This is a genomic window from Lentimicrobium sp. L6 (genome assembly GCF_013166655.1).
Classification (GTDB): domain Bacteria; phylum Bacteroidota; class Bacteroidia; order Bacteroidales; family UBA12170; genus UBA12170.
In genome coordinates this window covers 1-57,671 of sequence record NZ_JABKCA010000012.1, presented here as the reverse complement: position 1 = coordinate 57,671, position 57,671 = coordinate 1, and the positions used below count along the sequence as shown (strand labels likewise).

Here is a 57,671-nt window from a genome sequence, read left to right as displayed (position 1 = left end):
AAAACCTAAATCAATGGCTTTCCATAAGTTATATTCTCCGTATTTTATTATTCTTTCCTTGTCAGAAGCAGTTAAAGAACTTAACCCAATAGAATCATTATCATCAATATAATCTAGATAATTTATACCAATACCCGCATATGATTGCCCAAGCTCATATTGTGCCTTAATACATTTTCTAAGATAGTAACTTTGACTTGTATCAGCACCATTCCATCTCAAACAATTTAAAGCATAGAACCAATTTATTTCAGGGTTTGAAGGAAACTTTCCCAACAAACATTCTGTATATTTAAATAATGCATCACGATCAATATCAAGTTCATATATACTATCTAAAGATTGTAGAATATTCGAATTACTGCCAATCTTAAATGATACCCCATCATATTTGCAATCTGAATTATGTTCTTGGCCAAATAGACTTAAAACGAATAATATATTTAGAATTATAAAGTTGAATTTCTTCATCGAGTTTGGGATTTTGTCAGTTAATTATTTTACAATCAAGTATAATTAAATTACTCCAAAATCAACTCATCCACAAATAACCAACAATCATTGCCTGCATTAGGATGAGAGGAGGGTAATTTTTTATAATTCTCTATATGGACTTTCAAAGCCACTAATTGTATTCCTTCGAAATCAACTATCACATTCGAACTGTTATGGTCAGAAATGTTTAATAAATTCTTCAAATCGCCATCATAAAGGAGCTTATAGCTCTCCCCTTCTTGTCTACCATAAACTTGTACAGCCTTTGGAGGCATAATCCATGCTCTTTGGCTCTGGATATAGCCAAAGGAGAGTTTTTTCAAATCAGTCGGTGTCTTGAATTCCAATTCAGCCACTAAATCTTTGCCTTGAAATCCGCACCATTTTCCATCACCATGATTATCGCTCCCTAATATACCATCTACTAGGCTTGCATTGGTTTCTCCACCATATCGCCAATTGGGCTTTCTTAAAAGTTTAATATCACATCCTAAACCTAAATGTTTTGCATAATGAATTTCTGTAGTTGTTCTTACTAATTTACCATCCTCAAAAATTCCTGCTATAATCACTCCTGATCCTTTAGGAGAAAAGGCTTTCTTAAACACTTCTCCAGAATCTAGAATCATATTTACATCCTGTGTATATCTGATTTCGGGCTCGTATTGCTCTGAGATGAAGCTCAGCATATTCTCATTAGTAGATGTATCAAACTTTGTTTCTACTGAGATTTTATAAGAACCATTTGAGAAATTGTATCCAAGTTTGGTGAGCAGCTTCTTATGAGTTTGTAAGCGCTCCTTAAAATCGTCAAAGTCTTTATTTCTTTCTCTAGACCATAATGCTTCTGATAAAGCCAGCATTCTTGGCAATAACATATATTCCACATATTCTTCTGTTTCCATATACTCCGTCCAAACATTGCCTTGTCCACCTAAGATAAAAGCTTGCTGCTCCTCGTTTAATTCTTTTGGAAGTGGATTAAAGGCATATACTTTAGATAATGGAAGATAACCTCCAATAGCTTTGGGTTCAAAATCACGATCTGCCTGATAATAATCAAAATAGCAATAATCCGTTGGGGTCATGATTACATCGTGTTCTTGCTTAGCCGCATCTATTCCACCTTGCATTCCACGCCATGACATCACGGTGGCATCTGGTGCTAAACCACCTTCTAAAATCTCGTCCCAGCCAATTAACTTTTTGCCATTTTTATTCAGATATTTTTCCATTCGGCGGATGAAATAACTTTGCAACTCATGCTCATTATTTAAACCCTCCTCTTTTATTCTCTTTTGACATTTTGGACATTCCTCCCAACGTGTTTTCGGGCATTCGTCGGCTCCCACGTGAATATATTCGGCAGGAAATATTTCCATCACTTCATCCAATACTTTTTCATAGAAAACGAAAGTTTCTTCATTACCAGCACAGAAGACATCCTCAAAAACACCCCAAGTTATTGGCACTTCGAGTTTCTCACCAGTACAAGAAAGCTCTGGATACGCTGCTAAAGCAGCCCTACTGTGTCCTGGCATTTCTATTTCTGGAATCACTGTAATATTGAGGTTTTTAGCATATTCCACAATTTCTTTAGCTTGTTCTTGAGTATAAAACCCTCCATATCTTTCTCCATTGGCTTCGGTTCTCCAAGCTCCAATTTCTGTTAATGCTGGATAGGCTTTTATTTCTATTCTCCATCCTTGGTCTTCAGTTAAATGCCAATGGAAATAATTCATTTTATAAAGCGCCATCACATCTAAATACTTCTTAATAAAAGATACTGAGAAGTGATGACGCCCCACATCTAAATGCATTCCACGATATTCGAAACGAGGCTCATCCCATACTTGGATATTTGGCACCTCCACAAGCCCATCTTCTTCATTTATTTGATCCAATAAAATGATTTGAGAAAGTGTCATCACCCCATTAAAAACGCCATTAAAGTCTTTGCCTTGAATAACAACTTTATCTTTATCCACTTCTAAATGATAGCCACTATTTCCAGTTCTAGTCATGTCATTTTTAAAAGAGAGGAGGATGACATTTCTCAGGCCTTCTGCTTCAGCAACATCTTGAACATTGATGTCAAATCCACAAGTAGAGTCTATTTGGCTTTTAAGTTTTTGGGCCAAACGAGTCATCTGAGCATCATTAGAGCCTAGTAAAATAATGGTTTTTTCGGTAATATTAAAGGAGGAAGGCATAGGATACATTCCATTAGCCCTAGGTATTACTGGACTTTCTAAATGACTATTATTCTCAAATTTACATGCAGAGAATAATAATGCTAGAATGATAAATAGACTCCAATTTTTCATAATGTTGATGTTTTATTATTTGTTGACTGATGCCGGATGACCGATGACCGATGACGGATGACGGATGACCTATGTCCAGTATTTATCCTTTGCATAATCAATTCTCCATTAAATAAGGGGCATCTAATAAATCTGTTTTCCCATTTGTTGTTAATGCATATTGATAACCAGGAAGGATTGAATATCCAGCATAATCACCATTAATTCCAATGACCACTAAACCAACTTGAAATTTCAATTCTGGGTTTGGATCCAAGAACTTCGTCTTGATTCTTTCCAAGGCTATTTTACAGGCTTGTTCTGCTGTTTTACCCTGTCGCATTAATTCTAAAACCAAAAAACTGGTTTGAGACTTCAATACATATTCACCTAATCCAGTTGCTGAGCAGGCGCCCACTTCTTCATCAGCAAATAATCCAGCTCCCAAAATAGGACTATCTCCCACTCTTCCTCGCATTTTAAAAGCCAATCCACTCGTTGTACAAGCTGCAGCGACTTCTCCTTTGTGCAAGCCCACGAGCCCAATGGTATCATGATTCTCCACATTCACCTCAGGACTATATTTCGCTTCTTTTCTCCATTCCTCCCAAGCTTTCTTAGTTTCGGGAGTCAATAATTCTATTTCTTTAAACCCCTGAGAACGGGCGAACTGTGCTGCACCTTCACCCGCAAGAAGCACATGAGGAGTCTCCTCCATCACTTTTCGTGCAATATTAATCGGATTTTCAAATCCTTCGAGGAAGCAGACACACCCAGCATTCCCTTTTCCATCCATCATAGCTGCATCCAAAGTTACATGACCATCTCTATCAGGCATTCCACCTAAACCAACTGAGGTATTCTTTGGATTTGATTCACTGATATTGGCCCCTTTTTCCAAAGCATCGATTAATGAACCTCCAGCCTCAATGACTTCCGTAGCCTTCTTATTGGCAGGAACACCATGATTCCAAGTACTCAAGAAAATAGTCTCTTTGCTTTTTGAAGGTAAATTAGGGATTATCATTTCCGATTTTACTAATGGACTGATTAATAAACCTCCTCCAAAAAGAGCTGATTTCTTCAGAAAATTTCTTCTATTACTCATGGCTATTGATTATAGGTTTGGTTTGTCATTCTTTGATATTCGTTGGACGAGATTTCGTCGCCATGATTACAGATGGGACATAAATAGTAGTATTTTGTTTTCACCGGAAAGAGGGGCAGAAAAAACAAAGAGAAAGAAGTTTGATGTTTGGCATAATGCCATTTAGTAGTATTATTACAATGATGGCAATGATTGGTAAAAGTACTCACCGTAATTTCTGGCTTGGCATCATCTAGACCGAATATAACGAACATTTATTTTTTTGCTGCTAAGCTATAAAAAAATGAAGCTAATCTGAAGTTTCGATTGTAGTTTTTACGATGATGGCTTATTCCTCTTTTATTTCTTGACAATAGCCTTTCAGCCATTCTGAACAATCTTCTATAGTGTCAAAAAGGTATTTCTCAGGAAGTATATTGGGAATCAATCTGTTTTTCTTCAACAAATAAAGAGGCTGAGCTTGTATCATGGTCAAAACCACTACAATACCCATCTTCTGCATCTCCTTAATCACCTCCTCCAAAGCATATAAACCTGACTGATCGATAAAAGGTACTTTCTTCATCCTGAATATCACCACTTTGGCATTAGTGGGAATTTTATTGATGCGTTCCATCATTTTTGCTGCCACACCAAAAAACATAGGCCCATCAAAGCGCTTGATATAAACAGTATCTCGACTTAATGAGAGATTTACTTCATCGCTCCAAGCCATTTCTCTATCATACTGGTCCACTTGAGTTAAAGAAGTATTATCTTCCACCATTTCGCTGGCTTTTCGCATAAATATAATGGATGAAATCACCATTCCGATTCCTACAGCTTGCAATAAATCCACAAAAACAGTCAAAATTAAAACTACGATCAACACAAAAGCATCGGCTTTTGGGATATTCAATAAATTCTTTAATCCTCTAATATCGATAATGCTAATTCCCACAGTGATTAACACCCCAGCCAAAGATGCTAGTGGAATAAAGGCCACATACTTACCTAATCCTAATATGATAAATAACAATAATAAAGCATGAACCACACCCGAAATACGGCTATGGCCTCCCGATTTGATATTCACAACAGTTCGCATGGTCGCACCTGCTCCTGGGATTCCTCCAATTAGTGAAGCAGCCATATTACCAATTCCTTGTCCGATAAGCTCTTTATTGCTATTATGTTTGGTTCGAGTTACATTATCCGCAACCACGGAAGTTAATAAGGAATCTATAGTGCCCAATCCCGCCAATGTAATAGCAGGTATTAAAGCCATATTAATGTCACTAATGTGTATATCAAGTAAAGATGAAATCTGTAGCTCTGGCAACCCCTGAGGCATTTCACCTATTAATGGCAAGTCGAGCTTGAAAAAATAGGCCGCAAACGAACTGGCTAATAGAGCTACCAATGTGCTAGGAATAGCTTTGGTTACTTTAGGAAATAAATAAATAATTAAAATTGTTGAAATAGCTATTGATACAGAGATGAAATTGCTTAGGGGAATGGCACTAGGAATTTGCAATATTACTTGTATCATTTTATTGGGAGAATTTAAACCCAGAACTGGAAAAAATTGATAAAAAATAATGATAACACCAATTCCACTCATAAAACCTGATAAAACAGGATAAGGAATAAACTTCACATATTTACCTATTTTTAAAAGCCCAAAAACAATTTGAAACAAGCCCGCCATTAAAAAAGTAAGGATAATGACTCCTAAAGCATTATCTAAATTTCCATAGGATGCTATTCCCATGGCTATAATGGTTGCAGAAACAACAGTCATAGGACCAGTTGGGCCAGAAATCTGAGTGGGAGTTCCGCCAAATATAGCGGCTAAAAAACCTAAAACCATGGCCCCATATAATCCAGCACTAGCTCCCATTCCCGATTGTACTCCAAACGCCAAAGCTAAAGGAAGTGCAACAATTCCAGCAGTTAATCCTCCGAAAATATCTCCTTTTAAATTTTTCACTTTCATACTATCGGTGTTTTTTCAATGCCCTAAATCGTGTTTCCGCGAAATTAGAAATTGTAAATGGATATACTTCAGGATATTCATAATTTATAGCCTGTAAAAATAACCCCATTTATAATCTGGGCTTAGATAAACATCACTATACAAACTACGTATAACACTGATTAATAAGCCATTTCAATTAAACAACCTCATTAGTATTATTAATGGAGAGTGAAGCCACAAATTAGAACTGTTATAAATTTCACAATAGCTTATTTTTCGGGAAGGAATCAGCGCTTTTTCTCCATAATAAATAATACTTTTGCAGCCATTTTTAATACAAAAACCATTTAATATGTTGAAGAATATCAATATTGTTTCTGCCGAAGAAGCAGTGAAAGTAATTAAGTCAAACGACAGAATCCATATGCACAGTGTTTCTTGTGCTCCTCAAAAGCTCATTCAAGCCATGTGCGAAAGAGGAAGAAGAAAAGAGTTTTATAATGTCAGAATTCAGCATCTTCACATTGAAGGTCCTGCTCCCTATTCAAATCCAGAATTTGAAGGTATTTTTCAATTGGAATCATTTTTTGTAGGACATAATGTTCGTAAGGATACACAAGCTGGTTATGCCGATTATATTCCTGTTTTCTTACAAGAAACTCAGCGTTTAATTCGTGAAGGATACACACCTGTTGACGTGGTTATGATTCAAGTTTCTCCTATCGACAAGCATGGATATGTATCATTAGGAACTTCTGTGGATGCTACTCTTGCAGCTGTTCAGACTGCAAAAACCGTAATTGCTGTTATCAATAAGAATATGCCTAGAGCCTTTGGCGATGCCATGATAAGTGCCAATATGATTGATATCTTCTGCGAAGATGATACTCCGCTTATCGAAGCTGCTTTTGGTGCTCCAAATGATGTAGAAATTGCTATTGGTAAAAATGTAGCTGAATTAATTGAGGATGGTGCAACATTACAAATGGGTATTGGGGCCATTCCTAATGCGGTTTTAGCTCAATTGGGAAATCACAAAAACTTAGGGGTTCATACTGAAATGTTTGCCGATGGTATTCTTCCTTTGGTAGAAAGCGGAGTAGTAAATGGTGCTAAAAAAGGAATTGATGTTGGGAAAATGGTTTCTACTTTCCTAATGGGTAGTAAAACACTATACGATTTCGTAGATGATAACCCAGGTGTAGTCATGAAAGATGTAAGCTATACTAATGATATCAACATGATTTGCCGTAACCCTAAAGTTACTGCCATCAATTCTGCTATTCAGGTTGACATTACTGGTCAGGTTTGTTCTGATAGTATTGGAACTAAATTCTACTCTGGTGTAGGTGGACAAATAGACTTTATTCGTGGAGCTAGTATGAGCCCAGGTGGAAAGCCAATCATCGCTATGCCGTCAGTAACTGGAAGAGGGGTGAGTAAAATTGCTCCCGTTTTAAATCTTGGTGCTGGCGTAGTAACAACACGTTCGAATATGCATTGGATGGTGACTGAATATGGTGCTGTTAATCTTTATGGTAGAACTTTACAAGATAGAGCAAAACTATTGATTAGTATTGCACACCCAGAGCATAGAGAAGAACTAGACAGAGCTGCTTTTGAACGCTTTGGTCCTCACTTCCATTTTGTTCCTGATTCACAAAAATAGGATACAAGCATTTTATATATTGAAGCCCCTTTCCTTTTTGGATTGGGGTTTTGTTTTTTTTTAGTCATATTCTAAAATGTTATCATTTTATTAATTAGCACTTTCACTTCCAATTAATTAAGTAATTTCTTTAGCTTTACCTTTCAAAATCATCGGATCACATCTTATGATTTGAAATTAACAATTAAAAGCTAATGAAAAGAAAAACATTATTCCTATTATTACTGCTAATAGCTTTTAATATAAAAGGCCAACATCATTTAGATTCATTATGGGCGGTTTGGAAAAACCCAAGTATTGAAGATACAATGCGAGCCCTGGCTTTAATGGATTATATATGGAAAGGACCTTTAAATAATCAACCTGACTCTGCAATTCTCTTAAACCAGGAATTATATGAATTTAGTCATCAAATTGGCTTTCTAAGAGGCAAAGTAGATGCTATGGAACAAAATGGCTATATGTATTTCAGATTGGGGAAATATCCTCAAGCCTTAGAATCTTATAATCATGCATTAAGGCTATCAGATAGCATCGATTACCAACTCAGATCTGCTGATATCCTATTAAAAACAGGTTATCTTTATCATGAAAATGAAGACATTATTAAAGCATTATACTTTTATGAAAAGTGCTTAAAGATTTACCAAGAACTAGATGACAACTTCGGAATCAGTGCTGTTTATAATGAATACGGAAGTATTTATAAAGCTAAAGGTGAATATCAAAAGTCTTTGGAATACTATTTTAAAAGCATTGCTGTCAATAATGAATACAATGACGAATCAGGTAATGCCTCCATGTATAATAATATTGGCGACCTTTATTTCATTCAGGAAAAACATACCCAATCCATAACCTACTTTCAAAAGGCACTGGCTTTATCCGAGCAAGCAAATGATTTAATGGGGGTTTCTGCTGCACTAACTGGCATTGCTAATGTTTATGCACAGAGAGGTGAATATGATTATGCTTTAGAACAATTGAAGAAATGTCAATTGATTAATGAGCAAATAGGATATACTCTTGGCATCTCAAATATCCTTATCGATATGGGAGATATTTATATGGAACAAAAAAGATTTACGAAAGCAATTTCCAGTTATGAAGAAGGATTTAGATTGGCAAAAGATTTGGGTGATATCGGCAATCAAGAATCCTCAAGTGATGGTTTATTTAAAGCTTACAGAGCCATTGGAAACCAGAAAGAAGCATTAAACTATTTAGAGAATAAAATATATTTTAATGACAGTCTAAAATCAGAAGAAACAGCCATTCGATTGCAACAACTAGAGTTTAAGCGACAAGTTCAGGCGGATAGTTTAATACAGATAGAAAAAGACCTAAAGGTAGAAATGTATCATCAAGCTGTGATGAGGACAAAAGACCGAAATAGGAATTTGGCTATAGGCTTTGGTATCTTCTTTTTGTTTGTTTCTGGGGGACTTTATAGCCGATGGTCTTATATTAAAAAGTCAAAAGCCATTTTACAAAAAGAAAAAGACCGATCGGAAAACTTATTATTGAATATCCTACCCGAAGAAATTGCAGAAGAACTTAAAGAAAAAGGAGAAGCAGAAGCTCGAGATTTTGAGTTGGTTTCTATTCTCTTTACCGATTTTAAAGGATTTACCCAGAAATCGGAGCATTTAACGGCCAAAGAGCTGATAGAAGAAATAAACGAATGCTTTATAGCCTTTGACCATATCTGTGGAAAATATGGCATAGAAAAGATTAAAACCATAGGTGATGCCTATATGGCAGCCGGAGGAGTCCCCGTTTATTCAAAATCGTCTACTAAAAATACTATCCTCGCTGCAATTGAAATGCAGGATTTTGTAAGTGAGAGAATAAAAGTAAAACAAGCTCAAAATAAGTTGGCCTTCGAAATGCGTTTGGGAATCCATACCGGTCCAGTGGTAGCAGGAATTGTGGGAGTGAAAAAATTCCAATACGATATTTGGGGAGATACTGTAAACACAGCAGCCCGAATGGAAAGCAGCGGTGAAATTGGAATGGTAAACATCTCACAATATACCTATGAACTCATCAAAGATGAATCCCAATTCCAATTTACTTCACGAGGCAAAATACAAGCCAAAGGAAAAGGTGAAATGGAAATGTGGTTTGTGAAAAAAGCTTAAATCCTCATCATTTTAGTGTAAGATTTTCTGAAGCTTATCGACCAAAAGAGAAAACACCTTATGAAAACACAAAAAATAACTCAAATTACTCTGTTACTATTTTTACTCCTAGCCACTAATCCTATATTTTCTCAAGGTTGCTCGGATGCTGGAGTTTGCTCCGTAACTCAACAGTTTGACGCCCCAAGCTCTAAGAAATTAGCTCATCACTTTAGCTTAACCCCTTCAATAGGCCTAGGTGATCAACAATCTTGGATATTGGGTTCTGTAATAAGCTATCAAATTCAAAACCAAAAAGGTTGGTCTTTTGGACTTGCGCTTCCCTACTCCACTACTTTTGGTAATATTGCAACCACTTCTGGAATTGGGGATATTATATTAAGCTTAAATGCGCCCTTATTTAAGAATGCAGATCATCAAGTTTCTTGGCTTATAGCAGGTAAAATTGCCACAGGGGATGCCAATAAATTAGACCAAGGCATGGCTTTACCCATGATTTACCAACAAAGCTCCGGAACCAATGACCTTATTACTTCGCTACAATGGAATTTTAAAACTTGGCTTTTTGCAGCAGGTTATCAACATGCTTTTAACACAACCGAGAATACCTTTTTATCCAGTGACTTCCTTTTAGATAGTGATGCAGCCAAATATCATTCTTCAGCCTATTTAAAAAGAGGCGATGACGTGATGGTTCGATTTGAAAAAAGATTTCAGGGGAAGAAAAAGTCAAGCTTTAAAGCTGGAGTATTACCTATTTTCAGAATTCAAGCAGATGAAATTAAAGTAAATGACGAATACCAGGAAATAGCCAATAGCACTGGACTTACTTTGAATCTCTATACCGCATGGCGATATCAGTTTTCGGAGCAGTTCTATACTGAATTACAACTAGCTGCACCTCCAATCACAAGAGAAGTACGTGCAGATGGAACTACTCGATCTTTTTTGCTTAATCTTCGTATGGCCTTTAGTTTGTAATATTGATGGTTGTTGGTTGATTTAGCAGTAGCACAGTTCTCCCGAGCTGCAAGTTTTGGATAAATGTGTTTTTCTTGGGATGTACAATCTAGTCATACTGTATTCTTGATAGTTTATGGAGCGATTAACAATATTGCTCAAATTGTTCAGCTAAACTGAAACATCGTAAAATGTATTTACTTCAACACTTTTTCAAAAAAGTATTACAAAAACCTCCGCTATATATCAAAGTCTACTCCACAAATGCCTTTCCGGAAAAACAATAAACTCCTCCTTTTAGTGACATCCTAGGGATTGTCACTAACGAGCGTCAAACAGTATTGTTTTTTATTCCTTCAAGCCATTTGCTCCGTTTAACGACTTTGATATAAGGCGGCTTAGACATTCCTGCGGAAGTCTTTATAAACTTTGCATAGCATCAGGTGTGCTTGTATGAGTTTGGTTATTATCTGATACACAAATTATTATATATACTATTTATCTTATTTCGGAGACAGCGGGAAGGCCTCTCCCAAACAGAAAGCGGCTTTAGAGGTGAATTTCAGAATATTAGATTTAACAGCAAAGGGCTTTAGCTTTTAAATAATGACATAATAAAAGCAAGGAATAAAAAACAAGGCTTTTAAACCTGGTAAACATCCGTAATTCATAGGTTATTATTTTCTACTTTGCTAGTTAAATCAATAATCTGGAAGAGGAGGGCTGGCTATTGTTTGGGATGGCTTTTTGCTTACTTTTTTCCACAAAAAAGTATAAAGACATATTAAATAGTGTCTTTCAAAACATCATGATACTTACTGCACAAACAGTCTGAACGGTGATAATTATTGATGAATGTAAAATCAATTCACCAAGAATTCAGAATAGAACCTATTTTTGCTTTACCCCCCCAGAAATAAAACTTGCCCCCAAGTTTTTTTCATTCCATTGAATTTTCAACCACTGCTAAAGAGAATCATCTCACTCCTATAAACAAAAAAACCACAAATACACTGAATGCATTTGTGGTTTCAAATATGGTTTAGAAGATTATTTACACATTAAATCTAATATTAATAATATCACCATCCTCTACTATATAATTCTTTCCTTCAATGAGAAGTTTTCCTTTATCACGGCATGCTGCTTCAGAACCCAATTCAGCGAAATCTTCATAGTGCATCACTTCAGCGCGGATAAAACCACGTTCTAAATCACTATGAATAACACCTGCTGCTTGCGGTGCTTTAGTACCTTTTCTGATGGTCCAAGCATGAATTTCTTTAGGTCCGGCAGTAAAGAAAGATTGAAGGTTTAATAAATGATAGGCTCCCCTTACAAATTTACCAACTCCAGGCTCAGTTAAACCAGCATCACTTAAAAATTCTTTTTGATCTTCTTCGTCTAACTCCGCAATCTCTGCTTCTAAGGATCCCGCGATAATCAAAACCTCACCATCATTACCAACTGCTTCTTTTACACTATTTACATAGTCATTACCATCAACAGCGGAAGCATCATCCACATTACAAACATAAAGAGTAGGCTTGTCGGTCAATAGATACATATCTAAGATAAAATCTTTATGATCTTGTTCATTAACATCAAAATCTCTCACATTACCAAAATCCTCTAAAAAGGCTTTGAGGTTGGTCAAAATTTCAACTCCGCGTTTGGCGACCTTGTCACCTACTTTTACCAATTTACCTAAACGCTCTATTTTACGCTCCACTAAATCTAAATCGCGAACTTGAAGCTCAAAATCCACAATTTCTTTATCTCGAACAGGGTCTATTCCACCTTCAATATGAGGAAGGTTTTCATCGTCGAAACATCTTAAAACGTGAATCAAAGCATTGGTTTGCTGAATATCGGCAAGAAATTTATTACCAACACCTTCCCCTTCGCTAGAACCTTTTGTTAAACCAGGAATATCAACCAACTCCACAGTAGCAGGAATAATTTTGCCAGAGTTCATAATATCATAAAGAACCTTTAAACGAGGGTCTATCACGTTTACCATTCCAATATTTGACTTATTTGTGGAGAAAGCAAAATTGCTAGTCTCCGCTTTTGTATTCGATACACAATTAAAAATAGTTGTCTTACCAATGTTTGACAAACCAATAATACCGCATTTTAATGCCATAATGCTATTTCTTTGAATTTTCTAAAATGATTCTTTATTAAACTTTTCTGGATGAGCGGCAGAAACCTCAAGGTATACTTGCCTGATGGTTTCAAAATCTGCTTTTTCATCTCCTGTTAAATGAATGGTAGTCTTGGTTCCTAGGGTTTTCTTTTCATAATCGATAAAACCTAAGACAACAGGAACCTGAGCATCTTTAGCGATAAAGTAAAATCCTCGCATCCACTTTCGTACTCTCTTACGTGTTCCTTCGGGCGTAATGGTCAATAAAAACTCATCACGTTTGTGAAACTCATCCACCATCATCTTTACTAAACCCACTCTACGTCCAGCTTTCACCGGAATAGCTCCTAAGGATTTCAACCATATTCCTAAAGGAAAAAAGAAGAACTTTTCGTTTATTATAAACTTCACCGACTTGCTGATAGTATTATAATAAAGTCTTCCTAAAACAAAATCCCAGCCACTGGTATGAGGAGCTGCAATAATCACAAACTTTTTACCTTCAGGGAAATCGCCTTCGACTTTCCAGCCAAAAAGTTTTAATGCTGCTTTACTTAGAAATCTTACCATTTTCATTTATTAACGGGCGCAAAGATAATTGAATTGATTGATTTATTTAAAATATTGAGAATAGATTTATTAGCTATAAATAAATGAAGGAAAAAGGAGTTTCATTTGAGGCTATTCATGGGGAATTAAATGCATCTCCCAGCTTTAAAGCACTTAAACCTAATCAAAGCGAATAGACTTAGCAGGCTCAATTCGGGAAGTGACCATTGCAGGGAGCACCATAAAAAGCAGAACCAATAGCAAAGTAGCTGCATTGAGGATAAGGATAGACAGCCCATCGATATTAATAGGAACAACAGACATATAATAGGTTTCTGCATCGAGTTTTACTAAACCATAAGTCTTTTGTAGCCAGCCTAAGCCAATTCCGAATAGATTACCAAAGAATAAGCCTATGATGATGATATAGGCTGCTTGACTTAGAAACACCCGCCTAATTAAAGAATTACGTGCTCCCATGGATTTTAATACACCTATCATTTGAGTTCGTTCTAAAATCAGGACCAATAGCGTAGAGATCATACTCACCGTGGCCACTAATATGATTAATACCAAAATCACAATCACATTAATATCTTGTAGTTCCAGCCAATCGAAAATTTGAGGATATCTATTTTTTACATTTTCTGTGGTTAAATCGTAGGGGATTTCTTCATATACCTGTTCCTCCACTTTTTGTAGTTCATCAAAATTATCCACATATAGCTCTATCCCACTTACCATATCATCGCCCCAATTATTAAGCTTCTGAAGGTGTCGAATATCCGCCAGCACAAATCGCTCATCAAACTCTTCCACTCCGGTATGATAAATCCCAATCACATCTAATCTTCTTCCTCTAAGTTGTCCGGTCTCATTATTTACAAAATAGACGCGGAGTTTATCATGAAGTTGAATATTTAGCAGTTGGGATAATTTTTGGGAAATCAGTATCTCATTCGTTTTCTGTTCACCGAAAAAATCAGGTACTTTTCCTAGGGTGAGATTATTGGAGAAGAATGTGGTATCAAAATCATTACCCACCCCTTTGACCATAATCCCTTGCATTTCCGCATCGGTACGAATAATAGCAGCTTTAGAAATAAATACTTGAGCATGCTTAACACCTTCTATATTTTCTAGATTGGAAAAATTGAGGCTGTCAATATCTAAAGGAGGAAGTTCTAAAGAATTATTAGAATTATATTTTACAATATGAATATGACCGGTGAAACCACTGAGCTTTTCGCCTATTTCCTTTTTAAATCCTGTTAACACCATTAAAGAAATCAACATGACCGACAAGCCTAAAACCAAGCTAATGATAGAAATCAATATGATAGGCCCAGAAAAACTTCCTTTAGCAGGTTTAATGACTCTTGCTGCTAAAAAAAATTCTAATATTTTCGGATTTTTCCAGATTTGCATACTTCTTGTTGAGGTTTCTAATGATAAAATGGACTCTTAATGAAAGATTCCTATTTTTGTGTAAAAATAGAAAAAACAAGTTGTGAAAAATCATATCGTCATAATCATTTTTATTGCCCTCTTCCAAACGGCTTGTGGGCAGGTCCTACCTGGAGCTTATCAAACTCAAGAATATCTAAGTCTTTTAGATGGAAAAAGAGCAGGCATAGTGGCTAATCCGAGTAGTCTCATTAACAATACACACCTGGTTGACAGTCTTTTAAAACACAACATTAATATCAGAAAAGTATTCGCCCCGGAACATGGTTTTAGAGGAAAAGCAGAAGCTGGTGCCCATGTAAAAGATGGAAAGGATCCCTTAACCGGTCTCTCAGTTTTGAGCCTATATGGAAAGAACAAGAAACCGAATAGCCAGCAATTGGCTGGTATCGACATCATGATATTTGATTTACAAGGCGTGGGCGCTCGATTTTATACCTATATTTCTACCTTAAAATATATGATGGAAGCCTGTGCAGAGAATGATATTCCGCTCATTGTACTCGACCGACCCAATCCCAACTCCCATTATGTGGATGGGCCTATTATGGAAAAAGAGAATGAGAGCTTTGTGGGTTTAATGCCGATTCCTATAGTTTACGGTATGACCGATGGAGAATTGGCTCTCATGATTAATGGTGAAAATTGGAATAGCAAAAAATGCGACTTGACCATTATTGAATTAAAAAACTATGATCACCAAAAAAGCTATAATCTTCAAGTGAAGCCCTCCCCTAATCTTCCTAATTTTGCTTCTATTTATTTGTATCCTTCGCTTTGCTTATTCGAAGGAACAAAGATGAGCATCGGTCGTGGAACTGATTTTCCTTTTCAAGTCATTGGCTTTCCTGATTATCCTGAGAAAAGTTTTCAATTCACCCCCAAAAGCATAGCCGGCGTCAGCGCAAATCCAAAGTTTAAAGATCAAGTTTGCTATGGTTTAGATTTAAGAAAGCTCTATCCCAATATTGAAGAAAAACCCAATCAATTGAATTTAAAATGGTTGATTGATTTCTACAACAGCTATACCGATAAAGATGCGTTTTTCATCCCATTCTTTGAAAAACTATCCGGGACATCAAAACTACGCCAACAAATAATAGCAGGCGAATCGGAGGAGTCTATTAGAGAGAGCTGGCAAGCAGATTTGGATGAATTCAAATTAAAACGGGAGAATTATTTGTTGTATTAGTGAAAGAGAAACTGAGTTAGCCATATAAAAAAACAAACTCTATTTTTTTGGTTCAGGTTGCTCTTCCTTAATTTCCTAAACTCTTGTTGAAAACAGAAAAATTGGACAACGCGTTTTTCTGGGTTTATTCGATCCTTCAGTTAGACCATGTGTGGAAGCCCATATCTTAAGCCTAGCCATACCTTTGTCACGCTTTAAAAAGATGTATTACAGCTTTGAAAAATCATGTTTGATGGACTCTCATGCCTGGAAAAAAGTAAGAGAAAGAATTATTGAAAACCAAGCCCCCTGTTAATCAATCTATCGCCAATAGCGTTCTAAGAATTATTAAAGCTCCCTCACTACACATAGGGATGACCAGTATTCTGGAAACAGAACAGGAATTTAGGATTTTGATTGCTCAAGTATTTCTTCAAAAACAATACCTCCTTTATACATGGCTTTGAGGACAGGATGAATTTCAAACCCTAGTTCAGTCAAACTATATTCTACCTTAGGAGGAACTTCGGGGAAAACCGTTCTTGTAATCAATCCATCCTCCTCTAATTCTTTTAGCTGCTTTGTCAGCATTCTTTCACTAATATCGGTTAAAAGTTTTACCAATTCTCCATACCTTTTATTTCCTTGATAAAGGTGTAAAACAATAGTAGCTTTTCGCTTTCCCTTCACTACATTTATAAATGTATCAATCGGACAGTAACTTTTTTTCATTTTTTTATTTCCTAAAACTTTGAAAATGAACAATTCAGAAATAAATGTTCGTTAGCCTACCTTTTGTTTGTTATTGCTAAGTCACTTTTTCATCTAGATATTTGCTAAAATTACACAAAATAAATCGACTAAAGATGAATAATGACCCTATAAAATTTAAAGCCTTTCGAGTAGAAAGTGATGAAAATGGAATCTACAAAGGCTCCATAAAGGACACGCAATTTAGCCTTATTGAGAATAACGAAATTTTAGTTAGAGTTCATTATAGCTCTCTGAATTATAAAGATGCTTTGTCTGCATCTGGAAACAAAGGTGTGACCAAAAACTATCCTCACACTCCTGGGATTGATGCCGTTGGTATCATCGAAAAATCAGGCACTGATTCTTTTAAAATTGGAGACAAAGTGATAGTGACCAGTTATGATTTAGGTATGAATACCGATGGTGGATTTGCCGAATATATAAAAGTCCCTAGCGATTGGGCGATTAAACTGCCCGAAAACATGACCATGAAAGAAGCCATGATATATGGTACTGCAGGCTTAACTGCAGGAATGTCTGTTTTACGTCTAACGGAATTAACAAAACCAGAGGATGGAAATATTGTAGTCTCAGGTGCTACAGGAGGCGTTGGTGCTTTAAGTATCTCTATCTTAAGTAAACTAGGATATTCGGTAGTTGCTATTACAGGTAAGGAAGCAGAAAGAGATTACTTAATAAATCTAGGAGCAAAAGAAGTATTATTGCGCAGCGAAATTGAGAACTTCGATAAGAAACCACTATTAAAACCACTATTTGCTGGAGGAATCGATACTGTTGGTGGTGTAATCTTAGAAAATATCATTAAAGCCACCAAACCCATGGGAACCGTGACCTGTTGTGGTAATGTAGCTTCTCCAAAGCTTGATTTAACAGTATTTCCTTTTATCCTACGTGGCATTTCTCTAATCGGAATTGACTCTCAGAACTATCCTATGAAATATAGAACTAAAGTTTGGAAGCAATTAGCCCAGGCATGGAAACCAGCTCAAATAGCAGATACTTGTACGGAAATAACAATAGATGAAGTACAGGAAAAAATTAAATTAATGCTTCAAGGTAAATTAAAAGGCCGAACTATTATTAAAATGCTAGATTAAACTCGTATAATTCTGTTTCCATAAAACTTCCATTCTGGGTTTTTATTAGCAAATGTGTATGATGAGGGATATAAAGGATAAAACAAGCCATATTCCTTAGGTATTTTTCCCAATTAATTACAAAATCAAGAAGTCGATGGATAGTTTTTTTATCTTTGTTTCTTATTAAAAAGCAAATACTATGGCACGCACAGCAACCGATATTTTAAAAGAAGCTATCTTATTAGAAAGAAGAGGAAAAGCTTTTTACAGCAATGTAGCAGAGAAGTCTGATTCAGAGTCTGCAAAGAAGATTTTCCAGATGATGGCTGAAGAAGAAGACGAGCATATCAAGTTTTTATCTGAGCAATTTAAAAGTTACGAGAAAACGAAAGCATTTATTTCTGTTGAAGGTTTTGAAGAACCAGCTGAAGATGAAGTAGCTCTTAAGGTTTTAACAGACCAAATGAAAAAAGAAATCGACGCTGCAAGTTTTGAAGCTGCTGCTATTTCTGCTGCTATCGATTTTGAAGATCGTGCAGTGAAAATTTACTCAAGCAGAGCTGAAGAAGCAGTTGATGTTAATGAAAAAGCGCTTTATACGATGTTGGCAAAATGGGAAATGGGTCATCAAAAGATGCTTCATGAACTCAATGAAGAATTAAAAGCTGATGTTTGGAATGACAATAATTTCTGGCCTTTCTAAACCTGATGAAAAAATATTAGAAACCCTTTCTATATCCTATGGAAAGGGTTTTTCATTTTTATGGGATTAATTTCCACCAAAATTCTGTACCCAATAAACTCCATATTCAGAATCTTCATTTTCATAGAAACCTACTCCTAGCAAAGTCATATCCTTGTTTAAGATATTCTTTTTATGACCAGGGCTTTTCATCCATGCTTTTAAAACCTCCTCGGGAGTTAATTGTCCAGCAGATATATTCTCAGCCAAATAATTATAATTGGCAAAGGCTCCTATCCTTTCAAATATATCACAGGATTTCCTAAGCCTATTTTTCTCTCTATCATAAGAATCATGTTCAAAATAGTTTTCCATAGCCATATCTTTAGCATGATACCTTGCCGCAAGAGCTAATTTCTCGTCATACTTCACAGGACTCAAGCTTCTCTTCTTCCTTTCTTTATTAGTCAATCTGAGGACCTCTTTTTCAAATGAAGAGTTAACGCTTTCGATGCGCTCCTCTCCTGTTGGGCAGTTTTGTGAAAAAATGATGGATGAAGAAAATAGTATGGTGAGTATGATTTGAATGCTTTTCATTTTATTGCTTTCATATAAAACGAAAAAACACTCTGGATATTCTTTTTATGTTTTTTTTAACGAGCTTTCCACTAATTACAGTTGTAATAATAATTGACTAACGAAATTAGCTTTAAGAACATTTCACATTACAATAGTTAATGCCGATAGGAAATGATGCATTTTTATTGATTTAAGACCAAAGCCATTTTATCATCGGTATAAAACTCATCTATCAAATACTTAAAAAAACCAACCGCTGTCTTTTTGGCAGACAGAAATGTTTTTACCTGCCATTATTACCGTTCATATAGTTGCTTTTAGCTTGGCTCAATAATTGACTAGGGAATAAAAACAAATAATAACAAAATAGGAGGAAAAATGAACTTAGATCAATTCACCATAAAATCACAAGAAGCCATACAAAAAGCTCAGGAATTAGCTATTCAAAATAATAATACTCAAATCGAAAACAGTCATTTATTAAAAGGAATACTTGAAACCGAGGAGAACTTAATTCCTGTAGTACTGGAGAAATTAAACGTCAATAAAAACATACTATCTAGTGCCTTAGATGCTATCAATACCAGACTACCTAAAACCAATGGTGGACAAGTATATCTTTCACAAGCAGGTAGCAAAACCTTATTACAAGCACAAGAAATACTAAAAGAATTTGGAGATAGTTTTGTTTCTGTTGAACACCTTTTACTTAGTCTTATTCAGCAAAAAGATCAAACTGCTGATTTATTAAAGGATAGCGGCATTAAATTAAAAGAATTAAAGAAAACCATATTGGAATTAAGGAAAGGCAATAAGGTTGAGTCTTCTTCCCAAGAATCCAACTTCAATGCCTTAAATCGTTATGCCCTTCATTTAAACGCTTTGGCTGCCAAAGGGAAATTAGACCCCGTAATAGGTAGAAACGATGAAATTAGAAGAGTATTACAAATTTTAAGCAGAAGAACCAAGAACAATCCTATTCTTATTGGAGAGCCAGGTGTTGGTAAAACGGCTATTGCTGAAGGTATTGCACACAGGATTGTAGATGGAGACGTTCCCGAAAACCTAAAGAATAAACAAATTTTCAGCCTAGATATGGGCGCTTTGGTTGCTGGTGCAAAATACAAAGGAGAATTTGAGGAAAGATTAAAAAGCGTGGTTAAAGAAGTGGTGGAATCAGATGGAGATATCGTACTCTTTATTGATGAGATACATACCCTGGTTGGTGCTGGAAAAGGTGAAGGCGCTATGGATGCCGCCAATATTTTAAAACCAGCATTAGCCCGAGGCGATTTAAGAGCTGTTGGAGCCACCACATTAAGTGAGTATCAGAAATATTTTGAAAAGGACAAAGCCCTGGAAAGAAGGTTTCAAAAAGTAATGGTTCAAGAACCCAATACGGCTGATGCTATTTCCATTCTAAGAGGCTTAAAAGAAAAGTACGAAACCCATCACCATGTAAGGATACTCGATGACGCGATTGTTTCTGCTGTTGAGCTTTCTCAAAGATATATCTCTGACAGGTTCTTACCAGATAAAGCGATTGATTTAATTGATGAAGCAGCAGCAAAACTTCGATTAGAAATCAATTCTGTTCCGGAAGAACTGGAGCAGTTGGAAAGAAGAATCATGCAATTGGAGATTGAAAAAGTCGCCATTAAACGAGAGAAGAATAAATTCAAACTTCACGAGATAGATAGCGAAATGGCCGATTTAAATGAAAAAGCTACTGCATTAAGAGCCCGCTGGAAATCGGAAAAAGAAAAGGTGGAATCCATACAAAAAGAAAAGGCTCATATTGAAGATTTAAAGCAAGAAGCTTTGCAAGCGGAACGAGCTGGAAACTTTGGTATTGTCGCAGAAATTAGATATGGAAAAATGGAACAAGCCCAACAAGATTTGGAAAAATATCGCACAGCCTTAAAAGAAATGCAAAGCGACAATCCAATGATTAATGAAGAGGTTGGCCACGAAGAAATTGCAGATATCGTTTCTCGTTGGACAGGTATTCCAGTTTCAAAAATGCTTCAAAGCGAAAAAGCCAAGCTGCTTCATTTAGAAGAGGAATTGCATAAGAGAGTAGTTGGACAAGAAGAAGGAATTACTGCCGTAGCGGATGCTATTAGAAGAAGTAGAGCTGGGTTACAGGACGAGAAGCGACCCATAGGATCATTTATATTCCTAGGAACTACTGGAGTTGGGAAAACCGAATTAGCAAAAGCTTTAGCTGAGTTTCTCTTCGATGATGAAAACAATATGGTAAGAATAGATATGTCAGAATATCAGGAAAGACATGCCGTTTCAAGGCTTATTGGAGCGCCTCCTGGCTATGTAGGCTATGATGAAAGTGGTCAGTTAACAGAAGCTGTACGCCGCAAACCCTATTCGGTTGTCTTGTTAGACGAGATTGAAAAAGCACATCCCGATGTGTTCAATATCCTCCTCCAAGTTCTTGACGATGGAAGACTAACAGACAACAAAGGACGTGTGGTAGATTTTAAGAACACCATCATCATTATGACTTCCAATATGGGCTCCTCTATTATTCAGGATCAATTGACTGAACTAAATAGTGAAAACAGGGTTGAGAAATTGGAGCAAATCAGTAAAGAGGTCATGGTGGCATTAAAGAAAAGCATCAGACCCGAATTTCTAAATCGCATTGATGAAGTAGTAATGTTTACCCCTCTTCAAGAAAATGAGATATTAGATATCATTAGAATTCAATTTGAGGATTTAAAAAAGACCTTGAGCAAAAATCAAGTTCAACTAGAAATCACAGAGGATGCCATCAGCTATATTGGAAAGATGAGCTACGATCCACAATTTGGTGCCAGACCCATCAAAAGGTTTATGCAAAGAAACATTCTTAATGAATTGAGCAAGTTAATTCTTGCTGGTAATATTCAAAAAGAAATACCCATAAATATTGACTATGATGGTCATTTACTGCAATTTAAAAATGAATAATTATTGTTTTCAATGATTGACATTCATAAAAAAAACCAAACTTGATAAGTTTGGTTTTTTCTATAATTATATAAGTGCATCTTGCTGGGCTTTGCAAACCTAAAACTCCTTCTTAGCAATAACAACACCTTCCTCATCATACACCAACCAGACTCCTATTTTTTTTCCCTCCTCATATGAGCCTTTCATATAGAGTTTTCCACTGGGATGATAAACCCATGATTTTCCACTGCGTTTTCCTTTGCTGAAATAGCCTTTTGACCATATGGTTCCGTCTGGATACCAACTCAACCACTCTCCTTCTCTCAAACCATCCTCATAAACTCCTTCTAACAAAACGGAACCATCGTCATGATACTGAACCTCATGCAAAGCAATACTATCAGCACCTTTTACCAAATAGTCGAAAACTATTTTTGGGCTGCCATCCTCATGAATCTGTTCTACTACCTGAATCTCTTTGGTTTGACAGGATGACATCACCAATAATATCCCGAATAAATAAAAAATTTTTCTTATCATTACCTATCAAAACTTAAGCGTTTACCTTTAACTGTATCGTTAAAATCTCCTTCATTATAAACCAAATGTCCACTTACAAAGGTTTTGCATACTTGTGAATTAAATACCTGTCCTTCCATAGGACTCCAACCACATAAGTATAGGATATTGTCTTTATTGACTTCCCATTGTTTAACAGGATCTATAATGGCTAAATCTGCAAAGAATCCCTCACGTATAAACCCTCTTTTCTCTATCTGATAAAGCTTTGCAGGATGATGACACATTTTCTCAACCACTTGCTCTACACTAAGCTTTCCTTGTTGGGCCATTTCTAACATCGCTACCAAAGAATGTTGAACCATAGGTGCACCGGAAGGAGCTTTAAGATATGGATTATCTTTTTCAACCAACTGATGAGGTGCATGATCTGTAGCAATTACATCTATCTTTCCTTCTAATAAGGCTTTCAGCAAACCATCGGCATCTGCTCTATCTTTTACTGCAGGATTCCATTTGATGAGTGTTCCTTTTTCATCATAGTCTCTTCTATCGAACCATAAATGATGAACACAGACCTCGGCAGTAATCTTCTTTTCTTCTAGAGGAAGTTCATTAGTGAATAATTCAGTCTCTTTGGCGGTTGAAAGGTGAAGAACGTGTAAACGAGTCCCGTATTTCTTAGCCATTTCCACAGCATAAGAGCTCGATTTATAACAAGCCTCATGAGAACGGATATCAGGGTGGACATTTATTGGAATATCGTTACCATATTTCCCAATAGCCGCATTCTGATTGGCCTGAATTGTTGGCTCGTCCTCACAATGTACTGCTATCAACATGGGAGCTTCAGCAAAAAGCTTTTCTAAAGTCGCTTGATTGTCAACCAACATATTACCCGTACTTGCTCCTAAAAATATCTTAATTCCACAAACAGACTTTGGGTCTGTCTTTAAAACCTCCTCAGCATTATCATTACTCACACCCATATAAAAGGAATAGTTAGCCAAGGAACGTGTAGAGGCATACTGATACTTTTCTTCTAGTATTTCTTGAGTTAGCACATTTGGAATAGTATTGGGCATGTCCATAAATGAGGTTACTCCTCCGGATACCGCTGCTCTTGATTCAGAAATCATATTGGCTTTCTTGGTTAAACCAGGATCCCGAAAATGCACCTGATCATCAATCACCCCGGGAAGTATCCATTTTCCTGTTAAATCCATCACCTCACAATTTTCTGGAAGCTCAGGTTGCTCATCAGCATTATAAATTTTTGAAATATATTGATCCTGGATCAGGATATTTACATATTGCTTTTGGTTCTCATTAATCACCAAAGCATTCTTTAAGAAAAAATTGCTCATCATTCAGATTTTTAGACCCATTGCCTATTCGCCTGAATCAGACAAATTTTAGGCCCTCTTGGGTTTGATTTTTTTAAAGCGCAACTGCATCACACCAAATATAGCTTCTGTAAAGATACTCTTATTCATCTTTGATGTACCTAGAGTTCTATCAGTAAAAATAATAGGAACTTCTTTCACATCAAATCCCAGTTTTACAGAAGTAAATTTCATTTCAATCTGGAAAGCATAACCAGTAAACCTCACCTTATCCAAATCTATTGTTTCTAATACTTTTCTACTATAACAAACAAAGCCTGCAGTGGTATCTCTAATGCTCAAACCTGTTGCCAAACGCACATAGGCAGAGGCATAATAAGACATCAAAACTCTTCCCATAGGCCAATTAACCACATTTACTCCTGTGATATAACGGCTTCCAATGGACATATCTGCTTTGTCCACATGGCAAGCATGATACAATTTTAATAAGTCATCAGGATTATGACTAAAATCGGCATCCATTTCAAATATATATTCATAGGAGCGGTTTAATGCCCATTTAAATCCATGAATATAGGCGGTACCCAATCCTAATTTACCTTTTCTTTCCTCAATAAATAACTGACCTGGAAATTCTTTCATTAAGGATTTCACTATGGCTGCAGTTCCGTCGGGGGAATTGTCTTCAATAACCAAAACATGAAATGGCTTTGATAAACTAAATACATAACGAATAATATTCTCGATATTCTCTTTCTCGTTATATGTAGGTATGATCACTATACTATCTGACACTTGCTTTATTTTGTGGCGAAAATAATAATTATTTGAAGAGCATAAGAGTTAAATTCTATTAATTTGCCTTTGGATTGTTCTTTTCTCTGATTTTTAGCAAAATTAGCTTGAATATTAATTTATCTTAGGATATAGCAAACTGTTGTAAAATTGATTTGCCACTATTGACATTCCAAATCAGTTCTGCCCTGGCCCTAAAGGGAGCCTGATTTGAAAGATTCTGGTAACATTGAAAATTGAGCTTTTAAAACGTAAATACTATTATGAGAGGAAAGTTACGATTTTTGGCTCCCCTCAGGGTTTGGGGCAAACAAAAAATCGATTAATAACACTCAAAGCATTGCAAAACTGACAACCTACTGCCTGTTTTGAACGATTTGACAGCATTTCTACTGACAGACTGACAAAATACTTTAAATCGCTTTAGTATCACCAATTGGCATTATTTATGTATATTTGCATTCTAGAAATTAAACAATAAAAAATATAATAAAATGACGTTACCAACAAATTTAAAGCACGTAGCTACAGGTTCTGAATTAACAGAATTAATTAACCAAGAAGAAAATGTAATGGTATGCTGTGGCCGTATGGGTCCAATGTGTATTCCAGTATACGGATCAATGAAAACATTAGAAGAAAGTGGAGATTATGATCACGTTGCATTCCGCGATATGATGTTCGACAGCCCGGAAGCTGCAATCATTAGAAACCTTCCTGAGTGTAGGAACTTTATGGGATTACCATTTGTGGTTTATTATAAAGGTGGAAAAGTGGCTAAAGCAGTGAGTAGTATTCAGAGTATGGATATGATTAAGTCTGTGATTGATGTAGAATTCGCTAAATAGAGTTTGTTTATAAAGTGTTACTTTTATGTTTCGCTTTACTGATAGAATAAAGAAATTTTCATGTTCGAAGCCCTTTGGGTTATATCATAACCCTTGGGCTTCATTTTTAAGATTAAAGAAATGCAAACAGATTTTGATGCTATTATTTTAGGAGGAGGACCTGCAGGATTAACTGCAGGTATATATATGGCACGCTCCAAAGCCAAAGTATTGATTATTGATAGCAGTATTCCCGGTGGGCAAACCATTTTAACACATGAAATAGCCAACTATCCTGGAATTGAAAGTACAAGTGGATATATGTTAGCCAGTACCATGCAAATGCAAGCCGAAAAATTTGGCTGCACCATCAAAAGCAATATACAAGTTAATGAATTAGAGTTAGATACTAAAATTAAAAGCTTAAGCTTGAGCAGTGGAGAGAAGTTCACAGCAAAAGCTATTATTTTAGCTACCGGAGGCCGTTCCAGAATGATTGGCGCTAAAGGAGAAGATGTATATAAAGGTCGTGGAATCAGCTATTGTGCAACCTGCGATGGTGATTTCTTTCAAGACAAAAATATAATTGTTGTAGGAGGTGGAAACTCGGCTTTAGAAGAAGCAGTTTCACTAACCAAATATGCTTCTAAAGTAACTATCGTTCATATTCTAGATCAGTGGCAAGCCTTTGATTATGCGGTGAGTGAAATGGAAGCCAATGAGAAAATAGATTACATATTGAGTTCTAAAGTATTAGAATTCAAGGGAGAGGATGCCCTCCAAGAAGCCATTATCGAAAATGTAAAAGATGGCAGCACGCATACCAAAAAGATAGATGGGGCCTTTGTTTTTATTGGTTATGAAGCCAATACCGATTTTCTCCATAATGGTCCTGTAAAATTAAACGAGAGAAAAGAAATCTTAGTAAACGAGGACATGCAAACCAACCTAGAAGGCGTTTATGCCGCAGGCGATGCCTTACAAAAAAAATACCGTCAGGTAACCACAGCTGTTTCTGATGGAACCATTGCTGCCTTGGCTGCTCTTGAATACATTCATAAGAATTAAATACAAACAATATCTATTTACTGCAGAGGCCATTATGATTTTCATTTTGGCCTCTTTTGTTGTTAAGAGTTAAGGGTAGATATTATTTACACGTAAAAAACCATTCTTTCACACTAAATCACCCCTAAACCAATCATCTCTCAATTGTTAAAGAAACTTAATATTCATGGGCTTTTGCAATGCTTTTAAATAGTAAACGTTATGACATTACTGGTTTTCTAGCAGGTGAGTGAATTCACTCAAATAAAGGAAGGACAAATAAGCAATTTTAGAGTGTCAATCACATAGCGATTTTCACTATTTTTGCAGTTAATTTTGGATTTAAACAAATAAATTGAAATATAATATTAAGCAAATGAAAGAGGGTAAATCAATGACTAGAATCATCAGCTTTCCTCAAGTGATGATCATTCTATTGGCTTTATTTATTGCCATAGGAGGAACTTCTTGTAAAAGTAAGAAAAAGATAGCCGAAGAAAAAGCAGCCATAGAACTGGCCAACCAGATAGCGCAAGCCAAAGCAAGCTTAAAGGATCTATTGCGCGATGACAATCCTAAAACATGGCAAGAAAAGAAAAACGAGTTCGACCGAATAGTAGCCATGCAATTACGCGATCCTGAAGTTGAGGATTTAATCAATCAGGTGGAAGCTAAACTGGAGAAAGAACGCCAAGAAATGCTAAAACGCCAAGAGGAAGAAGCTCGTTTACGGGCCGAACAAGAAGCCAAAAATCAGAAGCAAGGTCAATTAGATAATATCAACTCCCATTTCTATGCCGTCGCTTCTGCACCATCAGTTAACGAAGCTAACTCTCGCATTGAAAGAGCTTTATCACTATATGCGTCAAAAGATGTACCAGTACTGATTATTTTAAGTGTTTATGGTGATAATCAAAAAGACTACGATAGACCAACTTATATTGAGAAATATTTGAATTATTTGAAAGATGTCAAAAAATATGACAAAGAAATTGACAATTTGAAATATGATGATATGGGAAAAATTATTGAAATTGAACTCATTAAAAAATAATTAGCAAGATGAAGCAAGTAACGAAAATATTTATCCTGGCTCTTCTCTTTTTAGGAACAGCGCAGGTATGGGCTCAAGATGAAATTTCTCCTGAAAGAAAAGAAGCCATCGATAGCCTAGCAATGGAAAAGGTAAAAGATTTAAGCAGGTATATCAGCATCATTGGAAGTAAAGAAACTAGCTTTTCTGAAGCCAATCGTGTGATTGACAGAACATTAGAACTTTTTGCACCAAATAGTCAAATTGGTGTTTCTTCGTTATATAGAAAAGACATTAAATACTACACTGTACGTAAATATTTAAATAGATTAATGGCCTTAAATTATGACCAAGTAACTATCAGTTGGTATAACATACAATACATTAGCGATTTAGAGCCTCAACCTGATGGCACTTATGTGGGAGTAATTACCATTTACCAAAGGTTTGAAGGTAAAAAAGGCGATGACCTAACTTATGTGGATACAACTAAGAAAGACATCACCGTTTATGTAAAACGTAAAGAAACTCAAATTGGTGGTAGAACTATCGGTTTCTGGGACGTTTTATTAGGCGACATTAGAGTTGCTGAGACTTCAAAATAGATTAAATTTGAGCAGTCGGTTCTTAGGATCAGGCTGCTCTTTTTTTATTAACTCCATTGCCATTGAAAAATCTTCAAATCATTTTATTAGCATTTATAATGCTTTGCCTGAGTTCTCCTATCAAGACTCAAGTCGTGGGCAAATTCATGAATGATGAATCGAAACTGTATGCTGAGACCAAACAGGTGAATCAGTTTTTTCGTCGTTTTAATAATGAAGAAGGCCCCGATGGTATCCGATATAGTGTGAGAAGTAAAGAATATCGTAATCCAGATACTCGTGACACTTATTTAAACATTTTATTCGATCTGGAAAACCCAAGTCTCGATGAGCAACTCAGAAAACAATTTATCTCTATTGTGAATAACGATAGTGCTCCTCAGTTTTTAGATTTCCATGCCGATGGTTGGTTTGCTGAAGTAAAAACAAAATTTCTTTATAGAGGAAAACCTAGTTATGTGACTTTTTATTTAGAACTAGAGCAAGAGAATTTGGGTTATAAATGGGTTTTAACTAATGTATTTTTTGAAGAATACGCACAAATTTTAGAAGAAGATGGTTTAAACCAAAATAAATTTCTTCACCCTATGAGTCATGAACTCGATTTCATGAACTTCATCAAAGTATTCGATGACAAGTCTTCTATTGAAGAATACACCAGCCATGGATTTTCTGCCGATTATCTTAGTGTATTTATCTATGAATTTAAACAAGGACTGTTCGAATATCAAACAGTCATGAACTTAAAATTTCATTTCTTCCAAATTCCAGGTTGGTATTTTGAACTGGAAAAATTCAATCGATCCGGTTATAATACAGGATGGTTAATTTCTCGGCTCACACCTATCACCGAAGATGAAAAAGCAGTACTCATGAAATACATTTACCATGATTAGAAAAATATACATACTGTTATTGAGCTTCCTTTTCATAAGCACTTTATCAGCCCAAAAATTAAATCCTGAGGAGGTTAAACAATTTAGTGAGGAGTGTAAAGATTTAGTAAACTATCTTCAATTTACGCTTAATGCAATTGGTGATAACGAGCTTAGCCCCAAAGAAAAAGACATTATCATCAGCGAATCTTTTGCCAAGCTTTTTAGAGATGGGAAAGTACAGATTGAAGATGATTTGGTTCCTGATAGAGAAGCTGTAACCAACAAAGAAGTACAAGCTTATTTAAAAGATGTAGATTTCTTTTTTGAGCAAGCCATCTTCTCCTATAAAGTACTTTCTGTAAATCTATTGCAAGATGAAAACGACAAAGCATATTTCAAGATACATGCACTTAGAACCATAAGCGGAACAAATTTAAATCATGATAGCATCTATAATGAACAAGCCCGATTTGTTGAAGTTGCTGTAAATCCAGATTTACGTGAACTTAAAATTGTGAGTATTTATACTACAAAAATTAATGAGCTAGAGGAAAATATTAAATGGTGGAACGACCTGCCTATTAGCTGGAAAGAAATATTAGGCAACCAACAAAAGTTTATTAAGGATATTGAGTTTTCAAGAGTTTTAAATATACAAAAAGATTTTGTAATTCTCGATCCTCCAAAAGATACCCTAACTTGGGACGAAATAGAACTTGAACCAAGTGATAGCTTAAGAATGGAGTTCCCCATGGCAACTATAGACACCTTCTATTTCGCCACAGATAGTGCAAAAGCCATCTACAAGAAAAGACTCTCCCATTCTTTAAACAAGATTTTAGCCATTAAAGAACTAGATGTTTCAGGCAGGTTAGACATCACTCATTTGGAGCCTGTGAGCAAACTATCAGACATCAGAAGTTTAAACATAAGTGGAACTCTGGTAAACGATCTCTACCCTATTCGTAATTTGATTGATTTGGAGGATTTAAATATTTCAAATACACAGGTAAATAACTTAGATGCTCTGGTTTATAGTATGGCTATTCACAATTTGAATATATCCAACACTAAAGTTTATTCATTGAAACCTCTGGTTAATTTAGGCAATGTGAATATCCTTGATATTTCCAGCACTGGAATTGATGATTTAGAGCCCATTAGTGAATATAGAAACCTTAAAGATTTGCAAATGGAAAAAACCATGGTAGGTGAATTAGACGCCATTTCCAAATTGAAATCCTTGATATATCTAAACATCGATAGCAGTCCTATTTCAAATTTATCTAGCCTTGAAGAATTACTAGAACTTCGTATTTTATCATGTAATAATACACTTATTCAAAGCATTGATCCTCTAAAGAATATGGATCAGCTTAATATTTTATATGTAGACAATACTGAAATTACAAGTATAAAAGCCCTTGATGGAAAAGAAAAGCTAACTAAGATATACTGTGACAATACATTGCTCGGTAAACAAAAAGCACTATTATTTATGAGTGAGAACCCTCAGGTTTTAGTGGTTTATGAAAGTAGAAAACTTCAAAAATGGTTTAAAAACTTGCCTGAATTTTGGGTAGAGATATTCGATTACTACGTAGATATAAATATTAAAAACCCAAGCAAAGAAGAACTTCATCAAGTTGCAGGAATTTTAGAAATAGATTTAAGTGGGCAAGAAAATGTGGTCTCTATTGAGCCTTTATCGCAAATTCAGAACTTAAAGAAACTAAACCTTTCTAAAACTTCAATAGAATCTCTAGAACCTTTATATGAACTTCGTGATTTGAATTGGTTAGACATCAGCTACAGTAAAGTAAACTCTTTAGCCCCTTTAGAAAACAACCATTCCTTGCAATATCTGAATATTTCGAATACCAAGATTACAAATATTGTAGCATTAAAGGAGACCAGTAGCTTGAATAAACTCTACATGAATAATACTCCCATTGCTAATATCAACCCTATTATGGGACTGTCTGGCTTAAGAGAACTGCAAGCGGATGAAACCAGTATCGCAAAGCCCGATTTTGAGAGCTTCATCACAAGTAATCCCCGTTGTTTATGTGTTTATCAAAGTAAAAACTTAAATAGCTGGTGGGATGGACTCTCCCCTATTTGGAAAGAGGTTTTTATGAAAACCCAAAAATGGGATAACACTCCAAATACTAAGGAATTACATCAATTGATTAAACAAACTGAGCTCAATATAGAAAATAATAGAAACATCACAAGTATAAAAGAATTGGAAAATTTCGTTTTCTTGAAAAACCTTAGAATTTCTGGAACTCAAGTGAGTGATGTAAATAGTTTATCCAAACTAAGTCGAATCCAAACCCTCGATTTATCCCAGACTCCTATTTTAAACTTAGATGTATTGGCCGAACTTCCACTTTTAGAATCTGTAAATATCTCAAATACACAAATTAACTACTTGGATTGGGTTGAACAACTGACCAAGCTGCAATTACTGGATATCAGCGGAACTCAAGTGAAGAGCTTGAAATCTTTAAGCACACTTTATATGCTCGAAACACTAATAGCCTATAATACTCGTATTGCTAATTTAAAGCCTTTAAGTGAGTTGGTGAGTCTTAGAAAACTGAAAATTTATAATACTAAAGTCTCCTCAAAAAAAGTAGACCAATTCAAATATGCCAACCCTTCTTGTGTAGTGGATTATTTTTAGTTTATTATTAAAAAATTCTATTTTACTGCCAGTTATACAACAGATCGTATTATTTCCTATTTTTGAATCATGAATGAAAAGATTAAAATAGAATTGTCCAATGAACAATTTACTGCCCTCACCCATTGTATGCTTTCCTACGAAGCCACCGAAGAAGAGGATTATGACAAAATCCTAATGGCTCGTTATATCCTCGGGAAAGTACTAAAGAAGATGATCAATCGCTATCAAGACCTGAAGAAGAAAAACAAGATGAGCCTTAATATTGCAGAAGCAGCAGCTTTTCGTACCCTGATGAGTAGCCAAATTGACCGTTGTGGCATTTATGAGCAGACTATTATTCGTGAGATATTGATGCAGATTGGTAGTAAGCTTTAAAGATTTATGAGTGGTAATTATGATTTATGAGTGGTAATTATGATTTATGAGTGGTAATTATGATTTATGAGTGGAGGATAGAAGAAGAAATATGATATCAAACTTTTAAAAATCTACAATATGAATGCATCAAATACAAGTAAACGAGAATTACTGGAGGATAGGTTAATTGATTTTGCAATTAGTACAAATGAAATAATTGAAAGTTTTCCTAATACCTATTTAGGTAAAAACATATCGAATCAAATATCACGCTCTAGCATATCACCAGCTCTAAATTATGGAGAAGCGCAGGCAGCCGAATCAACAAAGGACTTCATTCACAAAATGGGAATCTGCCTCAAAGAATTAAGAGAGACTTTTGCAGGATTGAAAATATTTGACCGCTCCCAAAAACTATCTAATGATAAAAACGAAATAAATAGGCTAAAAACAGAAGTAAACGAACTAATTTCTATTTTTGTAGCTAGTATCAAAACAGCAAAAAAACGGTTATAGCTTGGCTAAAATCATCATTCATAATTCTGAAATCTTTTAATTCATTAATCAGGTTTCATCATTCAAATATTTAATAAATGAAAGCATTTAAAGCATATGACATCCGCGGAGTATATAATTCCGACTTTAATAAAGAAGACGTTTATAAAGTGGGATTTTTCCTTCCACAATTATTAAATACCAAGAAAATATTAGTTGGACGAGATGCCCGAGTATCTTCTCCTGAAATATACGAATACTTGTGCAAAGGAATCAACGATGCAGGAGCCGATGTATGGGATGCAGGCCTCACAACTACTCCTATGATTTATTGGGGAAGTGGAAAGTTTGAGTTCGAAGCCTCCGTTATGATTACAGCCTCTCATAATCCAGCTCGTTATAATGGGCTTAAAATCTCTGGCAAACACGTAAAGCCTATTGGCTATGGTACAGGTCTTTCCGATTTAGAGAAAATGATGAATACATTAGAAGTCAATCCTATTGGTCCTGAAGGAATTATTAAAGCATTCGATTTTAAAGAGGAATACCTGAAGTTTCAACTCAGTTATTTAAAAGATATTTCGAATCTAAATATAGCATTAGATGTAAGCAATGGTATGGCAGGTATGTTTATCAAAGACATTCTCGGAAATCAACCTCATTATATCTTTGATGATATTGACTGCACCTTCCCCCACCACGAAGCCAATCCCCTAGAACCCGAAAATATAGTCGACCTTCAGAAATTGGTAAAAGAAACCAAAGCCGATGTTGGAGTTATTTTTGATGGTGATGCTGATAGAGTGATGTTTGTGGATGAAAATTCTAGATTCATCTCTCCCGATTTAATTATTGCACTTCTAGGACATCACTTTTTGGAGGATGCTAAACCTGGTACTCGCGTTTTACAAGATATTAGAACAAGTAAAGCAGTGGGTGAGTATTTGAGCCAGTATAAAGTGGAGATGCACATGTGGCGAGTTGGACGAGCTTTTGCGGCACTCAAACTGAAAGAAATTGATGGCTTATTCGGTGGTGAATTGGCTGGGCATTATTATTTCAAAGATTTCTATTATTCTGATTCTGGCCTTTTAGCTGCTATTCTAGTACTCAACATTGTATCGGAAATGAAGAAAAAAGGACTAAGCCTTTCTCAGCTTATCTCTAGAATTGAGACTTACCAAAACTCAGGTGAAATCAACTTCAAGATCGAAAGAAAAGCTGAAGCCATGGAAGCGGTTAAGAATTACTATTTTGAACAAGCAGAACCTGATGCTTTCTTCGATTTTGATGGATATAGATTAGAATATCCTGATTGGTGGCTCAATATCAGACCTTCGAATACGGAGCCTTACCTCAGGTTTTTAGCAGAAGCCAAAACCAAAGAACAACTAGATGAAGTAGTGAATAAATGTAAAGAAATCATTCAAAGCTTTGCTTAAAAACCTCCTTATATTATTATTTGCCTTTTCTATTTTGGGCGTTTCTTTTGGACAAGACCAACAAGATACTACTCAGATTAGAAAAGGTAGATTAATAGGTGTTAGTGCTTTGGCTGGGACTGCTTATATCGGAGGCATAACTGGGCTATATTATTTGTGGTATAAAGATTATGATCAATCTAAATTTCATCTCATCAACGATAATAAAGCTTGGCTTCAGGTAGATAAAGTAGGCCACAGCTTTTCTGCTTATCAAATGGGACGAGTAGCATTTACCGGTTTTCGTTGGGCTGGTCTAGACGAAAAGAAGTCCGTGTGGATTGGTGGAACCTATGGTTTTGTATTTCTGACCACTGTAGAAGTTTTTGATGGACTATCAACCAACTGGGGCTTTAGCTGGGGCGATGTAATAGCAAACGCCGCGGGAACTGGATTATTCATCGGACAGCAATTGGGTTGGAAAGAACAAAGAATTCAAGTCAAATTCTCCTACTCCCCCTCAAAATATGCTCAATACAACCCAGACTTATTGGGAAGTAAACACACTGAAAGATTTCTCAAAGATTATAATGCTCAGACTTATTGGTTATCCATAAATCCACAATCATTCTCCTCCTCCAGAAAAATCTTTCCAAAATGGTTAAATTTCGCAGTGGGATATGGCGCTAAAGGAATGACTGGGACCTATTATAATCCGGAGGAAATAGATGGAGAGACTATTCCTTGCTTTAATAGAACCCGACAGTTCTATCTCTCCTTAGACCTTGATTTAACCAAGATAAAAACACGTTCAGAGTTCTTAAGGTTGGTATTAGAAGTAGCCAATATGGTGAAAATTCCTTTTCCAACTTTGGAGTATAATTCTGAGGATGGTGTAGAGTTTCATGCTATTTATTTTTAGGTTTACTGATGTTTAAGCTCTTGAACTTTACGTATGTCGAGCTTAGGACAGGGCAAACGCGTACTTTTATTTTTCTAATTGTTTTTAACAAAGCTAACGCGGATTTGGTGTGATTTAAATACATTCCTTAATATTAATATTTTCGCACGGAAAACATTTCCGCGCTAGCATTATACCTATAGATTAAACTATTTTTTTCTAAATATAGCTTTTTAACAAAGTATGCGTTTGCCCTGGAGCTTAGGGAACTTCATTGCTTTTTGGGTGGTTTTTTTTAAAATTTAATGCGTTTTTATATCCTAACTGATGAAGTTTTTTTGAATCTTTTTGTAAGGATTAAAATAACTCGTCGACTATTAGTTCAAATAAATAACATGAACGCCCTTAAGGCACAAAAACAAAAATGATGAACAAAAGAAACATTGGAATCCTATCGATAGCTTTTATGCTTGTAGCAAGCGCTGCATTTATGTTGAATGGAACAGCAAAAACAGACTTAACTAATCCTCAAGAGCAATTGGCATTTGCAAACCCTGATGCAGAATTTGATGGAAAATGCGGTGATGGTAAATGTGGAGACGGCAAATCAACAAAAGACACAAAAGCAACTAAAGATGCAAAAGCCAAAAAAGGGGAAAAGAAAGCCAAATGTGGTGATGGCAAATGTGGAGACGGTAAAACTACAGTTGATAAAACTGCATCTAAAGATAAAACAACTACAAAAAGTGCCACATTAGAATCAGATATAAGCAAGTGTGGTGATGGAAAATGTGGAGATGGTAAAGCAAAGAAAGATACTAAAGCAAGCCTAGAAGACAAATCAAAAACCAAAAAAGAAAAATGCGGTAGCGGCAAATGTGGCGACGGCAAATAAGACAAAACAATAAATTAAGGCCGCTCTTATTCGTTCTGATAATTCAGATTTCAAATGGGAACGGCCATTTTTATGCTCTGGCATTAAAAGATATAATTGAATTAAAAAAATGAAAATGACTTCATGCGTTAGCATTTATTAAATACTAAATAAAATGTAGATTAATTGGAGTTTGCAGCTCTTTATCAAATGCACTAGAATTTTTAAAAGATAATCTATAATAAATCATCAGGATTACTTTGGCTTATGGATTTTACAAACTAGCCCTGAATAAATGGAACGATATAGACAGCGTAACAAGCTGGTTTGCCAGTATGACTTATCCACTCCCGAAGCTCTATGCCCACATGGCTTCCGGAACTAAACTACTGGTATCGTATTACTTGCCCTTGGTTTTAGATCTCGACTTATTTCTATTCCTTTAATTTTTGTTAGGATGGTTGCCATTCTTACGGTCCACCTTGGTAATGGTTGGGAAGCTGGAAACAGTGGTTTTGAAATACCCTTCTACTATTTAGTAATGTTAATAGTGATTTTTGTTTATGGCCCAGGAAAATATAGTCTTGATGATATTATTAAAAAGATGCAAGCATAGAGGATGGTTCTTGAATAACAATAGAAACCTTGATAAAGTTCTTCTCTCTAAATAAAGAGTGTCGTACTTTATTGAGGTTTTTATAGGTAAGGCTTGATTTATTTGATGACTATTCCACTACCTTCCTGAATAATCTCACCAATAATAGTCACATCTTTCATACCCAAATTCTTTAATTCATTTACATATAATTCTGCATGAGCTGGAGGTAGACAAACCAACAAACCACCCGAAGTTTGGGCATCACAAATCAATAATTGAGAAGTACGAGAAAGTTTTCCAAAGTCAACTACATGCTCTACATAATCACGGTTATTATAAGTTCCGCCAGGAATAATATTGGCAGCAGCTAAATCCTTTACTGTATCAATAAAAGGAATGGCATCAAAACTAATTTCAGCAGTTACATCAGAAGATTCTACCATTTCTTTCAAATGCCCCATTAATCCAAACCCTGTTACATCTGTACATGAAGAAACGTCATATTTAGACATGATTTCAGCTGGTATTTTATTTAAGGAACTCATCAACTCAATGGCTTGTTTTGCTATTTTCTCATTTACTAAACCACGTTTTATTCCGGTAGAGATAATTCCTGTTCCTATGGGCTTAGTTAAAACCAAGACCTCCCCTATTTTTGCGCCTTTATTTTTAATCATTTGGTCAGGATGAACCAAACCACTAACCACCATTCCGTATTTAGGTTCGGGATCTTCAATGGTATGTCCTCCCAAAATAGGGATACCAGCTTCCTCAGCCTTGCTTTGGGCACCTTTAAGAATCAATTCCAATACTTCCATAGGAAGTGCCTCCTCAGGGAATCCAACTATGTTTAAAGCAAAGATAGGCCTAGCACCCATGGCATAAACATCGCTCAATGCATTGGCCGCAGCAATAGCTCCAAACTGAAACGGGTCATCCACTATTGGTGTAAAGAAATCCAGAGTTTGAACCAAAGCCAATTCATCAGTCAATCGATACACAGCTGCATCGTCTGAAGTATCTGTCCCCACCAATACATTTACATCATGAACTTGAGGCAAAGATTTCAAAACCTGCTGTAATTTCTGAGGTTCTATTTTGCAAGCACAGCCTAAGCCATGGGTATACTGAGTAAGTTTAATTTTAGAAATATCTCGATTTTCAGGCAAATGAATTGTAGAACCATCCGCTTTTGGCATTAATATTTTCACATTTGATACCACTTCTTTAACTGCGGCATCTATGTTTTCTTTGGATGTTGTACGACCAGTTGAAAACCGAATTGTTCCCATAGCAAATTCTAAAGGTATATTCATGGCTTCCAAAACTACAGATACATCAATGCTTTCGGAATGACAAGCCGCACCAGCGGATGCAGCAACATTTTCTAATCTTGCAATTAAAGTATTGGCTTCAATTTTAGGAAAGGAAACACTTAAGGTATTTGCCAAACATTTTTCAGCATGACCATTTCTCTTGATATGAGGTAATTCTTTCTTTAATGAATCCCATAGCATATCACGCATATTTGCATAATGAAGCTGATAATCCTTGAGTTTCTCTGTCACCATTTCAGCCGCTTTTCCCAAGCCAACTATCTCCAAAACATTCTCTGTTCCAGCTCTCATATTTTGCTCATGATCTGCACCATGCATCAGCTTTTCTAATACAACTCCCTCTTTTATATAAATCGCACCAATTCCTTTGGGCGCATAAAGCTTATGGCCAGCAATACTCATCAAATCCAATCCCATTTCCTTCACATCCACAGCAACCTTTCCAATGGACTGCGCTGCATCACTATGAAGCAATATACCTCTTTCTTGGGCTATTTTACCAATTTTAGAAATGGGCTGGATACTACCTACTTCATTATTGGCATGCATCACAGAAATTAGGATGGTTTCTTTTTTAATGGCCTCCTCTAAATCTTTAAGATGGATAATTCCAAATTCGTCAACAGGTAAGTATGTCACTTCAAAACCATTTCTTTCTAAATACTTACATACTTCGAAAATAGCGGGATGCTCAATACTTGAAGTGATAATATGATTCCCTTTATGCTTATTGGCAAAGGCCGCTCCTTTTAAAGCATAATTATTCGATTCCGTTCCTCCACTTGTGAAAATAATTTCGGAGGATTCTGCTCCTATCAAATCAGCCACTTGTTTACGAGCCTTCTCTATGGCCTTTTTAGTTTCGGCACCCAGTTGATGTGAGCTGGACGGGTTGCCAAAATACACCTCTAAATAAGGTCTCATAGCCTCCGCTACGATAGGGTCGATAGGTGTTGTGGCATTATAATCTAGGTATATCATGTTTTTTTATTTAAAGAGCAAATATAGGTAAAGCATTCTGATTATTGATTGTCGGCTGTTGGTTACTGGCTATTAGCTGTTGGCTGTTGGCCAAGAAAAACTAATCCAAGGAGGCTATCATCCATTAAACCCAACTAAGTGAGGCCCTGGTAAAGTGAATAAGAATCACAAATAGAAAGCTAACTGGTTAAAAAAAACTGCCTAGCAAATTATTACTAGGCAGTTTTTAGCTTCGTTGAGTTTCTTTCACTTAAGAATCATCTATTATTTTTATCCTTCGACAAGTTGATGGATCAGTCTTCCAACTTCTGTCATCTGTCATCTGTCATCTGTCATCTGTCATCTGTCATCCATTCAAAACCTTTCTTACTCTTTATAGAATTTCGATTGAGAAACCCCATTTCCAATCACAACCTGAATCATGTAAATCCCAGTATTCAATTTAGAAACATTAATATCTGTTTGGTTTCCGTAGGTTTGATAGATAAGTTGTCCATTACTGGAGTATATCCTTAATTCGGAAATATCACTTTGCAATGATAAATGGATATAATCTCTACTTGGATTTGGATAAACTTCAAAAGAAGCAGTTTCTTTTTGAGGGGAAGTTTCAATTCCCACAAAAGCATTGGCTGCTTCATAATCAGGAATTCCATAACCATAAGTTTTATCTGGATTAGAAGCCTGAGAAGCTGACATTTCTAATAAATCCATTATTTGTTTATTATTAAATTCAGGATTTGCTTGCCATAAACATGCAGTCATACCTGCAATAGTAGGAGAAGAAAAAGAAGTACCATTAGCCGAGCTAATAAAATCACTGTAAGCATCTGCCACTGTTGTTCCAGAACCTACTGCACAGATATTTGGTTTAATTCGAGAATCCATAGGATAGCCTCTAGAGCTGAAAGAAGCAATATTCCCAGAATAATCAGTTGCTCCAATTGCAAAAACACTATCACCATCAGCTGGAAATCCAACATATTGCCATGAACTACTTCCATCATTTCCTGCACTATTTACAGGTAGAATACCTTTTTTAGCAGCTAAATCAGCTCCGATTGTAACAATGGCTGTATTTCCATTTATTTCATTCCAAGTATGATCGAAATTTGAATCATCGAATGTAGTATAACCCAAAGAAGAATTGATAATATCTGCTCCAACACTATCAGCGAATGCAGCTCCAACCAACCAGTTGTATTCTTCTATAATATTTTCGTAATCGGTATATTCCGTTCTTAATAACCAATAATCTGCCTTTGGAGCGGTACCTATCATTTGACCAGGCCAATTGGCTCCCATGGTAGATAAAACCTTAGTACCATGAGTACTTCCTGCAAATGGGTCATTTTCTTCAGAGCAAAAATCTCGTGCTCCTAAAATCTGTCCATTGGCATATAGAGAATCAAAAACAATTCTATCAGGAACGCCAATAAAACCACCATCTAAAACGGCAATCACCATTCCTTGTCCTTGATATCCCATATCATGCAATGGTATACCATTAATCAACTCAATTTGTTCAGTGGCCTGACCATAGTTTAATGTAGAAGTGGATTTTAGTCTTGATGCTTGAATATTATTTTGTTCTAGCTCCTCCTCTACTTCAAAGAAGTTTTTAGGTTTAATAGGAGGGTTAGCATTCACGTCGGCAATTTTTGTAGCACTCTCCACAAAAGACAAAGCAAGAATTTCTTCAATTAATGTCGGATTTGTAGTCTTAACTAATATGGTATTGATCCATTTTACTTGACGTTTCACTTCAACTCCTATTTCTGCAACCTGATTGACATACGAAGAAGTGATAGGTAAATCTGTTAGATCATAACTAATCCCCTGATTTACTCTTCTTTCCATACTTCTTGCAGATAAAAACGCTTCAGGATTATCAAGTGTATAGGTATTATTATCTTTATCAGTAAATTTAATTGCATAATAATTTGGTGCTACCTGAGCCATTAATGCAAAACTAAAGCTCAAGAGTAAAACAGTAAAAATATTCCTCATGATTGATTACAATTTGGTGATTTTTATTTGTGAGTTTCTATTTGCAGCATGTACCTCTACAAAATAGATTCCTCTTGTGTATGATTTGATGTCTATGTTTAACGGACTTCCATTCCAGTTCATTTTTCTTTCTTCTATTAATGCTCCTTGAATATTGAATATCCTCATGGTGAAACTAAAATATTCTTTGGTTTGAAGATCCAAAGAAAATGATTCAGAAACAGGATTAGGAGCCACAGTAATATTTTGGTTTTCTGATTGAAGATTTTCCATTCCTAAAATCCCCAAAGCATTTTCATAATCAGGCAAACCATAACCATAAAGGGTATCCGGTTCATTAAATCTATTGGCACTATATTGTATGGCTTGTTTTACCATCTTTGGACTTACTGTAGGATCGGCAGACCAAAGGCTAGCGGTCATTCCTGCAATAATTGGACCTGAAAATGATGTTCCATTAGAAGGTGCAACCACATCGCTAAACGCAGATGCCACATATGCCCCAGCTCCTCTTGCCACCACATTCGGCTTTATATCATCACTCCAAGGAAAGCCATGGCTACTAAAACTTGCAATATTCCCACTACCATCAACTGCTCCAATACTAAAAACTTGGTATCCATCTGCTGGTGCACCAACATATCTCCAAGAGCTATTTCCTGAGTTCCCTGCACTATTCACCACCAACATTCCCTTACGGAATGCCATATTCGAACCTCTAGTAATAATGGTTAAATCACCATTTAATTCTTCCCATGTGTGGTCAGTTCGTAGATCATCAAAAGTGGTATACCCTAAGGATGTATTTAAAACATCGGCACCAACACTATCAGCAAAAGCAGCACCTGCCACCCAATTATATTCTTCTATTAATGCTTCAGAAGCGCCATCTTCGGTCCTAATTAACCAATAATCGGCATCGGGTGCAGTTCCTACTAAATTCCCTTCCCAATAACCTCCCATGGTACTAAGCACAGCTGTTCCATGAGTATGAGTGGCAAACACAGTTTCTCCTGGAGCTACCATATTTTTCGTTCCCAGAATTTGGTCATTATCCCAAAGTGACTGAAATATTTGTCGCTCGTCAACTCCCACAAATCCTGCATCTAAAACTGCTATTACCATACCCTGACCTTTATATCCGAGCTCATGAAGTTTTTCACCTTTAAGTTGGTTGATTTGTACCCAGCCTCCTCCATAGAAAGCGGAATCGTAGGCTTGAGTAGATTTGTGAGGAGCATATATTTGTTCTTCTTTTAGATCAAAGGATAGTTTATCACTTTTCGAAGATTTAAAATTAGAATTATAAACTTGTACTACTTTTTCCACATCATCTAACAAATCCAAAATTTCCACATCTGTAGAATCTGGTGTTGAAATAATAATGGCATTTAACCATTTTACATGAATAATTAATTCAAAATTATCATTTAAACCCAGGATATTTTCAATTAACTCTGGATCTATAGGTAAATCCTCCTCAATAATTGGAATATTATATTTGGCACGACGATCAATAGCTCTTTGTGAGAGAAACTCCTCTGGTTGGTCCACACTATATGGTGTAAAATTCTTATGTGTAAAATGAACCGCATATTTATATTCCTGAGCTTCTGCAACTAAGAAAACAAATAAAAGTAATGCAAGGCTTAATAATTTCTTCATCTATCTAATTTTTCCCAAAAATAAACATATTAACGAAGTATAGACAGCCTTTATTTAAAAAGGGTTGACTCATTGGGAAAATTATAACAAAATTCAAATGCTACTCATAAGGGTTTCTTTTTAAACTCTCAATGATTTCCTTATCATTATTCTCTTCCATAGATTTACTATTTTGATAAATATATTGCCATTGCCTTTCTATTCTCTGAGAATACAAATCAAAATTATCAATATAATAAGACTGAATATAGTCTTGATAACCATTGAAAACATCATATTCATTTGCCAAGAAATAGTCATATTCAAAACTATTGATATCGAATACAAGAGGTAACTGATCAATCACATTTTCTGGAATACTAGGTGCTGAAAAATTTATTTCAGAACCCAAAGGAAAATTCACCCTATACTCAAAAAATACTTCTTCGTCAACACTATCATACTTCCAACGAAGAGTTCCCAAATCCGCGTTGCCAGTTACCGTAGCTTTAAAATCATAAATATTTGAATTATCCAGGTTTAAATCAAAGTCTAGTGTTTTTAATTGATTTGGAATGTTTCCTCGAGAAGTGAGTTGATAGTTATTAACATTTCCCTTCCTAGCACGATAGTAACTATAATAACCTGGGAATACCTCACCTGGATTGTAAGCTCTAATGGATGTTTCTCCACCATCAAAATAATTGTAAAATACTGCATTATAATCCCAAAATTCACTACTATAGTCATCCTCTGACTCAAGGTATACAAACATGCTTTCATTTTGTGGCAATGTAACATCAACATAATCATTCATTACAATTAAATCATTATTGTTTATGATAAACTGAGTATCTGAAACTATATTTGATATTTTTTTAAAATTAGGCGCTTCATTTTCATTCATGGCAAATAACCATAAATATTCCTTGTCAATATATCTTTTCAATTGATATTCATTCGAATTATAAATTGAATTCGAATATTCATAAGATGATTTCATTTCTGACAAATGGAAATCTCCAAGTTCAAAACCCTGAAGCTCAACATTAAAAGTACCAATAGGCTCATATTCTTTACTTTCATTTTTTGCAAACTTCCAATGACTAGGCATAAGGTTTTTATAAGTGATGAATGAAACCTTATCTTGCCTATTGAAAACTGTATCATTTATTCCCCTTTGTTCTTCATAAGTTATGATTTGCAAAGTCAAACCACTTTGAGGTAATTCTAAATCATTGTAACTATACTCATTTTCATTCTCCAATTTCAAATTAATGAGCAATTCATTTTCTTCAGAATAGACCAATACCCAATTTCTTATTCTTTGATAATCATTATCAATATTATAATTGGGTCCAACGGTAAAGTTAAAGTATTTAGTCTCTTCAATAATGGGTTGTGTACTATCAACATCAGACTTCTTTTTGCAAGAAATGGAAATAGCAAATAAGATAAATAGGTAAAAAAGCGTATTCTTCATAATAGATGATATTTAATCAGTTATAATATGTATCGAAATAGTTATATGAGCAAATATAAAAAACTTATTAAAACAAAAAATCCCCAAACCAATAATAATTTGAGGATTCTAATTAGATTCTAGCTATCTTTTTAATGAAGATTTCTTTATTAGACTCAATACTAATAAAATATACTCCTTTATCGAAATGAGAAAAATCTATAATTCGCAAATGGGATTTATTCGAGCAATGTCGATTATAAACCTCTCTCCCATTTATCTGAAAGATCTTTATGTTCTTAATATAATCACCAGAATCTTCCAAGCTTATATTAAGTTGATTTATAATTGGATTTGGAGAAATTTTAATAAAATCATTATTCCTTCCCATTGATTGAATATTTACTAATGGATTATTTATGATGGTATCTAAATAATGCTCATATTGATAATCTCCAATTAAGCACAAATAACCAATTGAGACATAAATTTCATTATAATCTGGAGCTACTAGACCTGTCGAAAAATTAAAATGACATGTACAATTATCCATGCAAGTATCAGCAGCGATTAAGAAAACACTGTCCTGCCTAACTTCTCTGAATAAATAATTATGATCCCAGCAATTCATTAATACTTCACCACCAATAAATAAGGAATCATTTTCGAAATAAAACTGAAAATTATTGACATAATCTTTTCCTAAGCAATCATCTCCTATATGAGAAACTGTATCATTTATCTGTGCAAATGTGGAGATTGAAATAAAATAGAATAATATAATTGAGATGATAATATTATAACAATTTTTCATAATCAATGCATTTATAGTTGGATACCAAAGGTAGCACCTAATTGTATAAATATCAAATACTTTTATTTCAAAACTATATGGACAAAAAAAAAGCCGCTACATAAAATGTAACGGCTCACTTTTCATTTGGTTATAGTCGCTTATTGCACTTCGACTATGCTTTTCATACCTTGTGTAATCGCATCTTGATTCAGAGGAATCAATTTGTGATAACGTTCTGGAAGAGATTTCTTAAGACCAAGGATTACATTTTCTAATTTAACAATAGGTCGAGCAGTTAGGTAACCACCTAATATTACCATATTGAAAATCTTAGAATTACCCATCTCAGCAGCTATTTTAGCTCCTTCAATCTTGTAAATCGTGATATCTTTTCTAGTTGGGTGTTTAAGGATACCATTAGGGTCATAAATTAATACACCACCTGGTTTAACAGTCTCCTCAAATTTATCCATTGATTGCTGGTTAAGAATAATAGCAGTATCATATTGAGTTAAGATAGGGCTACTTACTCTATCATCGCTGATGATTACAGTAACATTAGCAGTACCTCCTCGCATTTCAGGACCATAACTTGGCATCCAACTTACTTCCTGATCTTGCATGATTCCACTGTAGGCTAAAATTTTACCCATGGAAAGAACACCTTGTCCACCAAATCCAGCTATAATTAATTCTTCTGTCATAATTTCTAGTTTTTAGCTGATTATTATTTAACAAAATTTCCGTCCACCTTAATATCTCCCAATGGGAAATAAGGGAACATATTATCAACCATCCATTTATTAGAATCGATTGGAGTCATCTTCCATCCACTATTACAGTTAGATACGATTTCAACAAATGCTAATCCCTTTTTACCTTTCTGAACCTCGAAAGCCTTTTTAATGGCTTTTTTAGCTTTACGCACAGCAGCAGGAGTATGAACAGCCTGACGAGTTACAAAGTTAACTCCAGGAAGTTGAGCGATAAGCTCAGTCATTTTTAATGGACTTCCCATAGTTTCGATTTCACGACCATAAGGAGATGTTGAAGTCTTCATACCTTTTAAAGTAGTGGGAGCCATCTGACCACCTGTCATACCGTAAATACCGTTATTCACAAAGATGATAACAATATTCTCTCCTCTATTGCAAGCATGAAGTGTTTCATTACCACCAATAGCAGCTAAATCACCATCACCTTGATAGGTGAATACATATTTTTCAGGATATATTCTTTTGATACCAGTTGCAACAGCTGGAGCTCTACCATGAGCAGCTTGAGTCATATCGATATTCATGAATTCGTATGCCAAAACAGAACATCCAACAGGAGCAACACCAATAGTTTCTTCAGTAATACCCATTTCCTCAACTACTTCCATAGTAATCATATGAGCAGTACCATGACCACAACCTGGGCAATAGCTCAGCTCTTTGTCAGTCATGTTCTTAGTTTTTGTATGAACTAAGTTTTCGGGTTTCATTATTTCTTTAATATCCATGATTTATCCTCCAATAATTTGTGTCTCCAGAGCTTCTAAAATCTCTTCAGGAGAATGAATAATTCCACCATAGCGTCCAAAATGCTCAGCTTTAGCCTTGCCTTCAATAGCTAATTTAACATCCTCTATCATTTGGCCAGCACTCATTTCAACAGCTAAGAACCCTTTAACTTGATCAGCTAATTTATTCAATTCCTTCATAGGGAAAGGATAAAGGGTGATCAATCTAAAAATACCAGCTTTAATACCTTTAGCTCTTGCTTGTTCCATTGCTTTTTGAGCAATACGAGCGCTAGAACCATAAGCAACAAATACATATTCAGCATCTTCACAATTGATCATCTCATAGCGAACTTCATTTTCGCACATTTGTTGATATTTTGCTTGAAGCTTAATGTTATGTGCTTCTTGTTTGAAAGGATCTAATTCCAAAGAAGTAATTATATTTCTTTCTCTAGTCTCTGGCTTTCCAATAGTAGCCCAGTCACCATACTTATCCTTGATTTCCTCATCTGTCATTCTAGGAGTTTGTTCTGGCATGATTACTTTTTCCATCATCTGGCCAATTACACCATCAGAAAGAATCAAAATTGGATTACGATATTTAAAAGCTAATTCAAAAGCATCAGCAACAAAGTCAGCCATTTCCTGAACCGAAGCAGGAGCTAAAACTAACATTCTATAATCTCCATGTCCACCACCTTTAGTAGCTTGGAAATAATCAGCTTGAGAAGGCTGGATAGTACCTAAACCTGGTCCTCCTCTAACTACATTTACAATAACGGCTGGCAATTCGGCACCAGCGATATATGAAATTCCTTCGAGTTTAAGGCTAATCCCAGGGCTTGAAGATGATGTCATCACCTTTTTACCAGCACCTGCAGCACCATAAACCATATGGATGGCAGCAATTTCGCTTTCTGCCTGAAGACAAACCATTCCAGTTCTCTCTTCAGGACGTTCCATCATTAAATATTCTATCACTTCTGACTGAGGAGTGATGGGATATCCAAAATAGGCATCGCAACCAGCACGAATAGCGGCTTCAGCTACAGCCTCATTACCTTTCATTAATTTTACTTCAGCCATATATATATGTCTTTAATATTATTATTAACTTGCTATTTTAACCTTATAAACAGAGATAACTCCATCAGGACAAACAATAGCACAATTCGCACAACCAATACATGCTTCTGGATTTTCCATGTATGCATAGTTGTAACCCTTACCATTTACTTCTTTTGCTAACAGTATGACATCTGTTGGACAAGCAGGAACACAAACACCGCAGCCTTTGCATCTTTCTACATCCACATCAATTGCACCTTTTACTTTCGCCATTTTTATAGATTTTAATATTTCAATTCCTGCGAAATTAATCAATTTAGAGGAGAAATATTAGTCGGCAGAAGCCCTCACAAATGCTTAGACTTAATTTAGAAATATTATAAATTGATTTTCACAAGATGTGCGTTTACGAACAAAATAAAGTACTGTTAGACAAACAGTTGTGGTTTTACTAAAAAAATAGAGGAAAGACTATCAAGTAGATCGGTAAAATACTGAAATCTAAAATTATAATTTTATTGAGCTCTATTTTTATCTAGGAAGCGATAAAATGAAAGTGGAACCCAGCCCAGAATTTGAGGTAACACGAATATCGCCTCCCAATATTATGGCGAGCTTTTTTGATATAGAAAGTCCTAAACCTGCACCTCCAAATTTTCTATTATAGCCTGTTTCTCCTTGTTCAAATATTTCGAATATCTGTTCTAATTTATCCTTAGAAATACCTATTCCAGAATCCTTCACTTCAATTTCAATGGTATCTTCAAGCGCTTTGAAGGAAATATGTATAAAGCCTTTTTCAGTAAATTTAAGTGCATTCCTAACCAGATTCATAAGTATTTGTTTGAACCTAAAAACATCACTATCTATCAGAATCCCTTCGGCTTGTATATTTAATTTAAAGTCAATATCCATCTTATCTAACATGCTGATTTCCACAGGGAATATTTCGTATACTTCATTAATAGCTTTCACTACATCAAACTCCCCATTTAAGACTTGCATTTGTCCTGATTCAATTAATGAGATATCAAAAATATCTTCTATTAAATTAAGAAGTACATTAGAGTTATTATTGATGATTCTTGAATAATCTCTAATTTCGACAAGGTCTTCCTCATCGAAGATGAGATTAGCAAAACCAATAACGGCATTTAGAGGAGTCCTTAACTCATGAGACATAGTAGCCAAGAAAGCAGACTTCAATCTATCAGATTCTTCCGCTCGTAATTTTGCGCTAACGAGTTCTTTTTCTGCGAGTCTACGAGCAGTTACATCTCGACCTAAAACTATCAGATTTTTTCGGCTTCCATCCTCATTAAAAACAGGTATCTTAAAGACATCATAGATAGCTTCATCACCACTTGTTAATGGGATGATTTCATCACGTCTGGAAATTTTCTTTTGCTCCCAACACTCCTTATCTGTTTGCATACAAGTACTAAATGCACTTTTATACATTGGATGGGTTTCGTTTGCTAAATCAGCATCAGTTTTCCCAAAGTATTTAACCTTTTCAAGATGGAATAATTTCAAGTCTGCCTCATTAGCCAATAACCACTTCCCCTCTCCATCTTTGAAACATATAATATCTGGAGTTTGTTTAATGAGTTCTAAAAATAATTCATTATTCAAATTTGGAGCAACAGGAATTTCTTCATGCTTTTCAGTGATTAGTATTTCATCGAATAAAAGAGTAAAAAAACCTTCAGAGCTTTTCACTACTTTTAATTGGAAAGATACTAACCCACTTTCTTTATTCAGAACCTGAACTTGATTGCTGAAAAAGTTTGCAGCCAATGTTTCAATCCAGAATCCATCGTGAAACTCAGTCCCAATAATTGAAGTAGATAGCGTATTAATTGATTTACCAATCAATTCATCGGAAGATAAACTCAATCTAATTAACATTTTATCATTTACAGACACCACTTCATATGCTGTATCCAAAACGATGATTCCAAATATTCCATTTAAATCATCGAGTTTTAGGTATCCGTTTGCTTGATTAATCTCCGTTTTTTTCTTTTTTCCAAATAATCTCATAGTAAATTGCATTTCGATTCTTCAAAATAACGAAATTATTGAATACTAAAAAAGAATTTAGTATATTAGCACTAACCAACTTATAAACAATTTACCTATGCTACCCAATAGTTTTTACCTTGCCTTTGGCAACCTGCTTTACGCAATCGCCATCTCCGATTCTACCGTTCAAATGGAAGAAATAGAAGAGTTTCATAAAATTACCAGAAATGAACTTAAAAACATAGCTGATGTGCCAAATGACGAAGTTCTACATTTTAATGAATTACTCGCTGATAGCGGTTTTCTAAATAGCTATCATGCTGAAATACCTGCAGATATCGCACTGGATAAATTCCTTGCTTATTACCTAGAAAACAAGAAATTATTCCCTGATTGGATAAAGGATTTCTGCTTAAACTCCGTTTTAAAAGTAGCCCAAGCCTATGGTGGTATTGTGACTGAGGAGAAACAGGTGATTATCAAATTAAAAGAGGCCTTTGAGTGAGAAAGGTTCTTACGGGTTTGTGAATTGTGAATGCCTATATAAGCTGGCTCTTTGATTTATCTTTAGTTTCTGTTTCTTAGAAGCTTTTTTTCAACCTTACCCTATATTTTGTTTAGAACCTAAATTTCCCTTTCTATATAAAGAATTAACAGTCCCTAAAACACATCAGCAACAATCGATATTAAACCCACTTATATTTATTTTTTGATAGGGCAATATTATACAAATGAAAACGAAAAAAACATATATTTGAGCCTAAATTTAAATAAGCCAATTAGAAGGGAACTTGAACAGTGTATTCATCAACTGGATAAATTAAATTATCATTCTGAACACATACATTAGGACTAGGATAGAACATAGAATTGGACCATTATCATTAAAACACAGTAGACATATTATGAGAACTAAAATTTTCTTATTCGGTATTCTTGGTTTATTCTTGCTGGGCTGTTCCAACAATAATCCGCTGATAAATAAGGTAGATCCATTTATTGGAACTGGAGGCCATGGCCACACCTACCCAGGTGCTACTACTCCTTTTGGTATGGTGCAATTGAGCCCCGATACCCGAATTGATGATTGGGATGGCTGCTCTGGCTATCACTATTCTGATTCTCAAATACTAGGATTCTCTCATACCCACTTGAGCGGAACTGGTGTTGGTGATTATGGCGATATCAGATTGATGCCTACAGTTGGTGATTTAAAACTACGCCCTGGAACTAAAGAAAATACGGAGGAGGGTTATATTTCTAAATTCTCTCATGATAATGAAAAAGCAGCGCCCGCATTTTATCAGGTCTTGCTCGATGATTATCAGATAGACGTGCAACTCACCGCCACTCGTCGTGCTGGTTTCCACCAATACACCTTTCCAAAATCAGAATCCTCTCATGTTATTTTAGATTTAAAAGAAGCTGTTAGAACGGAAAAGATTCACGAACTCATTATTAATATAGAAGACAATCATACCATTTCTGGATTAAGAAGATCGGCTTCATGGGCCAATGATCAGTATTGTTATTTTGTGATTGAATTCGATAAAGACTTTAAAGATTTTGGCATTCAGCTAGAAGGAGAAATCAATAAAGGATTAAAAAAAGCCCAAGGAAAAGACATTCAAGCGTGGTTCGACTTTGATACGGAGGATGGCGAAATAATCTTGGCTAAAGTAGCCTTATCTGCTGTTAGTGTAGAAGGAGCCAAAAAGAATCTAGCAGCCGAAATTCCTCATTGGGACTTCAATAAAACCTTGAAGGAATCTCAAAAAGAATGGGAAAAAGAACTGGCCAGAATTGAAGTAAAAGGGGAAGAAAAAGACGAAACTATCTTTTATACGGCACTTTATCATGCCTTAATAGCTCCCAATACTTGGTCGGATGTGGATGGCCAATATAGAGGTCACGATTTAAAGGTACACACAGCAGATCACACTGTTTACACTGTATTTTCTCTTTGGGATACTTTCCGTGGCGAACATCCCCTATTAACGCTTTTGCATCCTGAAAGAGTTAACGACATGATTAAGAGCATGCTCTTGATGTATGAAGCGGATGGCTTGCTTCCTGTCTGGGAATTAGCTGCTTGCGAAACCAATTGTATGATTGGCTATCATGCTGTTCCGGTGATCTATGATGCTTATGCCAAAGGAATTGGTGATTTTGATGCCAATCAGGCTCTTGATGCCATGATAAAAGGGGCTAGGGAAAATATATTTGGATTGGATTCTTATCAAGAATATGGATACATCAAAGCGGACGAAGAAGGTGAATCGGTTTCTAAAACCCTAGAATACGCTTACGATGATTGGTGTATCGCCATGATGGCAAAGGATTTAGGAAGAAACGATATTTATGAGGAGTTTATAGTTAGAGCTCAATATTATAAGAACTTGTATGATGCTTCTACTGGTTTTATGCGCGCCAAAATAAACGGGCAATGGCAAAAGCCTTTTAGTCCAACAGAAGTAAACTTCCATTTCACCGAAGCCAATAGCTGGCAGTATAGTATGTTTGTTCCACAGGATGTGAATGGATTGATAGATCTTCATGGTGGCGATAAAAACTTCAGTAAGAAACTGGACGAGTTATTCAACACCGAAATGAAATTAAGTGGTCGTCACCAATCGGATATTACAGGTTTAATTGGACAATATGCACACGGAAACGAACCCAGCCATCACATGGCATACTTATATAATTTTGCGGGAGAGCCTTGGAAAGCCCAAAAGGTATTATCACAAATCATGAACGAATTATATCACGATCAACCCGATGGTTTGAGTGGTAATGAAGATTGTGGTCAGATGTCGGCATGGTATGTTTTAAGCTCTATGGGCTTCTATCCTGTTACACCAGGAAGCAATGACTATATAATAGGTACACCTATTTTTGAATCGGTGAAATTAAGACTCGACAATGGGACTATGTTTGAAATAAAGGTGGAGAATTATAGTAAGCAAAATATTTATGTGCAATCTACCAATATGAACTCGTCTCCTCTCCTACGCAGCTATATCACTCATGAAGAAATAGCCAATGGAGGAATCTTAAACTTCAATATGGGCGCAGCAGCCAATGAGACCTACGGGCAAGACGAGAGCAGCAGACCTCAAATGGAAATCACAGATTTATTGATATGCCCTCCTCCGACCATCATCAGCGAGACTCAGACTTTTAAAGACGACTTGAAAATAGAAATGGTGAATCCTGTTGCGGATGCCAAAACCTATTATACCACAGATGGCAGTGAGCCAACAGCGCAATCTAAGCTCTATACCAAGCTACTCCTTATTAATAGGTCAACTTCCTTTAAAATAAAGTCTATTCATCCCAAATGGGGAGAAAGCGCCAGTATAGAAAGTAAATTCTATAAAATAGATGCCAGTAAGAGTTTAGAACTCACCTATGCCTATAGTCCATTATATGCAGCAGGAGGCGATTTGGCCCTAATAGACAATATCAGAGGAAATCATAATTTTAAAACCGGAACCTGGCAAGGATTCTATAATACTCCTGTAGAAGCCATCGTGACCTTTGCCAAAAAGAAAAGACTCAGTGAGCTCACCATGACCTTTATTCAGGATCAAGGTTCTTGGATTTTCCTCCCAAAGAAGGTGAGTTTTTATATTTCTAATGATAAAGAGAACTGGAAATTGGTGGGTAGTTTAGATAATGATATCGATATGAAAAAGTCTCCTATCACTCATGATTTTAGGGTTAAGATGAAGTCGAAGCGCGTGAAATATGTAAAGATTGTGGCAGAGAATGCAGGTCCTTGTCCAGCATGGCATTTGGGTGCTGGTGGGGATACTTGGATGTTTGCTGATGAGATTGTATTGAAGTAATCTTAAGAGGTCCGCGAATCTTATGCTAATTAGGCTTGAAAAGAGAGGTCCGCGAATTTTCGCTGATTAGATTAGGACAAGAGGAACGCTAATTTTCGCTGATGACACGGATGATTAAATCATGCTCAAAACCCTTAGTGGCACTTTGTGAATACCTTTGGGTTCCTTTGTGGTAAAGCTATTACACAGAGGTTCACAAAGAGGTCCGCTAATTTTCGCTAATTAGATTAGACAAGAGGAACGCTAATTAACGCTGATTAATGATTTAAAAAAAGAGGTCCGCGAATTACGCTAATTAATTAGAACAAGAGGTCCGCTAATTTTCGCTGATTACACGGATGATTAATCATGCTAAAAACCCTTGGTGGCAATTCGTGAAAACCTTTGTGATTCTTCGTGGTATAGCTTTTACAAGCGGGTTCATCAAAATTAGAATAATTACCAATTAAGAAATATTTAGTCCACGGATTTACGCTGATGACACGGATGATTAAATCATGCTCAAAACCCTTAGTGGCACTTTGTAAAAACCTTTGATTTCCTTTGTGGTTAAGTTATTACACAGAGTTCCACAGAGAAGACTCAGAGGTTCTCAAAAAAGTAAATAGATAAGAGGCAAAAAAACAATTGGTCCGCGAATTTTCGCGAATTACTTGGATGAGAATCACCGAGAATTAGACTTAAAAAAAGAAATCCGCGGATAACGCTGATTACACGGATGATTAATTGACATCTTTAAAACCCTTTGTGGCAATTACGAAAGCCTTGCTTTTTGAACAGCCTCATGAAACAAACTATAGTTTAGGTTGTCCAGAGTAGCTTGCATGAAAACAATATTCACTGCCAACCATTACCTCTTATCTTATAAAGGCAGCCTTAACTATTTTCTCTTTTGAAAGACTATTGCATATTAATTTCTCATTAAAACAATTATTGTTCACTAAACCTAATAATGACATATGTTTTTTTAATTATATTAGCACTTCTCAAATAAAACAGAAACACAAACAATTATTAATCTTCAATTGTTCATAAACAAGACCAAAACAAGCAGATTATTAAAACCCTAAATAATTAAATCATGAAAAAGCAATTATTCTCTATTTTATTTATTTTAACAAACATTCTTTCTTATAGTCAAATAGATACTTTAAGTGATGGTGTTTATATATATCAGGGGAATCTTGGAATTGGCACCAATACTCCTGAAGCTGATATTCATATAAAAAAGCCCCTACCACGAATCGTAACGGAAACCAATGATGGGAATTTCTTGCGATTTGGAGCAGGTACAAGTGGAAGTAGTATCACTTTTAATGATGATAAATCTTTATGGATTGAAGGTCGTGAGAATTTCAATACAGGCCAAGTAACAGACAATGGATTACTTATTCAAGGTGATGGTAATATTGGTATTGCAACAAGACATCCAAGAACAAGATTAGAAATTGCAAAAGGTGATATATTTATTAGTGAGATTGAGAAAGGAATTATAATGAAATCACCAGATGGTAATTGCTGGAGAGGTGTACTTGATAATTCAGGTCAATTAAACTTTACTATTATTGACTGTCCAGAAGAAGGACCTAGTGTAAAGATTCAACAACAGGAATCTAGCCCTCAATTAATGGTATTTCCAAATCCTACAGGTAAAATCTTAACTATCCAACTTGCCATTAATCGAATTGAAAATGCCAAATATAGAATATACAATTTAAAAGGGCAATTGGAAGTTAGCGGTAGAATAAACTCAGACTGTCATCATATTGATATCTCTGCATTTAATAAAGGTATTTACATCTTGAATATATATGATAAATACGATAATAAATTCGCTAGTGAAAAAATCAATAAAGAATAGCTCTGTTTTTTGTAAAAACTATTGAATACTAGAAATACTAAGCTAAACTGAGAAACATGAAAACACTACTTATAACATTTATAATCTTACCTATATTTGCCTGCATATGTTTTGGGCAAAATCAAATACCATTAGATAAGTCTGATTCAACTTCTATTGAAGTGTATGTTAATAAGGAAGGCAAAGTATTTCTTAATAAGGAGAAGACGAACCTAAAAAAACTTGAGTCATTTTTAGCTGACTCTGAAATTAAAAAGGCTAAATTTGCAACTGTATTCCCTACACCAATAGAAATATTTGCAATTGTCGAAAAGATAAGTCTGCTTTTTAAGAAAAATGAGATTAAGTATGATTGGTACAGTGACCCAGAATTTACAAACCCTGCTTGGGATTAGTCCATTCGGATACATAATTAAAAACCACAAATCCAATGAAAATAGAAAGAATCAAAGATAATAAGAAACAGTTCCTTGACCTATTACTATTGGCAGACGAGCAGGAAAATATGATAGACAAGTATTTACCTAATGGTGACTTATTTGCTTTATATGAGGATGATTTGAAAAGTGTTTGCGTGGTGGTCCCAATTGATAAGAAAAACTGTGAACTAAAAAACATAGCTACTTACGAGAAATATCAAGGCAATGGATACGGTAAAGCAATGATAAACTTCATTTGTGATTACTACAAGAAAGACTATAAAACAATGCTTGTTGGAACTGGAGAAACTCCTGCCATCATGTCGTTTTACCAAGGCTCTGGTTTTAAAATCTCACATAGAATAAAGAATTTCTTTACGGATAATTACGAACTTCCCATTTTTGAGGATGGCATTCAACTTGTTGATATGATTTATCTTAAAAAGGATTTACAAACCTCATCATAGTTAGATTTTCTAGGTAGTTTGAAAAGGGTGAGAAACCAAAACTTCTAGCCGGCTTGAGGAGGCTGAAATTCTAATTATCTCGAAATTAATTCTCAGTTATACTGGTATTTTAACTATTAGTAAAAAAACAGAAACAAAAAAAAGCTTGGAAAACAAATAGTTTCACAAGCTTTTTCTTTATTTAATTGAGTCCTAAATCAGCTCTAGCAATACAATATTCTCCACATGATGAGTTTGTGGGAACATATCGATGGGTTGAACTTTCACGACTTTATATTTGTTTTTCATTAAAGTAATATCGCGTGCTTGAGTAGCTGGATTACAGCTGATATACACGATTTTCTGAGGTGCTGTTTTTAGCAATTGCATCACCACTTTTTCGTGCATTCCAGCTCTTGGTGGGTCAGTAATAACCACATCTGGCTTTCCATTAGCTTCAATAAAGTCTCTATCTAAAACCTCAGCCATATCACCTGCATAGAATACCGTATTCTCAATTCCGTTGATTTCTGAATTGACTTTGGCATCAGCAATGGCTTCTGGAACATACTCCACTCCCACTACTTTCTTAGCATTTTTAGCCACAAAATTAGCAATGGTTCCGGTTCCGGTATAAAGGTCATAAACCAGTTCTTCTCCAGTTAAACCAGCATAATCTCGTGCTACTTTATACATCTCATAGGCTTGTTCGCTATTGGTTTGATAAAATGAAACGGGGCCTACCTTAAACTTCACACCCTCCATCTCTTCCATATAGTAAGGATTGCCTTTGAAAAGCTGGATAGTTAAATCGGTAATGATGGTATTCATCTTTTGATTGATCACATACATCAACGAAGTAATCTGTGGAAAGCTATCTGCAATATGAGTTAAAATTCCCTTTAGAATCTCTGGCTCGTCCTCTCCTACCACTAAAATCACCATCAGGTCACCAGTACTCGAAGTACGCACATATAAATTCCTTAAATATCCTTTTTGATCTCTTTGATGGTAGTGGCCAATTTTATTTTCCAGCGCATATTTCCTGACGCTCAGACGGATTTCATTACTAGGCTCCTCTTGTAGGTAACAGTTTTTTAAATCTAAGATTCTATCAAACATACCTGGCATGTGAAAACCGATTCCATTCATATTCATTTCAGAAAAATCCATTTCCTTGGAATAATCTTCGGTGAGCCATATACGATTGGAAAAAGTAAATTCCATCTTATTGCGATAGAAGTATTGCTTTTCACTAGGTAAAATGGCTTCCATTTCTGGCATATCGAAATCGCCTAAACGCTCTAAATTATCTTGTACTTGCTGTTGCTTTAATTTCAATTGTTCCTCATAGGAAATCATTTGCCATTTACAACCTCCACAGGTTCCAAAATGCTCACACTTGGGCTCTACTCGCATATCCGATTTCTTTTCGAATCGAATGGCTTTGCCTTCCATATAAGCTTTACGGTTCTTGGTGACTTGTACATCAACCACATCGCCGGGCACTGTAAATGGTACAAAAAGCGCTTTATCATCAACTTTCGCCAATGATTTTCCTTCAGCTGCTAATTTCAATATCTCCACATTCTCGAATTGTGGATTCGGACGTCTTCTTCCTCTTCTTCCCATAGTATATTTTAATAAGCCGCAAAAATAGTAAGAAATGAACTGATTACAATAGAAATTTATTATTGCTTAAATACTTGGTTTCTGGGTGCTGGGTACTGGGTACTGGGTACTGGGTGCTGGGTGCTGGGTGCTGGGTACTGGGTACTGGGTACTGGGTACTGGGTACTGGGTACTGGGTACTGGGT

Annotated in this window: 49 protein-coding genes and 1 pseudogene (1 of these 50 running past the window's edge); 25 read left to right on the top strand and 25 right to left on the bottom strand. The window is 35.6% G+C overall.

Features of this window, described 5'->3' with window-relative positions; genetic code table 11:
• The 5 genes from HNS38_RS04650 to HNS38_RS04630 all read right to left on the bottom strand — a co-directional run.
• Positions 1-471, bottom strand: the 5' portion of a protein-coding gene (locus HNS38_RS04650) for a hypothetical protein (protein ID WP_172279522.1). Its footprint begins 465 nt before the window's first position; 471 of the gene's 936 nt are visible here — the first part of the coding sequence; the start codon lies at positions 469-471; its stop codon lies beyond the left edge, outside the window.
• Between the two features lie 50 nt (positions 472-521).
• Positions 522-2,822, bottom strand: a complete 2,301-nt coding sequence (locus HNS38_RS04645; RefSeq protein ID WP_172279520.1) for a beta-N-acetylhexosaminidase — start codon at positions 2,820-2,822, stop codon at positions 522-524.
• 97 nt (positions 2,823-2,919) lie between these two features.
• On the bottom strand, positions 2,920-3,909 hold the full coding sequence (locus tag HNS38_RS04640) for a N(4)-(beta-N-acetylglucosaminyl)-L-asparaginase (RefSeq protein ID WP_172279518.1): 990 nt from the start codon (positions 3,907-3,909) through the stop codon (positions 2,920-2,922).
• A gap of 2 nt (positions 3,910-3,911) precedes the next feature.
• Complete coding sequence (locus HNS38_RS04635; RefSeq protein WP_172279516.1) at positions 3,912-4,163, bottom strand: zinc-ribbon domain-containing protein; 252 nt, start codon at positions 4,161-4,163, stop codon at positions 3,912-3,914.
• Between the two features lie 74 nt (positions 4,164-4,237).
• Positions 4,238-5,887, bottom strand: a complete 1,650-nt coding sequence (locus tag HNS38_RS04630) for a SulP family inorganic anion transporter (RefSeq protein ID WP_172279514.1) — start codon at positions 5,885-5,887, stop codon at positions 4,238-4,240.
• A gap of 334 nt (positions 5,888-6,221) precedes the next feature.
• On the opposite strand from HNS38_RS04630, the gene HNS38_RS04625 reads away from it, so the two are divergent.
• From HNS38_RS04625 to HNS38_RS04615, 3 genes are all read left to right on the top strand, one after another.
• Positions 6,222-7,538 carry an acetyl-CoA hydrolase/transferase family protein gene (locus HNS38_RS04625; protein ID WP_172279512.1) on the top strand — a complete coding sequence of 439 codons (1,317 nt, stop codon included), beginning with the start codon at positions 6,222-6,224 and terminating at the stop codon, positions 7,536-7,538.
• 194 nt (positions 7,539-7,732) lie between these two features.
• The gene (locus HNS38_RS04620; protein WP_172346067.1) at positions 7,733-9,682 is read left to right on the top strand and encodes an adenylate/guanylate cyclase domain-containing protein; all 1,950 of its coding nucleotides are present in this window, start codon (positions 7,733-7,735) and stop codon (positions 9,680-9,682) included.
• Between the two features lie 60 nt (positions 9,683-9,742).
• Positions 9,743-10,663 carry a hypothetical protein gene (locus HNS38_RS04615; protein ID WP_172346066.1) on the top strand — a complete coding sequence of 307 codons (921 nt, stop codon included), beginning with the start codon at positions 9,743-9,745 and terminating at the stop codon, positions 10,661-10,663.
• Between the two features lie 1,033 nt (positions 10,664-11,696).
• Here HNS38_RS04615 and ychF read toward each other — a convergent pair.
• From ychF to HNS38_RS04600, 3 genes are all read right to left on the bottom strand, one after another.
• On the bottom strand, positions 11,697-12,791 hold the full coding sequence (gene ychF, locus HNS38_RS04610) for a redox-regulated ATPase YchF (RefSeq protein WP_172279491.1): 1,095 nt from the start codon (positions 12,789-12,791) through the stop codon (positions 11,697-11,699).
• Positions 12,792-12,812: 21 nt separating this feature from the next.
• Positions 12,813-13,364, bottom strand: coding sequence for a 1-acyl-sn-glycerol-3-phosphate acyltransferase (locus HNS38_RS04605; protein ID WP_172279489.1), 552 nt, complete (start codon positions 13,362-13,364; stop codon positions 12,813-12,815).
• 159 nt (positions 13,365-13,523) lie between these two features.
• Positions 13,524-14,771 carry an ABC transporter permease gene (locus tag HNS38_RS04600; protein ID WP_172279487.1) on the bottom strand — a complete coding sequence of 416 codons (1,248 nt, stop codon included), beginning with the start codon at positions 14,769-14,771 and terminating at the stop codon, positions 13,524-13,526.
• 82 nt (positions 14,772-14,853) lie between these two features.
• On the opposite strand from HNS38_RS04600, the gene HNS38_RS04595 reads away from it, so the two are divergent.
• The gene (locus tag HNS38_RS04595) at positions 14,854-16,002 is read left to right on the top strand and encodes a DUF1343 domain-containing protein (RefSeq protein WP_172279485.1); all 1,149 of its coding nucleotides are present in this window, start codon (positions 14,854-14,856) and stop codon (positions 16,000-16,002) included.
• Positions 16,003-16,386: 384 nt separating this feature from the next.
• On the opposite strand, the gene HNS38_RS04590 is transcribed toward HNS38_RS04595, so the two are convergent.
• Positions 16,387-16,713, bottom strand: coding sequence for a helix-turn-helix domain-containing protein (locus HNS38_RS04590; RefSeq protein WP_172279483.1), 327 nt, complete (start codon positions 16,711-16,713; stop codon positions 16,387-16,389).
• Between the two features lie 134 nt (positions 16,714-16,847).
• Here HNS38_RS04590 and HNS38_RS04585 point away from each other — a divergent pair, with 134 nt between their 5' ends.
• Both HNS38_RS04585 and HNS38_RS04580 read left to right on the top strand, forming a co-directional pair.
• Positions 16,848-17,852, top strand: coding sequence for a YhdH/YhfP family quinone oxidoreductase (locus tag HNS38_RS04585; protein ID WP_172346064.1), 1,005 nt, complete (start codon positions 16,848-16,850; stop codon positions 17,850-17,852).
• 181 nt (positions 17,853-18,033) lie between these two features.
• Entirely contained in the window at positions 18,034-18,537 is a 504-nt protein-coding gene (locus HNS38_RS04580; protein WP_172279479.1) for a ferritin family protein, read from the top strand.
• Between the two features lie 66 nt (positions 18,538-18,603).
• Here HNS38_RS04580 and HNS38_RS04575 read toward each other — a convergent pair whose 3' ends face one another.
• Positions 18,604-19,113, bottom strand: a complete 510-nt coding sequence (locus HNS38_RS04575; RefSeq protein WP_172279478.1) for a CAP domain-containing protein — start codon at positions 19,111-19,113, stop codon at positions 18,604-18,606.
• A 360-nt stretch (positions 19,114-19,473) separates the two neighbouring features.
• Between HNS38_RS04575 and clpB the strand changes: the two genes are divergently transcribed.
• The gene (gene clpB / locus HNS38_RS04570) at positions 19,474-22,065 is read left to right on the top strand and encodes an ATP-dependent chaperone ClpB (protein WP_172279476.1); all 2,592 of its coding nucleotides are present in this window, start codon (positions 19,474-19,476) and stop codon (positions 22,063-22,065) included.
• Between the two features lie 99 nt (positions 22,066-22,164).
• On the opposite strand, the gene HNS38_RS04565 is transcribed toward clpB, so the two are convergent.
• From HNS38_RS04565 to HNS38_RS04555, 3 genes are read right to left on the bottom strand one after another with little or no spacing between them, the layout of a single operon-like run.
• Positions 22,165-22,587 (bottom strand): toxin-antitoxin system YwqK family antitoxin, encoded by a 423-nt coding sequence (locus HNS38_RS04565; protein ID WP_172279474.1) that lies wholly within the window; start codon positions 22,585-22,587, stop codon positions 22,165-22,167.
• Positions 22,587-23,933 (bottom strand): dihydroorotase, encoded by a 1,347-nt coding sequence (locus HNS38_RS04560; protein WP_172279472.1) that lies wholly within the window; start codon positions 23,931-23,933, stop codon positions 22,587-22,589. The genes HNS38_RS04565 and HNS38_RS04560 overlap by 1 nt, the downstream gene beginning before the upstream one ends.
• Positions 23,934-23,981: 48 nt before the next feature.
• Positions 23,982-24,719: a polyprenol monophosphomannose synthase gene (locus HNS38_RS04555; RefSeq protein WP_371742930.1), complete on the bottom strand. Its 738-nt coding sequence runs from the start codon at positions 24,717-24,719 to the stop codon at positions 23,982-23,984.
• A 485-nt stretch (positions 24,720-25,204) separates the two neighbouring features.
• Here HNS38_RS04555 and HNS38_RS04550 point away from each other — a divergent pair, with 485 nt between their 5' ends.
• From HNS38_RS04550 to HNS38_RS04495, 13 genes are all read left to right on the top strand, one after another.
• The gene (locus tag HNS38_RS04550; RefSeq protein WP_172279468.1) at positions 25,205-25,558 is read left to right on the top strand and encodes a thioredoxin; all 354 of its coding nucleotides are present in this window, start codon (positions 25,205-25,207) and stop codon (positions 25,556-25,558) included.
• Positions 25,559-25,678: 120 nt separating this feature from the next.
• Positions 25,679-26,605 carry an NAD(P)/FAD-dependent oxidoreductase gene (locus tag HNS38_RS04545; RefSeq protein WP_172279467.1) on the top strand — a complete coding sequence of 309 codons (927 nt, stop codon included), beginning with the start codon at positions 25,679-25,681 and terminating at the stop codon, positions 26,603-26,605.
• A gap of 334 nt (positions 26,606-26,939) precedes the next feature.
• A complete protein-coding gene (locus HNS38_RS04540) occupies positions 26,940-27,638 on the top strand; it encodes a hypothetical protein (protein ID WP_172279465.1) in 699 nt (232 codons plus the stop codon).
• Positions 27,639-27,646: 8 nt separating this feature from the next.
• Complete coding sequence (locus HNS38_RS04535) at positions 27,647-28,222, top strand: hypothetical protein (RefSeq protein ID WP_172279463.1); 576 nt, start codon at positions 27,647-27,649, stop codon at positions 28,220-28,222.
• A 134-nt stretch (positions 28,223-28,356) separates the two neighbouring features.
• Positions 28,357-29,118 carry a hypothetical protein gene (locus tag HNS38_RS04530; protein WP_216663633.1) on the top strand — a complete coding sequence of 254 codons (762 nt, stop codon included), beginning with the start codon at positions 28,357-28,359 and terminating at the stop codon, positions 29,116-29,118.
• Positions 29,111-31,792, top strand: a complete 2,682-nt coding sequence (locus HNS38_RS04525) for a leucine-rich repeat domain-containing protein (protein WP_172279461.1) — start codon at positions 29,111-29,113, stop codon at positions 31,790-31,792. Before HNS38_RS04530 ends, HNS38_RS04525 begins: the two co-directional genes overlap by 8 nt.
• A gap of 69 nt (positions 31,793-31,861) precedes the next feature.
• On the top strand, positions 31,862-32,170 hold the full coding sequence (locus HNS38_RS04520) for a hypothetical protein (protein ID WP_172279459.1): 309 nt from the start codon (positions 31,862-31,864) through the stop codon (positions 32,168-32,170).
• Between the two features lie 120 nt (positions 32,171-32,290).
• The gene (locus tag HNS38_RS04515; protein WP_172346062.1) at positions 32,291-32,668 is read left to right on the top strand and encodes a four helix bundle protein; all 378 of its coding nucleotides are present in this window, start codon (positions 32,291-32,293) and stop codon (positions 32,666-32,668) included.
• Between the two features lie 77 nt (positions 32,669-32,745).
• Complete coding sequence (locus tag HNS38_RS04510; protein WP_172346061.1) at positions 32,746-34,089, top strand: phosphomannomutase/phosphoglucomutase; 1,344 nt, start codon at positions 32,746-32,748, stop codon at positions 34,087-34,089.
• Positions 34,082-34,990: a DUF2279 domain-containing protein gene (locus HNS38_RS04505; protein WP_172346059.1), complete on the top strand. Its 909-nt coding sequence runs from the start codon at positions 34,082-34,084 to the stop codon at positions 34,988-34,990. Before HNS38_RS04510 ends, HNS38_RS04505 begins: the two co-directional genes overlap by 8 nt.
• A gap of 406 nt (positions 34,991-35,396) precedes the next feature.
• Positions 35,397-35,864, top strand: a complete 468-nt coding sequence (locus HNS38_RS04500) for a hypothetical protein (RefSeq protein WP_172346057.1) — start codon at positions 35,397-35,399, stop codon at positions 35,862-35,864.
• A 224-nt stretch (positions 35,865-36,088) separates the two neighbouring features.
• Positions 36,089-36,289, top strand: coding sequence for a DoxX family membrane protein (locus tag HNS38_RS21050; protein ID WP_371742929.1), 201 nt, complete (start codon positions 36,089-36,091; stop codon positions 36,287-36,289).
• 11 nt (positions 36,290-36,300) lie between these two features.
• On the top strand, positions 36,301-36,459 hold the full coding sequence (locus HNS38_RS04495) for a DoxX family protein (RefSeq protein ID WP_172279449.1): 159 nt from the start codon (positions 36,301-36,303) through the stop codon (positions 36,457-36,459).
• Positions 36,460-36,557: 98 nt separating this feature from the next.
• Here HNS38_RS04495 and selD read toward each other — a convergent pair whose 3' ends face one another.
• The 11 genes and pseudogenes from selD to HNS38_RS04445 all read right to left on the bottom strand — a co-directional run bounded on the left by selD (position 36,558) and on the right by HNS38_RS04445 (position 49,292).
• Entirely contained in the window at positions 36,558-37,592 is a 1,035-nt protein-coding gene (gene selD, locus HNS38_RS21045; RefSeq protein WP_371742928.1) for a selenide, water dikinase SelD, read from the bottom strand.
• A gap of 84 nt (positions 37,593-37,676) precedes the next feature.
• Positions 37,677-38,759, bottom strand: a pseudogene (locus tag HNS38_RS21040) (cysteine desulfurase family protein); the annotation flags it as partial.
• A 366-nt stretch (positions 38,760-39,125) separates the two neighbouring features.
• Positions 39,126-40,769, bottom strand: a complete 1,644-nt coding sequence (locus HNS38_RS04485; RefSeq protein ID WP_172279445.1) for a S8/S53 family peptidase — start codon at positions 40,767-40,769, stop codon at positions 39,126-39,128.
• A 6-nt stretch (positions 40,770-40,775) separates the two neighbouring features.
• Positions 40,776-42,434 (bottom strand): S8/S53 family peptidase, encoded by a 1,659-nt coding sequence (locus tag HNS38_RS04480; RefSeq protein WP_172279443.1) that lies wholly within the window; start codon positions 42,432-42,434, stop codon positions 40,776-40,778.
• A 100-nt stretch (positions 42,435-42,534) separates the two neighbouring features.
• Positions 42,535-43,896: a hypothetical protein gene (locus HNS38_RS04475; protein WP_172346055.1), complete on the bottom strand. Its 1,362-nt coding sequence runs from the start codon at positions 43,894-43,896 to the stop codon at positions 42,535-42,537.
• A gap of 112 nt (positions 43,897-44,008) precedes the next feature.
• Positions 44,009-44,689: a T9SS type A sorting domain-containing protein gene (locus tag HNS38_RS04470; RefSeq protein WP_172279439.1), complete on the bottom strand. Its 681-nt coding sequence runs from the start codon at positions 44,687-44,689 to the stop codon at positions 44,009-44,011.
• 140 nt (positions 44,690-44,829) lie between these two features.
• A complete protein-coding gene (locus tag HNS38_RS04465) occupies positions 44,830-45,375 on the bottom strand; it encodes a 2-oxoacid:acceptor oxidoreductase family protein (protein ID WP_172279437.1) in 546 nt (181 codons plus the stop codon).
• A gap of 23 nt (positions 45,376-45,398) precedes the next feature.
• The gene (locus HNS38_RS04460) at positions 45,399-46,175 is read right to left on the bottom strand and encodes a thiamine pyrophosphate-dependent enzyme (RefSeq protein WP_172279436.1); all 777 of its coding nucleotides are present in this window, start codon (positions 46,173-46,175) and stop codon (positions 45,399-45,401) included.
• 3 nt (positions 46,176-46,178) lie between these two features.
• A complete protein-coding gene (locus HNS38_RS04455; RefSeq protein WP_172279434.1) occupies positions 46,179-47,264 on the bottom strand; it encodes a 3-methyl-2-oxobutanoate dehydrogenase subunit VorB in 1,086 nt (361 codons plus the stop codon).
• Positions 47,265-47,288: 24 nt separating this feature from the next.
• Complete coding sequence (locus tag HNS38_RS04450; RefSeq protein WP_172279432.1) at positions 47,289-47,519, bottom strand: ferredoxin family protein; 231 nt, start codon at positions 47,517-47,519, stop codon at positions 47,289-47,291.
• A gap of 258 nt (positions 47,520-47,777) precedes the next feature.
• A complete protein-coding gene (locus tag HNS38_RS04445) occupies positions 47,778-49,292 on the bottom strand; it encodes a PAS domain-containing sensor histidine kinase (protein ID WP_172279430.1) in 1,515 nt (504 codons plus the stop codon).
• 97 nt (positions 49,293-49,389) lie between these two features.
• Here HNS38_RS04445 and HNS38_RS04440 point away from each other — a divergent pair, with 97 nt between their 5' ends.
• From HNS38_RS04440 to HNS38_RS04420, 5 genes are all read left to right on the top strand, one after another.
• Positions 49,390-49,779, top strand: a complete 390-nt coding sequence (locus tag HNS38_RS04440; protein WP_172279428.1) for a hypothetical protein — start codon at positions 49,390-49,392, stop codon at positions 49,777-49,779.
• Between the two features lie 400 nt (positions 49,780-50,179).
• Entirely contained in the window at positions 50,180-53,128 is a 2,949-nt protein-coding gene (locus HNS38_RS04435) for a GH92 family glycosyl hydrolase (protein WP_172346053.1), read from the top strand.
• Positions 53,129-54,209: 1,081 nt separating this feature from the next.
• Positions 54,210-54,989: a T9SS type A sorting domain-containing protein gene (locus tag HNS38_RS04430; RefSeq protein ID WP_172346051.1), complete on the top strand. Its 780-nt coding sequence runs from the start codon at positions 54,210-54,212 to the stop codon at positions 54,987-54,989.
• Positions 54,990-55,045: 56 nt separating this feature from the next.
• Complete coding sequence (locus HNS38_RS04425) at positions 55,046-55,384, top strand: hypothetical protein (protein ID WP_172346049.1); 339 nt, start codon at positions 55,046-55,048, stop codon at positions 55,382-55,384.
• 35 nt (positions 55,385-55,419) lie between these two features.
• Entirely contained in the window at positions 55,420-55,875 is a 456-nt protein-coding gene (locus HNS38_RS04420) for a GNAT family N-acetyltransferase (RefSeq protein ID WP_172346047.1), read from the top strand.
• 192 nt (positions 55,876-56,067) lie between these two features.
• Here HNS38_RS04420 and rlmD read toward each other — a convergent pair whose 3' ends face one another.
• Positions 56,068-57,486, bottom strand: coding sequence for a 23S rRNA (uracil(1939)-C(5))-methyltransferase RlmD (rlmD, locus tag HNS38_RS04415; RefSeq protein ID WP_172346046.1), 1,419 nt, complete (start codon positions 57,484-57,486; stop codon positions 56,068-56,070).
• Positions 57,487-57,671 lie beyond the last annotated feature (185 nt).

What these genes read in the sequence shown, in the direction of transcription:
- HNS38_RS04620 (WP_172346067.1), top strand. Translation starts at nt 7,733, where the DNA reads ATGAAAAGAAAAACATTATTCCTATTATTACTGCTAATAGCTTTTAAT.
- HNS38_RS04495 (WP_172279449.1), top strand. Translation starts at nt 36,301, where the DNA reads ATGGTTGCCATTCTTACGGTCCACCTTGGTAATGGTTGGGAAGCTGGA.
- HNS38_RS04645 (WP_172279520.1), bottom strand. Translation starts at nt 2,822, where the DNA reads ATGAAAAATTGGAGTCTATTTATCATTCTAGCATTATTATTCTCTGCA.
- HNS38_RS04500 (WP_172346057.1), top strand. Translation starts at nt 35,397, where the DNA reads ATGAACAAAAGAAACATTGGAATCCTATCGATAGCTTTTATGCTTGTA.
- HNS38_RS04605 (WP_172279489.1), bottom strand. Translation starts at nt 13,364, where the DNA reads ATGGTAAGATTTCTAAGTAAAGCAGCATTAAAACTTTTTGGCTGGAAA.
- HNS38_RS04560 (WP_172279472.1), bottom strand. Translation starts at nt 23,933, where the DNA reads ATGAGCAATTTTTTCTTAAAGAATGCTTTGGTGATTAATGAGAACCAA.
- HNS38_RS04510 (WP_172346061.1), top strand. Translation starts at nt 32,746, where the DNA reads ATGAAAGCATTTAAAGCATATGACATCCGCGGAGTATATAATTCCGAC.
- HNS38_RS04640 (WP_172279518.1), bottom strand. Translation starts at nt 3,909, where the DNA reads ATGAGTAATAGAAGAAATTTTCTGAAGAAATCAGCTCTTTTTGGAGGA.
- HNS38_RS04535 (WP_172279463.1), top strand. Translation starts at nt 27,647, where the DNA reads ATGAAGCAAGTAACGAAAATATTTATCCTGGCTCTTCTCTTTTTAGGA.
- HNS38_RS04465 (WP_172279437.1), bottom strand. Translation starts at nt 45,375, where the DNA reads ATGACAGAAGAATTAATTATAGCTGGATTTGGTGGACAAGGTGTTCTT.
- HNS38_RS04435 (WP_172346053.1), top strand. Translation starts at nt 50,180, where the DNA reads ATGAGAACTAAAATTTTCTTATTCGGTATTCTTGGTTTATTCTTGCTG.
- rlmD (WP_172346046.1), bottom strand. Translation starts at nt 57,486, where the DNA reads ATGGGAAGAAGAGGAAGAAGACGTCCGAATCCACAATTCGAGAATGTG.
- HNS38_RS04525 (WP_172279461.1), top strand. Translation starts at nt 29,111, where the DNA reads ATGATTAGAAAAATATACATACTGTTATTGAGCTTCCTTTTCATAAGC.
- HNS38_RS04430 (WP_172346051.1), top strand. Translation starts at nt 54,210, where the DNA reads ATGAAAAAGCAATTATTCTCTATTTTATTTATTTTAACAAACATTCTT.
- HNS38_RS04630 (WP_172279514.1), bottom strand. Translation starts at nt 5,887, where the DNA reads ATGAAAGTGAAAAATTTAAAAGGAGATATTTTCGGAGGATTAACTGCT.
- HNS38_RS04625 (WP_172279512.1), top strand. Translation starts at nt 6,222, where the DNA reads ATGTTGAAGAATATCAATATTGTTTCTGCCGAAGAAGCAGTGAAAGTA.
- HNS38_RS04440 (WP_172279428.1), top strand. Translation starts at nt 49,390, where the DNA reads ATGCTACCCAATAGTTTTTACCTTGCCTTTGGCAACCTGCTTTACGCA.
- HNS38_RS04565 (WP_172279474.1), bottom strand. Translation starts at nt 22,587, where the DNA reads ATGATAAGAAAAATTTTTTATTTATTCGGGATATTATTGGTGATGTCA.
- clpB (WP_172279476.1), top strand. Translation starts at nt 19,474, where the DNA reads ATGAACTTAGATCAATTCACCATAAAATCACAAGAAGCCATACAAAAA.
- HNS38_RS04585 (WP_172346064.1), top strand. Translation starts at nt 16,848, where the DNA reads ATGAATAATGACCCTATAAAATTTAAAGCCTTTCGAGTAGAAAGTGAT.
- HNS38_RS04455 (WP_172279434.1), bottom strand. Translation starts at nt 47,264, where the DNA reads ATGGCTGAAGTAAAATTAATGAAAGGTAATGAGGCTGTAGCTGAAGCC.
- HNS38_RS04460 (WP_172279436.1), bottom strand. Translation starts at nt 46,175, where the DNA reads ATGGATATTAAAGAAATAATGAAACCCGAAAACTTAGTTCATACAAAA.
- HNS38_RS04635 (WP_172279516.1), bottom strand. Translation starts at nt 4,163, where the DNA reads ATGTTCGTTATATTCGGTCTAGATGATGCCAAGCCAGAAATTACGGTG.
- HNS38_RS04600 (WP_172279487.1), bottom strand. Translation starts at nt 14,771, where the DNA reads ATGCAAATCTGGAAAAATCCGAAAATATTAGAATTTTTTTTAGCAGCA.
- HNS38_RS04470 (WP_172279439.1), bottom strand. Translation starts at nt 44,689, where the DNA reads ATGAAAAATTGTTATAATATTATCATCTCAATTATATTATTCTATTTT.
- HNS38_RS04420 (WP_172346047.1), top strand. Translation starts at nt 55,420, where the DNA reads ATGAAAATAGAAAGAATCAAAGATAATAAGAAACAGTTCCTTGACCTA.
- HNS38_RS04480 (WP_172279443.1), bottom strand. Translation starts at nt 42,434, where the DNA reads ATGAAGAAATTATTAAGCCTTGCATTACTTTTATTTGTTTTCTTAGTT.
- HNS38_RS04590 (WP_172279483.1), bottom strand. Translation starts at nt 16,713, where the DNA reads ATGAAAAAAAGTTACTGTCCGATTGATACATTTATAAATGTAGTGAAG.
- HNS38_RS04475 (WP_172346055.1), bottom strand. Translation starts at nt 43,896, where the DNA reads ATGAAGAATACGCTTTTTTACCTATTTATCTTATTTGCTATTTCCATT.
- HNS38_RS04615 (WP_172346066.1), top strand. Translation starts at nt 9,743, where the DNA reads ATGAAAACACAAAAAATAACTCAAATTACTCTGTTACTATTTTTACTC.
- HNS38_RS04575 (WP_172279478.1), bottom strand. Translation starts at nt 19,113, where the DNA reads ATGAAAAGCATTCAAATCATACTCACCATACTATTTTCTTCATCCATC.
- HNS38_RS04520 (WP_172279459.1), top strand. Translation starts at nt 31,862, where the DNA reads ATGAATGAAAAGATTAAAATAGAATTGTCCAATGAACAATTTACTGCC.
- HNS38_RS04515 (WP_172346062.1), top strand. Translation starts at nt 32,291, where the DNA reads ATGAATGCATCAAATACAAGTAAACGAGAATTACTGGAGGATAGGTTA.
- HNS38_RS04450 (WP_172279432.1), bottom strand. Translation starts at nt 47,519, where the DNA reads ATGGCGAAAGTAAAAGGTGCAATTGATGTGGATGTAGAAAGATGCAAA.
- HNS38_RS04445 (WP_172279430.1), bottom strand. Translation starts at nt 49,292, where the DNA reads ATGAGATTATTTGGAAAAAAGAAAAAAACGGAGATTAATCAAGCAAAC.
- HNS38_RS04425 (WP_172346049.1), top strand. Translation starts at nt 55,046, where the DNA reads ATGAAAACACTACTTATAACATTTATAATCTTACCTATATTTGCCTGC.
- ychF (WP_172279491.1), bottom strand. Translation starts at nt 12,791, where the DNA reads ATGGCATTAAAATGCGGTATTATTGGTTTGTCAAACATTGGTAAGACA.
- HNS38_RS04550 (WP_172279468.1), top strand. Translation starts at nt 25,205, where the DNA reads ATGACGTTACCAACAAATTTAAAGCACGTAGCTACAGGTTCTGAATTA.
- HNS38_RS04580 (WP_172279479.1), top strand. Translation starts at nt 18,034, where the DNA reads ATGGCACGCACAGCAACCGATATTTTAAAAGAAGCTATCTTATTAGAA.
- HNS38_RS04485 (WP_172279445.1), bottom strand. Translation starts at nt 40,769, where the DNA reads ATGAGGAATATTTTTACTGTTTTACTCTTGAGCTTTAGTTTTGCATTA.
- HNS38_RS04545 (WP_172279467.1), top strand. Translation starts at nt 25,679, where the DNA reads ATGCAAACAGATTTTGATGCTATTATTTTAGGAGGAGGACCTGCAGGA.